Source organism: Bradyrhizobium sp. CCBAU 53421, assembly GCF_015291625.1.
In the GTDB taxonomy this organism is placed as follows: Bacteria; Pseudomonadota; Alphaproteobacteria; order Rhizobiales; family Xanthobacteraceae; genus Bradyrhizobium.
Genome location: NZ_CP030047.1, coordinates 8068122 through 8125792 on the forward strand (window position 1 = coordinate 8068122; position 57671 = coordinate 8125792).

Annotated in this window: 51 protein-coding genes, 1 pseudogene and 1 riboswitch (2 of these 53 cut by a window edge); of the genes and pseudogenes, 20 read left to right on the plus strand and 32 right to left on the minus strand. The window is 58.6% G+C overall.

Annotated features, from left to right (window positions below):
* The 3 genes in view from XH92_RS37465 to XH92_RS37475 are tightly spaced (at most 23 nt apart) and all read right to left on the minus strand, a layout consistent with a single transcriptional unit that may run on beyond the window.
* A protein-coding gene (locus XH92_RS37465; RefSeq protein WP_305825864.1) for a nodulation protein NolU crosses the window boundary here: on the minus strand, positions 1-122 show its beginning. 499 nt of this gene lie to the left of the window's left edge; only the first 122 of its 621 coding nucleotides appear in the window; the start codon lies at positions 120-122; its stop codon lies beyond the left edge, outside the window.
* A gap of 23 nt (positions 123-145) precedes the next feature.
* Positions 146-1021: a type III secretion system inner membrane ring lipoprotein SctJ gene (gene sctJ / locus XH92_RS37470; RefSeq protein ID WP_194456535.1), complete on the minus strand. Its 876-nt coding sequence runs from the start codon at positions 1019-1021 to the stop codon at positions 146-148.
* On the minus strand, positions 1022-1540 hold the full coding sequence (locus XH92_RS37475) for a nodulation protein NolB (RefSeq protein WP_246787970.1): 519 nt from the start codon (positions 1538-1540) through the stop codon (positions 1022-1024).
* 189 nt (positions 1541-1729) lie between these two features.
* Between XH92_RS37475 and XH92_RS37480 the strand changes: the two genes are divergently transcribed.
* A complete protein-coding gene (locus XH92_RS37480) occupies positions 1730-2407 on the plus strand; it encodes a nodulation protein NolW (RefSeq protein WP_246787972.1) in 678 nt (225 codons plus the stop codon).
* A 1948-nt stretch (positions 2408-4355) separates the two neighbouring features.
* On the opposite strand, the gene XH92_RS37485 is transcribed toward XH92_RS37480, so the two are convergent.
* The 4 genes from XH92_RS37485 to XH92_RS37495 form a co-directional block, all read right to left on the minus strand.
* On the minus strand, positions 4356-5243 hold the full coding sequence (locus XH92_RS37485; RefSeq protein WP_371818111.1) for a ribonucleotide-diphosphate reductase subunit beta: 888 nt from the start codon (positions 5241-5243) through the stop codon (positions 4356-4358).
* Between the two features lie 46 nt (positions 5244-5289).
* A complete protein-coding gene (locus XH92_RS43455) occupies positions 5290-5427 on the minus strand; it encodes a hypothetical protein (protein ID WP_246787974.1) in 138 nt (45 codons plus the stop codon).
* Positions 5418-7250, minus strand: a complete 1833-nt coding sequence (locus XH92_RS37490) for a ribonucleoside-diphosphate reductase subunit alpha (RefSeq protein WP_246787975.1) — start codon at positions 7248-7250, stop codon at positions 5418-5420. The genes XH92_RS43455 and XH92_RS37490 overlap by 10 nt, the downstream gene beginning before the upstream one ends.
* A 209-nt stretch (positions 7251-7459) precedes the next feature.
* A riboswitch (cobalamin riboswitch) is annotated at positions 7460-7676 on the minus strand.
* A 420-nt stretch (positions 7677-8096) separates the two neighbouring features.
* The gene (locus XH92_RS37495) at positions 8097-9050 is read right to left on the minus strand and encodes a class I SAM-dependent methyltransferase (protein WP_194456538.1); all 954 of its coding nucleotides are present in this window, start codon (positions 9048-9050) and stop codon (positions 8097-8099) included.
* Between the two features lie 905 nt (positions 9051-9955).
* On the opposite strand from XH92_RS37495, the gene XH92_RS37500 reads away from it, so the two are divergent.
* From XH92_RS37500 to XH92_RS37530, 7 genes are all read left to right on the plus strand, one after another.
* Positions 9956-11743 (plus strand): HrpF/NolX family T3SS translocon protein, encoded by a 1788-nt coding sequence (locus XH92_RS37500; RefSeq protein WP_371817877.1) that lies wholly within the window; start codon positions 9956-9958, stop codon positions 11741-11743.
* 1249 nt (positions 11744-12992) lie between these two features.
* Complete coding sequence (locus XH92_RS37505) at positions 12993-13226, plus strand: hypothetical protein (RefSeq protein ID WP_194456539.1); 234 nt, start codon at positions 12993-12995, stop codon at positions 13224-13226.
* Positions 13227-13342: 116 nt separating this feature from the next.
* A complete protein-coding gene (locus XH92_RS37510) occupies positions 13343-14233 on the plus strand; it encodes a hypothetical protein (RefSeq protein WP_194456540.1) in 891 nt (296 codons plus the stop codon).
* A gap of 33 nt (positions 14234-14266) precedes the next feature.
* Positions 14267-14803 carry a hypothetical protein gene (locus tag XH92_RS37515; protein WP_194456541.1) on the plus strand — a complete coding sequence of 179 codons (537 nt, stop codon included), beginning with the start codon at positions 14267-14269 and terminating at the stop codon, positions 14801-14803.
* 2 nt (positions 14804-14805) lie between these two features.
* Complete coding sequence (locus tag XH92_RS37520; RefSeq protein ID WP_194456542.1) at positions 14806-15231, plus strand: histidine kinase; 426 nt, start codon at positions 14806-14808, stop codon at positions 15229-15231.
* Between the two features lie 8 nt (positions 15232-15239).
* Complete coding sequence (sctV, locus tag XH92_RS37525; protein ID WP_194456543.1) at positions 15240-17357, plus strand: type III secretion system export apparatus subunit SctV; 2118 nt, start codon at positions 15240-15242, stop codon at positions 17355-17357.
* 29 nt (positions 17358-17386) lie between these two features.
* On the plus strand, positions 17387-17971 hold the full coding sequence (locus XH92_RS37530) for a tetratricopeptide repeat protein (protein WP_194456544.1): 585 nt from the start codon (positions 17387-17389) through the stop codon (positions 17969-17971).
* A gap of 194 nt (positions 17972-18165) precedes the next feature.
* Here the strand turns inward: XH92_RS37530 and XH92_RS37535 are convergent, their stop codons facing one another.
* Positions 18166-18486 (minus strand): hypothetical protein, encoded by a 321-nt coding sequence (locus XH92_RS37535; protein WP_194456545.1) that lies wholly within the window; start codon positions 18484-18486, stop codon positions 18166-18168.
* Between the two features lie 788 nt (positions 18487-19274).
* Between XH92_RS37535 and XH92_RS37540 the strand changes: the two genes are divergently transcribed.
* The 3 genes from XH92_RS37540 to XH92_RS37550 all read left to right on the plus strand — a co-directional run bounded on the left by XH92_RS37540 (position 19275) and on the right by XH92_RS37550 (position 21898).
* Complete coding sequence (locus XH92_RS37540; protein WP_246787977.1) at positions 19275-19985, plus strand: hypothetical protein; 711 nt, start codon at positions 19275-19277, stop codon at positions 19983-19985.
* A gap of 347 nt (positions 19986-20332) precedes the next feature.
* Positions 20333-21082: a hypothetical protein gene (locus tag XH92_RS37545; protein ID WP_194456546.1), complete on the plus strand. Its 750-nt coding sequence runs from the start codon at positions 20333-20335 to the stop codon at positions 21080-21082.
* A gap of 60 nt (positions 21083-21142) precedes the next feature.
* Entirely contained in the window at positions 21143-21898 is a 756-nt protein-coding gene (locus tag XH92_RS37550) for a hypothetical protein (RefSeq protein WP_194456547.1), read from the plus strand.
* 202 nt (positions 21899-22100) lie between these two features.
* On the opposite strand, the gene XH92_RS37555 is transcribed toward XH92_RS37550, so the two are convergent.
* From XH92_RS37555 to XH92_RS37565, 3 genes are all read right to left on the minus strand, one after another.
* Positions 22101-23930 carry an NEL-type E3 ubiquitin ligase domain-containing protein gene (locus XH92_RS37555; protein WP_194456548.1) on the minus strand — a complete coding sequence of 610 codons (1830 nt, stop codon included), beginning with the start codon at positions 23928-23930 and terminating at the stop codon, positions 22101-22103.
* Between the two features lie 852 nt (positions 23931-24782).
* On the minus strand, positions 24783-25028 hold the full coding sequence (locus XH92_RS37560) for a hypothetical protein (RefSeq protein WP_246787979.1): 246 nt from the start codon (positions 25026-25028) through the stop codon (positions 24783-24785).
* A 196-nt stretch (positions 25029-25224) separates the two neighbouring features.
* The gene (locus tag XH92_RS37565) at positions 25225-26811 is read right to left on the minus strand and encodes a hypothetical protein (RefSeq protein WP_194456550.1); all 1587 of its coding nucleotides are present in this window, start codon (positions 26809-26811) and stop codon (positions 25225-25227) included.
* Between the two features lie 2686 nt (positions 26812-29497).
* Here XH92_RS37565 and XH92_RS37570 point away from each other — a divergent pair.
* From XH92_RS37570 to XH92_RS37595, 6 genes are all read left to right on the plus strand, one after another.
* The gene (locus tag XH92_RS37570; protein WP_194456551.1) at positions 29498-30568 is read left to right on the plus strand and encodes a cytochrome-c peroxidase; all 1071 of its coding nucleotides are present in this window, start codon (positions 29498-29500) and stop codon (positions 30566-30568) included.
* Positions 30569-32047: 1479 nt separating this feature from the next.
* On the plus strand, positions 32048-32575 hold the full coding sequence (locus XH92_RS43460; RefSeq protein ID WP_246787981.1) for a hypothetical protein: 528 nt from the start codon (positions 32048-32050) through the stop codon (positions 32573-32575).
* Positions 32572-33768 carry a molybdenum ABC transporter ATP-binding protein gene (gene modC, locus XH92_RS37580; RefSeq protein WP_194456552.1) on the plus strand — a complete coding sequence of 399 codons (1197 nt, stop codon included), beginning with the start codon at positions 32572-32574 and terminating at the stop codon, positions 33766-33768. Before XH92_RS43460 ends, modC begins: the two co-directional genes overlap by 4 nt.
* Positions 33752-34429 carry a DUF2478 domain-containing protein gene (locus XH92_RS37585; protein ID WP_194456553.1) on the plus strand — a complete coding sequence of 226 codons (678 nt, stop codon included), beginning with the start codon at positions 33752-33754 and terminating at the stop codon, positions 34427-34429. The genes modC and XH92_RS37585 overlap by 17 nt, the downstream gene beginning before the upstream one ends.
* A gap of 368 nt (positions 34430-34797) precedes the next feature.
* The gene (locus tag XH92_RS37590) at positions 34798-35352 is read left to right on the plus strand and encodes a peroxiredoxin (RefSeq protein WP_137479503.1); all 555 of its coding nucleotides are present in this window, start codon (positions 34798-34800) and stop codon (positions 35350-35352) included.
* Positions 35353-35358: 6 nt separating this feature from the next.
* Positions 35359-35907, plus strand: coding sequence for a carboxymuconolactone decarboxylase family protein (locus XH92_RS37595; protein ID WP_194456554.1), 549 nt, complete (start codon positions 35359-35361; stop codon positions 35905-35907).
* A 238-nt stretch (positions 35908-36145) separates the two neighbouring features.
* On the opposite strand, the gene XH92_RS37600 is transcribed toward XH92_RS37595, so the two are convergent.
* The 7 genes from XH92_RS37600 to nifH all read right to left on the minus strand — a co-directional run bounded on the left by XH92_RS37600 (position 36146) and on the right by nifH (position 43728).
* Entirely contained in the window at positions 36146-36442 is a 297-nt protein-coding gene (locus XH92_RS37600; RefSeq protein WP_194456555.1) for a ferredoxin family protein, read from the minus strand.
* Between the two features lie 39 nt (positions 36443-36481).
* Complete coding sequence (locus tag XH92_RS37605; RefSeq protein WP_194456556.1) at positions 36482-37789, minus strand: FAD-dependent oxidoreductase; 1308 nt, start codon at positions 37787-37789, stop codon at positions 36482-36484.
* Between the two features lie 13 nt (positions 37790-37802).
* Positions 37803-38909 carry an electron transfer flavoprotein subunit alpha/FixB family protein gene (locus tag XH92_RS37610; protein WP_194456557.1) on the minus strand — a complete coding sequence of 369 codons (1107 nt, stop codon included), beginning with the start codon at positions 38907-38909 and terminating at the stop codon, positions 37803-37805.
* Positions 38910-39892: 983 nt separating this feature from the next.
* On the minus strand, positions 39893-40234 hold the full coding sequence (nifW, locus tag XH92_RS37615; protein ID WP_194456558.1) for a nitrogenase stabilizing/protective protein NifW: 342 nt from the start codon (positions 40232-40234) through the stop codon (positions 39893-39895).
* Positions 40235-40426: 192 nt separating this feature from the next.
* Positions 40427-41614: a homocitrate synthase gene (gene nifV / locus XH92_RS37620; protein ID WP_194456559.1), complete on the minus strand. Its 1188-nt coding sequence runs from the start codon at positions 41612-41614 to the stop codon at positions 40427-40429.
* A 377-nt stretch (positions 41615-41991) separates the two neighbouring features.
* On the minus strand, positions 41992-42705 hold the full coding sequence (locus tag XH92_RS37625; RefSeq protein WP_246788626.1) for a nitrogen fixation protein NifQ: 714 nt from the start codon (positions 42703-42705) through the stop codon (positions 41992-41994).
* Positions 42706-42843: 138 nt separating this feature from the next.
* A complete protein-coding gene (gene nifH, locus XH92_RS37630; protein WP_026192307.1) occupies positions 42844-43728 on the minus strand; it encodes a nitrogenase iron protein in 885 nt (294 codons plus the stop codon).
* 794 nt (positions 43729-44522) lie between these two features.
* Between nifH and XH92_RS37635 the strand changes: the two genes are divergently transcribed.
* Together XH92_RS37635 and XH92_RS37640 are read left to right on the plus strand one after the other, a co-directional pair.
* A complete protein-coding gene (locus XH92_RS37635) occupies positions 44523-44936 on the plus strand; it encodes an ArsC/Spx/MgsR family protein (RefSeq protein ID WP_194456560.1) in 414 nt (137 codons plus the stop codon).
* A gap of 454 nt (positions 44937-45390) precedes the next feature.
* Positions 45391-46134: an OmpW family outer membrane protein gene (locus XH92_RS37640; protein ID WP_194456561.1), complete on the plus strand. Its 744-nt coding sequence runs from the start codon at positions 45391-45393 to the stop codon at positions 46132-46134.
* Positions 46135-46678: 544 nt separating this feature from the next.
* Here XH92_RS37640 and XH92_RS37645 read toward each other — a convergent pair.
* The 14 genes and pseudogenes from XH92_RS37645 to XH92_RS37710 all read right to left on the minus strand — a co-directional run bounded on the left by XH92_RS37645 (position 46679) and on the right by XH92_RS37710 (position 56898).
* Positions 46679-47026: a ferredoxin gene (locus XH92_RS37645; protein WP_194456562.1), complete on the minus strand. Its 348-nt coding sequence runs from the start codon at positions 47024-47026 to the stop codon at positions 46679-46681.
* A gap of 946 nt (positions 47027-47972) precedes the next feature.
* Entirely contained in the window at positions 47973-48431 is a 459-nt protein-coding gene (locus tag XH92_RS37650; RefSeq protein ID WP_371817879.1) for a Rieske (2Fe-2S) protein, read from the minus strand.
* Between the two features lie 476 nt (positions 48432-48907).
* On the minus strand, positions 48908-50062 hold the full coding sequence (locus XH92_RS37655; protein ID WP_194461622.1) for a DegT/DnrJ/EryC1/StrS aminotransferase family protein: 1155 nt from the start codon (positions 50060-50062) through the stop codon (positions 48908-48910).
* Between the two features lie 44 nt (positions 50063-50106).
* Positions 50107-50376: pseudogene (locus tag XH92_RS37660) on the minus strand (hypothetical protein).
* A 33-nt stretch (positions 50377-50409) separates the two neighbouring features.
* The gene (locus XH92_RS37665; protein ID WP_194456564.1) at positions 50410-50769 is read right to left on the minus strand and encodes a DUF3024 domain-containing protein; all 360 of its coding nucleotides are present in this window, start codon (positions 50767-50769) and stop codon (positions 50410-50412) included.
* Between the two features lie 15 nt (positions 50770-50784).
* A complete protein-coding gene (locus tag XH92_RS37670) occupies positions 50785-51024 on the minus strand; it encodes a nitrogen fixation protein NifZ (protein WP_168855132.1) in 240 nt (79 codons plus the stop codon).
* Positions 51021-51341: a nitrogen fixation protein NifZ gene (locus tag XH92_RS37675; protein ID WP_194461623.1), complete on the minus strand. Its 321-nt coding sequence runs from the start codon at positions 51339-51341 to the stop codon at positions 51021-51023. Before XH92_RS37675 ends, XH92_RS37670 begins: the two co-directional genes overlap by 4 nt.
* A 512-nt stretch (positions 51342-51853) precedes the next feature.
* Positions 51854-52078 (minus strand): 4Fe-4S binding protein, encoded by a 225-nt coding sequence (locus tag XH92_RS37680; RefSeq protein ID WP_194456565.1) that lies wholly within the window; start codon positions 52076-52078, stop codon positions 51854-51856.
* A gap of 9 nt (positions 52079-52087) precedes the next feature.
* Positions 52088-53590: a nitrogenase cofactor biosynthesis protein NifB gene (gene nifB, locus XH92_RS37685; protein ID WP_371818112.1), complete on the minus strand. Its 1503-nt coding sequence runs from the start codon at positions 53588-53590 to the stop codon at positions 52088-52090.
* A gap of 396 nt (positions 53591-53986) precedes the next feature.
* On the minus strand, positions 53987-54850 hold the full coding sequence (locus XH92_RS37690; RefSeq protein WP_194456567.1) for an SIR2 family protein: 864 nt from the start codon (positions 54848-54850) through the stop codon (positions 53987-53989).
* Positions 54847-55071: a putative nitrogen fixation protein NifT gene (nifT, locus tag XH92_RS37695; RefSeq protein ID WP_168855138.1), complete on the minus strand. Its 225-nt coding sequence runs from the start codon at positions 55069-55071 to the stop codon at positions 54847-54849. The genes XH92_RS37690 and nifT overlap by 4 nt, the downstream gene beginning before the upstream one ends.
* Entirely contained in the window at positions 55068-56201 is a 1134-nt protein-coding gene (locus XH92_RS37700; RefSeq protein WP_246788627.1) for an aminotransferase class V-fold PLP-dependent enzyme, read from the minus strand. Before XH92_RS37700 ends, nifT begins: the two co-directional genes overlap by 4 nt.
* Positions 56202-56279: 78 nt before the next feature.
* Positions 56280-56558: a hypothetical protein gene (locus XH92_RS37705; RefSeq protein ID WP_194456569.1), complete on the minus strand. Its 279-nt coding sequence runs from the start codon at positions 56556-56558 to the stop codon at positions 56280-56282.
* 19 nt (positions 56559-56577) lie between these two features.
* Complete coding sequence (locus XH92_RS37710) at positions 56578-56898, minus strand: iron-sulfur cluster assembly accessory protein (RefSeq protein WP_194456570.1); 321 nt, start codon at positions 56896-56898, stop codon at positions 56578-56580.
* 272 nt (positions 56899-57170) lie between these two features.
* On the opposite strand from XH92_RS37710, the gene XH92_RS37715 reads away from it, so the two are divergent.
* Positions 57171-57671, plus strand: the 5' portion of a protein-coding gene (locus tag XH92_RS37715) for a hypothetical protein (RefSeq protein ID WP_168855142.1). 90 nt of this gene lie beyond the right edge of the window; 501 of the gene's 591 nt are visible here — the first part of the coding sequence; its start codon is at positions 57171-57173; its stop codon lies off the right edge, out of view.

A 57671-nucleotide genomic window follows, 5' to 3' on the forward strand; every position in this document is an offset into this window, starting at 1 on the left:
GTGGCTGGCGACAGCAGCGGATCAAGACAGGCAGCAAGGCGGCTCGGATGGATCGAGGCAGTAAGCTCGCGCAATCGATCGGAAGCCAGCGTGAACGAACGATTGGGTTCAGTGGGAGACATTGATAGGGACATGAACGTCCTGGCTATGTCGCATCAGACATGATCTTTTTACCAGCAGCCTGAACGGCGGGCACATTCGAACGCCTGCTGAACGTGATCAGTTTGCGCGATGATTGGCCGAACTGACGAAGACGCGCACCGAGCAGCACATAAGATGCAATGACGAATACGGCGCCGGCGCCACCAACCCCAAGCGCAAGCCACGGCGTTGAAGCAGATTTTGCGGATTGAGCTGAAGCGGCTGCCGGCGACGCTGGCTGCTCAAGCGGAGTTCGCTCAACCGGCACGAAGACCACAGCCACCTTGTCGTAGGACAGCCCTTCAATGCTGTTGGCTACGAGCATCTTGATCTGAGGCAACAGCGCCGAGAGCTTTGCGTTGGAGCCATGTCGGATGAAAACCGACGCTGAGGACGGGGTCCCATCTTGTCGCAACAGATCGTTTTTAGGAAGGACTACGTGGACCCGGGCGGACAGGACGCCGTCGATATCGCTAACGGTACGCGACAATTCCTCGCTGAGGGCATAAACGTAACGGGCCCGCTCCTCGATCGGCGAGGCAACGAGGCCGGATCCCTTGAATACCTCGCCAAGATTCTTGAAAGATTGGCGCGGCAGCCCCTCAACATTCAGCAAGTCAATCGAATAGGCGAGCTGCCTTTCCTCGACCTGGATCGTGCTGGTCCCATCCTTGGCGACAACACGAGCTGCATCGACACCCTTGCCAAGTAGAAGCGCAAGCATCTCATTGGCTTCACGCTCCTGAATCTTACTGTAGAGGTCAGCTTTGCAGCCGAGCAACGGAACAAGAAGGGGCAGAGCCAGGCAAACGCGAAGCCGTCGCCACGATCGACGGCTGCCGCTGCCCGCACTGCGCATCACCCCAGGCATCAGCCTCATTCAGCCCGCCGATAGCAGCTTGTTCAGCGACGAACTCACGGCGCTGGTGCTCTTAGAGACAAGGGACACCTGAACGACGTCCCGGTAGACATCCCGCAGATTCACCATCATCGAATCGAAATCGGCAGCTACCGGTTTAACTGTCGCATGCGCGCCGATGTCGAGCGACTGCAATAGCGGCTGCGCGGCAGGTCCAGGCTGGATGACGCTCGGCGCAAACGACACATTACCGGCCGCCGGAGCACCGACATGGCTGTGGTACATGCTGGAAAGCGCTTCAAGGATGCGATCACCCGGCGGATTCGCCAGCGTGTTCGCGCGCTGCACTTCCGATACCGGCGGAATGACTGCGGCTCTATCTGCGACCGATGAGGTGGCACTCTGGTTGGAGGCCGCTTGTGCAAGAGACTGCTCAAAGTGGGCCTGCTCGCCGGCAGCTGCCGGCGAGCAGGCATTGGCAAGACAGTCGGCTGAATTGGGTGAGATCGGCGTTGCGCCTAACATCATATAAGGAGTCATTGCGCTCGTTGATGAAACCAGGCGTTGTCAACCACTGAACGGATCAAGATCGTAGAACGGTGAGCTGACGAAAACCTGACGAGGATGCGCCGCCTTGCGTCATCTAAAGATCACGTTTGGCGTCCAGGCTAGACCGAATTCCAAGTTTAATTCTCAGAAGGCCTTCAGGAAATGTTTGTCCGATCCACGATGGTATTGAAGAGAATTCTTTACGCCGGAGGTTTCATCTGTCTTGGAATGGTCAGCGCGCTTGGCGCCCCCCTCTCGCTGCCGTCGGCCCTTTATAGCTACACGGTTCTGGACCAAGACCTTTCTGCCGCACTGCAGGAGTTTGGCAACAATCTCAATATCAGGGTCAATGTCAGCACTGAAGTGAAGGGCCGGATTCGCGGACGAATGCCGGACCTGCCACCGCGCGAGTTCCTCGATCGTTTGACCAACCTTTACAATCTTCAATGGTATTACGACGGCCTCGTACTTTACATATCTGCGGCCCACGAGGCGCAAAGCCGACTGATGGTGTTGAGCCCGATCAGCTTCGATGCGTTTAAGAGCGCGCTAGATGCGCTCAACATCTCCGATGAACGCTATATCGTGAAACCTGCTCCGGGCGATGGCCTCGTGCTGGCTTCGGGCCCGCCACGCTTCATCGCGCTAGTGGACCAGACGTTGAAGGGCCTTGTGGCGGAGGTACAGGCGCGGCGCAATCCGGCCGCCGCCGAAAGGCCGCCGCGGGATTCGGTTTTGATGTTGTTTCGCGGCTCCTCGAGCGTGGTTATTCGGGACGGACGCCCGGAAGCGCATTATTCGCCCGACGCGCCGCATCAGGACGGCGCCCTGCGCGAAGCTGGCACGGGCCAGAGGTGACCAACCGATGCGAGGCACCTTCAACCAAAGTCGATCCGGTCTGCATTGGCCCAATCCGTCTGATCGTCAGCCTTTCGAAAGCTAATGCTTCCAGCAGGAGCTTGCGGACATCTGGATGGCGGCGCCTTCTACCGAGCGCAATGGATGTGGACAACCAGCTTCCCCTAGGCGCGAGCGGAAGCGGGTGAGCGTCATCTTTGCCGGAAGCTCGGGGCTCAAAGGTCAACGCAAGCTTCCGTATCAGTCGCCTCGGAGCCGGAGGACATGAGCTTTCGTCTCGCTTGATCCGCTTTATCATGGGAAAGGAGTGACAGGATGGATTTCAATGCAATCGGTCCAGCTAATGCGGGCCCAGAGCCCGAACCACCAGAACCGTTCACGGACGCGCCCGGCTTTGAGCAGCGGCTGAGTGGCGCGCAAGCTAGTGCTCCGCCACAACATGCTACCCCTCCAGTGCTGCAGGGGGACGCCTATTCGCCATATTTGGGCGCAGGCCATCCTTATTCACCATACCTGGATGCTGGTCGCCCCTATTCGCCGTACCTGGATTTGGCGCATCCGTCGACCGACCTGGGCTGGGAAGATAATCCGCATACGCCAACTGCGGACCACATCGCGCCAGAACTGGAAAGCTTTCCGCAGCCCCTGTCTCAGCAGACGATCGCCCAGGCGATTGAGGCTCATCCTGACGTCGATCAGGATCTGATATGGCAGAATGTGGATGCTGGCCCTTCGGGCGCGGGGCCATCGCCATCACATGCAGGGCCATCGTACGCCGGACTTGTGCAGGCCGGACCGTACCACGCCGGCCCCTCCCACGCTCGACCATTGCAAGCCGGGCCGTCCGAGGCAGGTCCTTCCGAAGCCACACTACCAGAACTTTCCAGGTTCCGCATGGTGGACGGACGTCTCGCTAAGGATTACTGGGTTTTCACCGGCCAAACAGCCACAGACGCTGAGATCGATATGCTTGAGCGCAGCGGAGTGAAGCCGAGCAGGGAGCAGCCCACAAAGGTTTTCACCCTTCTCGGGGTGCCTCACACAGCCGAAGAGAGACGAGGGCTTCATTCGTCTCGCACCTTCGCTGGATCCGACCCTTTGGCCTGAAGAGCCGGCTGAAGATCGACCTGCAGACTCTGAGGAAGATCCACCTGCCCGCTAGCGACCATGGCCCGTGCCTCGGCAGGGCCACGTCCGTGGCGCCGATAGATTGAAATTGCGAACGGCAACAGCAGTCGGTGACGGCCCGCGGCCGGCGAAGAATTGCCAAGCCCCTCTTTAAGGCCCAATCGATCAGTGCAGTGACATGGTCACGTCAAGATAGGTGCACGGCGAGAGACAAACGATCACCCGTGCGCCCTCTTCTTACTTTTGCCTTCTCCGCCCTGCACTTTACGTGGATCGACACCACGGAGTCGGCCACCTTGACCATCACGCGTGGTTGTCACGTACACAGCCGCCGGCCCGCAGCATTCAAGTCAGGCTTGTCCGCGTCCCCTTGGCCAAGGTGCGTAAAACCGTTTCCGTCCGCCCTTCCCAAAAGGACGGCGAGCGTGCAATCAATTCATCTTTAGCCGCATTGCAGGCGGCCTTAACGCAAACCGCGTGGACATCGATTACGTCGCGCGCCTCGTGAAAACTGCAATTGAGGTCAATTGCGCATCGGCATCTACGGGCGCTGTTTTCTTCGATCGGTTGCCCGATACCGCGCTGCCTCTGCTCAGCCCACCCGGAGCGTTTTTGACAAACTCCGATACTGGCGGACACCTTAGGTGTGCTCGACACGTCCACTTTGGCACGTCCGTCCCGAAGGCCCGCGACCACGATTTGGAGCGGCATAGATCATGCCACTTGACGTCCGCTGCGGCCCCGCAATCAGCGGCAGAGCCGACTTTCGCAAATGTCCGAAAATGCGCGGACGGGCGCTCCAAAGCGCCGTTCCGTCTGGCTACGTCCGGCCGAAAGCTGCCCACACCCCGTCTTCGCCGTCCCAGCTGCCGCGGCTCGCCGCCTTGGAGTACTCCGTGGCGCGCTGCTCGAAGAAATTGGCGTGCTCGACGCCATTGAGAATCTCGACGAGCCAAGGGAGCGGATGCGCCTTGAGCTGGGTGAACCCGCCCTCCTTGGCTTCGAAGAAGCCGAAGACCGGGGCAATCCGCAGCTGGGTCAGTCGCCAGTCGGCGACATAGCGGACGTAAGTGTGGATCTGCTCAGGCCTCATGCCCTCGATCCTGCCGAGGCCGAAGGCGAGGTCGACGAAATTCTCCTCCAGCTTCACCATGGTTTTGGCGACGTCGACGATATCGTCACGGACGGAGCGCGTCACGGCGCCGGTTTCACGGTTCCATTCGTGAAACAGCTTGATAATGCCCTCACAATGCAGGCTCTCGTGGCGAACCGACCAGCTTACGATCTGTCCCATGCCGTTCATCTTGCTGTGGCGGGGGAAATTGAGCAGCATCGCGAAGCTCGCGAACAACGCCATCCCTTCGGTGAAGGCGCCGAACATCGCCAAGGTCCTGGCGACATCGGCTACTGTGTCGACGCCGAACTCGTGCATGTAGTCCGCCTTGGCACGCATCTCGGAATAGCCGCGAAATGCCTCGAAGTCGGTCTTGGGCATGCCGAGCGTTTTGAGCAGCAGCGCATAGGCGTCGATGTGGACCGTCTCCATATTGGTGAAGGCCGCCATCATCATCTGGATGGTGAGCGGCTGGAAGATCGGGATGTAGCGCCTAAGATAGTTATCGCCGACTTCGATGTCCGATTGAGTGAAGAAACGGAAGATCTGAGTGAGCAGCGCGCTCGCTGTCGGTAACGTGGTCCGACGCCCAATCTTTCAGGTCGGCACCAAGCGGCACTTCCTCGCCCATCCAATGGGTCTACTGCTGGCGCTTCCAGAACTCGTAAGCCCAGGCGTAGCGATCGACGTCATAGCTGCCAGTCGAGTCGAGGAGGCCGACGCGCCGTTTGCCGATCAGTGTGCGTGGATCGACGGATGAGAGATCGATCACTGACATGCGAGGCACTCCTCATAGTCAGCGCGCCGCTGCGCCGGCTGCGGCCGCGCCGCCTTGTCGCCGTCAGCGATGTTGCCGGCGAACGCCGCCCGCGAGATCGATTTTGAACGGCAGTAGTAGAGGCTCTTCACCCCGCGCTTCCATGCCGTCCAATGCAGCATGTGGAGGTCCCACTTATCGACGTCAGCCGGCAGATAGAGGTTAATCGACTGACTCTGACAAATGAACGCGGCGCGGTCGGCGGCTAGCTCGACGATCCAGCGCTGGTCGATTTCGAAGGCGGTGCGAAAGACCGCTTTCTCGTGCTCCGACAGGATGTCGAGATGAGCGACGGAACCCTCGTGCGCGATGATCGACTGCCAAGTTGCCGAAGTATCTGCGCCCTTGGCGGCCAGCAGCTTGGCGAGATGCGGATTCCGCACCGAGATGGCACCGGACAAGGTCTTATGGGTGTAGATGTTGGCCGGAATCGGCTCGACGCAAGCGCTGGTCCCGCCGCAGATGATGCTGATCGAGGCGGTTGGCGCGATCGCGATCTTATGGCTGAAGCGCGCCATCACACCGCGTTCCAGTGCATCCGGGCACGGCCCACGCTCGCGCGCGAGCGTCACGGATGCCGCGTCGGCATCGCGACGGATTTTCCGGAACATGTTCAGATTGAACGACTTGGCCACGACACTTTCCATCGGAATGCCCTTGGACTGCAGGAACGAATGGAAACCCATGACGCCGAGGCCGACGGAGCGCTCACGCAAGGCGGCGTAGCGGGCACGCTTCATGCCGTCCGGCGCCACCGTGATGAAGTGGGTCAGCACGTTGTCGAGGAAGCGCATGACGTCCTCGATGAAGCTTGGCTTCTCATTCCACTGGTCCCAGGTCTCGAGGTTGAGCGACGACAGGCAGCACACCGCGGTGCGGTCCTCGTCGCGATGATCGATGCCGGTCGGCAGGGTAATTTCGCTGCACAGGTTGGAGGTAGAGACCTTGAGGCCGAGCTCGCGCTGGTGCTTGGGGAGCGACCGGTTGACGGTGTCAATAAACAACAGATAAGGCTCGCCGGTCTGAAGCCGGTTCTCCAGGATGCGTTGCCACAGCTGCCGGGCGTCGATCTCGCGGATGACATCGTTGGTCTTCGGGCTGCGCAGAGCGAACGCGGTGCCGGCGCCCACGGCACGCATGAACGCGTCGGTAACGCTGATCCCGTGGTGCAGGTTGAGACTCTTGCGGTTGAAGTCGCCGGACGCCTTGCGGATCTCGAGGAACTCCTCGATCTCGGGATGGTGGATATCGAGATAGACCGCCGCAGAGCCGCGCCGCAACGAGCCCTGGCTGATCGCCAATGTCAGGCCGTCCATGACGTGGATGAACGGGATGATACCTGAGGTAACGCCGCCCTTCACCTTCTCGCCGATCGAGCGAACGTTGCCCCAGTAGGTGCCGATGCCGCCGCCGTTAGAGGCAAGCCAGACATTCTCGTTCCAGGTGTCGACGATGCCTTCGAGCGAGTCCGACACCGAGTTAAGGAAGCATGAGATCGGCAGACCGCGCGTGGTGCCGCCGTTGGACAGCACCGGTGTGGCCGGCATGAACCACAGCCGAGACATCGCATCATAGAGACGTTGGGCATGCGCAACATCATCCGCGAAGGCGCAAGACACCCGCGCGAACATGTCCTGGAGCAATTCGCCGGCGAGCAGATAACGGTCGGTCACCGTCAGCTTGCCGAACGGCGTCAACAGGTCGTCGCGCGTCCGATCGAGCTTGAGATCGGCCGGCCTTGGCGATGGCGCAAGGGGGCGCGGCAGCGGAGCCGGCGATGGCAAGACACGACACAACTCAGGCGGGCTAGGCCTTGCCTGCGCTGGTCCCGCCCGCACATGCGACGGCTCAATGAGATGACCCTCCTGATCGAAATTGTAAGACGGCGACATCGGCAACCCCGCGATGTGAGGCGCGGGCCGCGCGGACAACTTGCGAGGAATCCGGGCAAATGTCCCCGGCTGCAAGCGACCCACCGGGGCACCCCGCCCGAGGACTTTCGTTCGGTCGCGGCAGGTCTCCTGGCTCGCGGGTCACTGCGGCCGTCGGCCTTCCCGGCGCTGTGTCGCGCCAGTGACCATGATGACAACCGCTCGCCGCTCTCAGTTGCGGGGGCAGCCCCGGAGTTGCCGTTTTGGCGCACCGGGTTCCCTCTTAGCTTCCGACCTACAAGGTGTGGGGGGCGGAAGACCGTGACTGGCTACAGATAGGCACTACTCGCCCGGACCGTCAACTGGAGAGATCGAGATTTAGAAGGCAAAAACATACCGATCGCCCGGACCACGCTATCGCCGCTGTCACTTTCGCTCCAGATGATTGGAGATGCCGTTGGGCCGCCTTTCCAGTTTCCGTCGAGTTTGCGCATAGTCGAGGAAATTCTGGCCCACGTGTCGCATTGATGCGATCTATGAAACCGCGCGTCATTGGAGAGGGAATTCGGCGGCAAGGCGCTCTTAGATTTGAATCGCAGCGCTCCCCGCTCGCGGCGACAAATGGCATCTGGACGAAGTCGTTATCCATCGTCGGCGAACAACGTCGGCTCTGGCACGCCTTCGACCAGAATGGCTTTGTTTTTCGACGTATTGATCCAGCGCCGAAGGACTCGCGCGCTGCACTGTGGTCCTTAACTGTCAGGGCTCCAGCGCAACCTGCAAGCCCTCGTCGCTTTCAACATGAACGTAACGGGGTCCAATCGGACGTCCCCTGCCGCTGGCGACGGTGACAACGTCTTCCAGAGGCGTGGCCCGTGCATCCGCCTCTGGGCGAGACAAGATCAGATCGGCATGAAACAGCCCCTCTGATTCGAGGCCGGTCGCATCCACACCTAGGGCCGCCAAGCTGGCCAAACAACTTTCAAACTCTTCAGCATCGCGAAAGCGACGCTGGATGAACGTCACGCCGGTAAGACGTTCTGTCACAAGACCACGCTTTGCAAACGCCTCGGCCAAAGATTCAAATGGGAACATTCGTAGCACGAAGGAGATGATCCATGGTTGCTTCTCTGTCGCATCGAGAATCTCGCTGAACGTCTTCTCGGTAACGTAGCCGATGCATCCGGTTGACATGATAACATCCACGGAGCGGAGAATGCGCGCGCTGTCCGTCGATAGCGCCTCCTTTTCAAGGTCAGCGACGATGCCCTGCTCCAAGAGGCCAACACTCTTTGCATAGCTGATCGCCCGTGCCGACACATCGAGGCCGATAAAGCGCGCCAACCCGACATCAGGCCAGGCTGCATAAAAACTGCGATCGAGACTCACCAGCGTCTCAGAACTGATCGCCCTCATCTCACGCCGGGCGTAGCGGTGACGCAAGCCTCCGAAGGTCAGCGGAAAGCGATGCACCGCTGCGTTGATGCCGTATGAACATCCAACATCGAGCACGACGGGCTTAAGGCCGGTTGCGGAAGCTTTCGCTGCCAGGATCTGGCGCACAACCGGCTCAGAGACGTCCGGGATCATATAATCCAAGTCTCCGAGGATTGAGAAATATGCCCTCGGATCATCAGAAGCATAAATATCATAGAATATAGCTTTAGACCGATTAATACGCGAAAAATCTACCCGCAACGCAATTTCTCCCATCTCGTTTGCAAGCTAGTCGACGGCAGGTGCCTTCGTACTCGCCCGCACTTTGGTATACAGGTTGGCCTTACATCCAACGGTGCGATAGCAGAAGCGGCAAGCGGACAAGAGCACCGCCTGCGCAAGACTATCATGAAACTGGTCCCGTACCGATGAACAGCCGCTGGGGATACATTCGGCCGAGTTGAGAGCGGTCGAGGCGACGGCAGGCAACATGACAAGAACCGTTTCTGTCGCGTGATAAGATTGGCAGCATTCGCGAGCGCGAATGCGCCAGCCCATTAGAGAAGCGAGCTGACCGGAAGCTGACGAGCGTCGTTACCTCATGATCACCGCTGGCTTCCATTTAGGAAGACGCATCGGCCTCTAAATTTGGGACAAATTTTGGTGCCGATCCTGTCGTGAAGACAACAGGTATACCCATGCGATCTCGGAGGCTGTCATCTTGAGGAAAGAGCTGTGTTACTGTTTTCACCTGCCTGACGTCGTGAGGACGTTCGGCGGCGCCGCCGACGCTACCATCGGCGCCTTACAGTTACACGGTTTTGGATCAGGAGCTTAACTCGCTGACATGGCACCAGGCCAGGCGAACGCAACCAAACGAAGCTCGCACCGGCATTGAAATACGTCCAGGCCCCTTGCTTGGAAGGCTATCTCATAGCTCACCTTGAAATCGTCTGAGCGCCGTCAGCTTCTCGAAAGGTTGTCCGTTTTATCATACGGCGTGAATATCTAGACGGCGGTGTTCCCATAGATGGTCGCGGAACAGAGCGCTGAAGGCGCACTGAGCAACAGGACGCAAGTGATAGGACCTGTTGAACTCTGCCGATCAACACTCCTTGTTCGTCGCGATCTCGGGCCGCGCTGGTGACCGTCTTGTGGTGCACTCTTATCGGAGACGTGTAATGTCAGTCGACCTATCGCCAACCGCCAACTCAACTTTGGCTTTCTCCGGAATGCCCGCCCCGCCCTCTTCGGCGCAGGACTTTGCCAGCTTTCAGGCGATGCTGGGCAGCCTCACGTCGAAAGACACGACCAGCGATCATTCAGCACCGCAGGAACCGGCCCCCACAGAATCAACCAAGCAACTGACGGAGGAACTCACGCAGGAGGCACGGAATATCCTGCCACCAGAGATAAGGGCAGCATTAGATGCATATCAGGATGACCCACCGCCGTCCTCTGCTGCCGGCAGCCCGATCATTGCGGAAGCGCCCGTACAAAGCTCAAGGATCACCTGGAACGGTGGCACGCTGACTAATGCGGAACTGCAGATTGTCTCTGTGCTGAACCGCCACAAGGACAAATGCCCGCTTGATTGGAAGTCTCTGGGAGATTTGGCCAACGATCCTTCGACACCGCCGGATCTAAAGGCAGCGATCGAGGCACTGCAACAGGACCCGGAGCTCTTCTATGCGATCGGTTCGCAAGGCGACGGCCGCTGCGGCGGCAGGATCAAAGCCGGCGATCTCTGCGGATTTTCCGATCATCACCCTCAAGTTGCCGCGTTCCAGGAGCAGCGGGCGCGGACCTACGAGCAGAACTACATGCCATCCGACGGTTCCGGAAACGGTGAGCCGTCGGTCATGAACCTGACCGATGCCTTGCGCGAACTCTACCGCTATTCCGATAACCTGCCCAAGAACTTGAGCCTTGCGGATTTTAGGCACATCGTGGACGGCAATGCCGACATTGGCAAATGCCCCCCACAGGTCCTCGCTGCGGCTCAGTATTTTCTCGACCACCCGAATCAATGGAAGCAGTTGTACGGCGGCTCGATAGATCAGGTCCACAAAGAGGACTTCCTGCAGGTCGCTTCCTCATCGATGAGTCTCACTCGAGACGAGCTGGGCACACTAAACACAATCAACAAGAACCAGGACGCTTTCTTTGGAAATGGCGATCTGACCCGGGAAAAGCTCGTGAGTATGGTGGACGACAAGAGCCTTTCCCTCGAGGTACGAAGCGCAGCTTCCCAGCTGCTCTCGGATCCTGTGCTGTTCGGGTTGATGAACAACGCGATTACTGGCTACAAAACCCACCACAAGTTTTTTGACTTCGGCGGCGGCCATACGGTTGATTCGGGAAACATCAGCAGAAGCGATTTCAACCAGTTCTTCAACAACATGTCGGGTGCGAACCGCGCCGCTCCGCAATTGAAAACGCATGCCGCTCAAACGCCGGCCGAACAGGAGGCCACGGCGGACATGATGATTGGCGTGGCTGACCAGCCCGACATCAAGTCTCCCAAGAAGAACGGTGGCGCCCTCATGCACGCGCTCAATGACGTGCTCAAGGTAGGCTCGAAGGTACTCGACTGGACAGCGACGGCCGTTGGTGTACTCGGCTTCATTCCAGGGCTCGGCGAACTGGCCGATCTTGCTTCAATGGTGATCGAGGCCGAAGCGCAAGCTGCAAATCTTCTGCACACCGCAATCAGCGGCGGCAACATGAAGAAGGCGTTGGAGGAAGCTGGGCTCAGCCTTGCGGCGCAGGCCGTGGGCTGCATCGCCGGCCCCGAGGTCAAAATAGCGATTCGAGAAGGCTTGGTGAAGCAGGCAATTCAAGAAGCGGCGACGGCCGGCATCAACCTGCCCGTGTCGATGGCCCAGTCCTACGCCGAGGACTATCTGAATAACCTCAAGGCACGGATTGAATCCGAGCGCACGCAAGCTGCAGGTGCCTACGCCTAGTCGTAGCGGCGCTATCGACGCAGGATGAAGCTGGACGAAAGGCTAGCTTGCGAGGCCACCACGCGGTAGGGTCGTCCCCGCCGCGCAGCTCGCGCAAGCATATTCGGTGCTTACACCGACGAGCGTGTTTGTCGTAGCTAAACTAGCGCATTTGTCGGCTACACTCGAGCGCCCGACGGGCGTTCTCACATCGCGTTGGCCACCGCGAAGATTTCGCGGGGGCGATTGCGCCACCCGTCGCGGACGGTGAACTTGTCGATGCCTTCACCTCGCGACGGAACCGGACGGAGCGGCAAACCTGACCGGTTTACGTCGTCGGATCGAGAGCACATTGGTGGACGTGACGCTCAAAGTCCTTGTCTCTCCAGCACCTCCTGATCGCTGTCCACGAAAGTGGTCCATTTTTTATGGGTCTGCTACGAGCGGGACTAGGGGATCGCTCTTGTCGCTTACTCGCATGAGCAACTTCAACCTGCCGGCCTGCCCGGGCAGGATCTAGACAAATCGCTGCCTGGGTCGAGGCAACTAATTTGCCGAACAAGCTGCGAAGGATCCCGGCCGGGCGGCCCCCCTCATTGGGCCACGTCAAAGCCTAAGTCCATTTGATCCGTCCTGCGCTTTCATTCCCTCATCAACGCTGGGCTCCGATGAACAACGGCTTGCCTCATCGAGTGCCGCATAGGTGAGATCTTGTACCAACTCTCTGATCTGCGGCTTTCGCCGACACACTGCCGAAATATGAAGCGGCGTGTCTAGAGGCAAACCGAAGAGATTGGCTCACTGCATTTCTGCGGCTCGTCAGCTTGTCGAAAGCTAATGCTTCCATAGTAGACGTGACGGAGCCCGCTTCCTCCGCGCGAACGAAGTTTTGAAGTAGGAGAACCCGATGCGCGTTTCCAGCTCCAGCGCTGCTGGGCACCTTGATACTGACCTCCACGCGACTGGCGGCGGCAAAAAGGGATCTCGGCCGCCTGGCGAACACGATGATCATGGCCAATCGCATGGTGCAGGAGCTCCCTTAAATGGCGGCAGCGCGTCCGGTCCAGACGCTGGCTCGCAAGCCGCTGCTTTGCAGCAAGCGTTCAACGCCGCTCTCGGCAACGTCGCTATCCAGTTTGTAAGTAGTGCAATGGATCGTTTCAACGACACCATGGCCGAGACAGAGGAGGATTCCTGACTCGCATGTTGCGGCGTCAGGAAAATCGGAGCCGCAAGGCGCGGCAATCTTCAAATGAACAGGAGAAACAAGATGACTGGTAAGGTTGGTGCTTCTCATGCCTCGACGGCGGGTGGCGCAGCTGGTACTGTTACTGCAGCCGCGGGTTCCGCCGCTGCTGAAGCTGCAGGAGAAGCGGCATTCAACAGGCAGCTCGCCGCCCTGACTGCCAGCAGCACGAAGGCTGCCGAAAGGGATGTAGAACTTCGCGTCGTCTCGACAGAGCTCACGACCGTCAAGAAAGTGGCCGACGAGCGGGTACAGTAACGGATGAAGCGGGACGAAATTATATCCTCCCGCTTTTGCCGGCCGCATGATCTGTGAAGTCGCAACAGACCGTACGGCATTGCCGTACGGTCTCGTTCTTCATTCAGGAGACGATCGTGAATGAACCAGCTTCCCCGCTATTCGAGGTGTTGTCGGGGTGTTATTCCGGGCTGACCGGCAAAGCGGGGAGCGGCCCCTGCTTGATTGGCAGCAGCCTCGATGCTGATTTGGTCTTCATCGAGCAAGGTCTTGAACCGCACCATCTTCGCGTCAGTTGGCACGTCAGCTCGATCGAGATCGAGGCCCTTGCCGCGAACGTCGCGATCGAGGGCCGCGACCCTATTTCGCTAAATGAGCCCGTTGTTGTCCCTCTTCCTGCCGTCATCCATATGGGCACGATGTCCATTCGCTGCTCAACCGAAGCCCCTCAGCAGGCCGGCTCTACCGGGCGCTGGCATGTACCGATTATCCCGCTTGCCTTGGTCCTCATCAGTTCTGCCGCCGTTGGCACCCTTTCAACGAGACTTGTCCAGATCGACAGCGCCGCAGCGCTGAGCGCCTCGTCCCCCGCCCCGGACATCGCGCCCAAAATCGCGCTCGCGCCCCCCGATGTTCCGGCCGCCGAGGCAGCGGCTGAACGGCTGCAAGGGGAAGTTGACGCAGCGGGCCTACTCGGCGTCAAAATCGGTTCTGGGCCAGGTGTTGTGACCGCCGATGGCACTATTACGCCTGCCTCGCTCGCTAAATGGCGGGAAATCCAGCAGCGGTTCGATGTCCAAAGCAATGGTGCTTATACGCTCGTCAGCGCGCTCGCCATCAAGGAGGAGAAGGCGCCCCCCGCAATTGCAGTCCAGGCAGTTTGGCGCGGAAACGACCCTTATCTGGTCATTGCTGGTCAAAAGTACTTCGCAGGTGCACTCCTGAGCAATGGATGGATCGTAAAGGAGATCGAGGACGGACGTGTGCTGCTGACACGCAATGGCCAGCTTGCTGCTTTGTCTTATTAGAGTTTTAGCCCGCGGCCAACGAAGGAACGTTTCATGACTAGGCTGCCGCAGCGGTCCGTAGAGCCTGGCACTGCCTTTCAGGAAGTTAACAACGAGCATCATGCGCCCGTCATCGCCCCGGCCACACCTCAGGCCAGCAGCATCGGCATCGACAAGGTCCTTGGAAACGGCAAGGGCCGCACGTCAGTTGTCCAACAGCCCGAAGCGCAGGAGCGGTTGGCTGCCAGCACGATCGATGACGCGCTCGCACTCAAGTCAATCGATCCAATCTCGCGGATCAATCCCACTGATGCCCCCGAGCACGCAGGTAAGATCGAAACAAGTCCGGAACTTACCTGGCTGAAGGGTCCCAATCTCGCGCATAGCCTGCTCTCCTTCGTCACACCCCGCCTGCGTCATTCGCATATTGTACGTCCAGAGCAACACGTCCTTCTCCTCGAGCGTCTCGCCGATGCGCTGTCAGCCGCGCCAGAGGGCTCGGTCGCAGCCGACGGAGCCGCGCTTCTGCGGCTGGAGCTGCGGCGGTTAATCCTGCTCCGGCAGAATCACAACAGCTTGGTCCAAGGCTAGCAATGCCCGATCCGCACGACGTGCAGCACTTTACACCGACCCAGTCGTCGAATGTTTCCAAAACCGATCGGGTAGTTCCGATCTCTGGGCCCGAGCGCAATTTGCTCTGCGCGCTTTCCTATGTCCACCTTGCGTGTGGGCAGAGCGCACACAGTCTGGCTCTCTTGCGGCTCGTCGTTCACGAACATTCTCAAGACGTCGAGCTGCTTCGCATCTTCGCCTATGCCCTCATCTCAGAGCGCCTCGGCGAAGAAGCACTATCGGCATTGGACAGGCTGGACATGCTTGATGATGAGCCATCGTCGCGCCTGCCATTGCTGCTGCTGCGCAGCCATGCTCTGCGTCAGGCTGGCCGCATGGCCGAGGCGCAGGCAACCTTCAAGCGCTATGTTTCCTTGCGGGGCAGCCCGGCTCCGGTCAAACAATAAGGCTTTGCATGGCCAGGCACCTACGAAATCTCGTCGCCCGCGCACCGTCCCATCCGGATATCATGGTGGCACTGATGCTGCTTCTGGCGATCGGCATGATGATCATGCCGATCCCGATCATCGTGATTGACATGCTTATCGGCTTCAACCTTGGCTTTGCCATATTGTTGCTGATGGTTGCCCTCTATCTCAGCACGCCGCTTGATTTTTCGTCGCTGCCGGGCGTCATTCTGATTTCGACGGTTTTTCGTCTGGCGCTGACGATCGCAACAACGCGCCTGATTCTTGCGGAGGGCGACGCCGGCAGCATCATCCACACCTTTGGCGACTTCGTCATTTCGGGCAATATCGCTGTCGGAATCGTCATATTCCTGATCGTGACCATGGTGCAGTTCATGGTCCTTGCCAAAGGCGCCGAGCGCGTAGCAGAGGTGTCAGCGCGCTTCACGCTCGATGCACTTCCGGGCAAGCAGATGGCGATAGATGCGGAGCTGCGCAACAACCATATCGATCAACACGAAGCACGTCGCCGGCGCGCGGCACTTGAGCAAGAAAGCCAACTTCATGGTGCAATGGATGGCGCCATGAAATTCGTGAAAGGCGACGCGATCGCCGGACTGATCGTCATCTGCATTAACATGCTGGGCGGAATCAGCATCGGCCTGCTCTCCAAGGGCATGTCGCTCGATGCTGCGATGCATCACTATACGCTGCTGACGATAGGTGATGCGCTCATTTCACAGATTCCGGCACTGTTGCTGTCGATTACGGCCGCGACCATCGTCACACGGGTCAACGGGCCTTCCAAGCTCAAGCTTGGGGCCGATATTGTCAGCCAACTTACGGCGAGCACACAAGCGCTTCGGCTGGCGGCCTGCGTCTTGTTGTTAATGGGACTCGTTCCTGGCTTCCCCTTGCCCCCGTTCGTCATCTTGGCCGTGCTCTTCGCTGCCGCAAGCTATGTCAAGGTCGGCGCGAAAGGCGACAAGCCTGCCGCGAAGACAGGCGCAAATGTCACTGCTTCGGCACCGGCTCCAGCACAGGCACAGAAGCAAGCCGCTTATGCGGAAGCACTTCCGATTGCGTTATTCCTTGCGCCGAACCTGACACATTCAATCGACAAGGACGAGTTGGAACAAAGCATCGTGCGCGTTTCAACGTCGGTATCGGCAGACCTTGGAATCACGGTTCCGCGCATCCCGGCCCAGACTGATCAGAACCTATCCAAGTCGCAGTTCAGAATAGATGTCGATAGCGTGCCGGTCGAGCGGGATGTGATCGATCCGACGCAACTCGCACTCAACGATGATATCGCGAACATTGAACTAAGCGGCATCCCATTTCGGAAAGATCCGGATACGGCTCGCGTATGGATCGAAGAACGCCATGCAGTTGCGCTCAAAGCCGCCGGCATCGGACACCACCGTCCGGTCGAAATTCTTGCCTTACGCCTCCATTCCACATTGACACGCCACGCACAGCGCCTGGTAGGCATTCAAGAGACCCGCCAACTGCTTGCCCGAATGGAGCAGGAGTACCCCGATCTGGTGAAGGAAGTTCTTCGTACGGCGACCATTCCTCGAATCGCAGAGGTCCTGCGCCGCCTGCTCGATGAGGGGATACCCATTCGCAACACTCGCCTCCTCCTGGAGGCCCTTGCAGAATGGAGTGAACGCGAGCAGAACGCCGTCCTGCTCACTGAATATGTTCGCGCCGCGCTGAAGCGGCAGATCTGCTTTCGCTATGCCAATGCCCACCGCGTGGTGGCCGCCTTTATCATCGAGCGTGAGACTGAAGAGATAGTGCGCGGTTCGGTGCGCGAAACCGCCGTCGGACCATATCTCGTTCTGGACGATCGGCAGAGCGAGAAGCTGGTTTCACAATTCCGTCAGATCCATTCGACCGTCGCACAAAGCCAAAGCCAGCCCGTCATCCTCGGCGCGATGGATATCCGGCGCTTCGTTCGCGGCTTTCTCACCCGCAACGGGATCGATCTGCCCGTTCTGTCTTATCAGGACCTCGCCTCGGATTTCACAGTCCAGCCAATTGGGTCCGTGAAACTTTCGGCTGCCAAGGAAAGGGTTCCTTCCTCGGAGCGTGGCGGGCTGCTTCCCGCCGCAAGTTGACAGAGCAGCAGCTCGTCGTGAGATAGCCAATGAATTCCTATGGAATAAGCCGCTGGCGGCGCTTCTTACGCTCAGCCTTGTGCTCGGCCTTGCTCGCTATCGTTCTGCTCGCCGGCTGCGCTAACCCGGATAGGTCGACCCTTTCATCGCGGCAGACACCCTCGTCAGACCTAGCTGACGCAAAGGCGATCGATCCTAGCGTGCGCGAACGAATTCCATACAGCTTCGGTCGGGATGCTGATGAGCAAACTTTGCTGGATACGTTGAAGCAACAACCAAACAATGTCGATGCGGCGATCTCTCTTGCGCGGGTCCTGCTGGCCCGCAACTCGCCCGATCAAGCGCTTCAGGCTCTCGATAATGTCCTCTTGGCGTCGCCCGGCGATCTACGCATACTGAACGCCAAGGGCGTTATTCTCGATCAGAAGGGCCGCCATCAAGAGGCGCAAGGGCTATACCGCAAAGCTCTCGAAAGAGACCCCTCAAATGCGATGTTGCGCAATAATCTCAAGCTGTCGCTTGCGCTAGAAAGTAGGACGGAGACCGAGGATGCCGGGCCACAGCCGCAGGTGGACGGCGCCTTGGCCCGAGCAAGATGGCGCAGCGAACGATAGCGTTCAGAGCTTGACGCCTGAGTGGCCGGCTTGCCGATAGCTAAGTTCGCCTTCAGCGGCCGCACTATACGCCCCGCCAAACATCAAGAGTGATAAGAGATGTGGTCGATAAGTGTACGAATTGCCACGTGTGTAATATCGCAATCTCTTGCATATGCTTACGAGACCGCCGCCTTGCACCGGCGGAGATTACATCAAGCCTCCAGTCCGACATTCGTGAGGGCTTTCGCGGTCTCGATAGAATAGACAACATCCTCCGTGAACCGCTGCTTGGCACCTTTCATCCACCCCTGAAGAATGCCGATTTGGTCGGGCGCTGACGACGTTGAGGAGACATCCTTGAAGAACTCCGTCAACTGTGTCGATTCGATTTGAATGCGCTCCTGCCAGTGCCAATAGGCCTCTGAGTACTTCTTCACAAACTCGCTTTGCGCTCCGATGGCTCGCTTCGTGAAGTCTTGAAATGCGCCGGCTGCAATGCCGATGTCATCGTTGATCCCGGCTTCTTTCGTCATGACCATCTCCTGTGTGGTTGTATATGGACGAGACGACACCTGAGCAGAACCCCAGCATGTCTCCCATGATCACCAGTTGGTGCGCGTCTGCACACCAGCTAACAATTGTGGCGCCACTATTTTTACTCCCCGACCGAGCAAGTGACATGCCACAAACGATCGTGAGGGGTTGCCGTCCACGAACAGGAAAACCATGGGCTTGATACAGTGCTCCCGCAGCTAAAATCCGCGGTGTCGGACTCTGGACAGGTAAGTATTACACCGGACAGGGCAGAGTGCGACAGGAATAAAGGGCAATAGCAGTTTGTGCTAAACAGCGACGAAGGCGGCTCGGGGAGCATTACCAACCGCTCCAACGCCCTGAGTCTGCTTAATTGGCGCTCTCGCACAGCACGTTGCTTGGCGTACGTCCCATCGCTCGACGCTCCGCGGCAGCATACGGTGGCGGTAATGCTGTCGTGCAATCCGAGCAACTGGTCGATGGTAGACTGACGAACTATGCGTGCCGATCAGTACGACGTAGCCAGTCGGCTTACGGAGTGACGTTCGACCCAAGGAGCGGTAATCGCGTGTATTCCGCTTATTCTTGACTTGCTTTTCACCGCGATAGCCTTTCGCTGGCATTAACCGGGACCTTCGATTGGCCGAGAGCGGCACGACCCGGAATTTACCCCCCAAAACTAGGAGGCGACGGCCGCTTCGTATGCAGCTAATATTTGCCGGGACTCGAGCAGACAAAAATAGAAGGGCCGGGCGTTCGCCCGAGCGCTCGCGGCTAGGGGACAGGGATGATCACGCCGGTTCGACGGGACTGGAATCCAAACGAATTGTTCAGCGCTCTTACACCTGCGATGTTCTGCGCCGAACCGTCAGCCATACGCGCACGTTGGGATAAATTGTGGCCTGACCTATACACGGAATATGACGCCCGGTATTTGAAACACGAACTTGCCGCCAGAAATCTCATCGCGACCGATGAAGCTGCGGCATTTCTCAACGCCTGGGCGATTGATGAAGAGCGCCACACCAATGGCTTCATCCGCATCATTGAACTCGTCGCGAACGGATCCGAAAAGGATCTTCGCGAGAGATTGGGCGCTCGATTGCATGACTTTGGTCCGATCACCGACTACCTGACGGACGAATTCTCCGTGCTGGTTATGATTGCGTTTGACGAGATGTGCACTTGCCGCGCCTACGCGGCAGAAAAGCCGTTTTACGATGCTCTTGGCAACAACACGTTTCATCACTGGCTGCGAGAGGTAATTGCCGATGAGGCGGTTCATTCGATGAACGCCGTAAATGTCATTCGCGCGCTCTACCGCGACCGCGTTGGGCAAGTCGGCGCAATGCTCGATAGCCTAATCCGCGCGTGCGATAATCTACGCTATTCTGGCACGTTCGTCTTCGACTACTTCGGCACAGCGTACTCCAAGGATCTTCTCGCCAGCGCTCGCCTCGCGACCGTGAGAAACATCGCCAAGCCACTTCCGGCCTAGAACGAGACAGTGACAAGCGAGAGGGATTTGATCCGGCGACATCTGGCGTCATGATGGTGATCGCGATCATCGGCGCGTACGAATCGACTGCACGAAGAATTTTTCCCTCAGCTCATCTCAAACCTCACGTGAAACGCGATCACGAGAGATTAATTGCGTCATCGAATTGTATTCGTCGTTGCAATCAACGAGCTCTGATTTCTCGGCATTGGAAAACCTCATCGATCGCACCGCACCCGCATCGAAGATTCAATAGCCTCTTCTTTCTGCCATGTTCGCATCCAAAGCAAAGACACGCCGATTGCGCACGTCGCGCGCGGCAATAGCGAGTGTCTCAGGAGAATTCCATGGTGAAGCCGGTTGTGATTGTTGTGGGCGCGGACAAAGGAGGCGTCGGCAAGACGACCGTGTCACGGACGCTTCTCGATTACTTCAACGTCAACAACGTGCAAACACGCGCATTCGACACGGAGTCGCCGCGGGGAACGTTGAAGCGCTTCTATCCCGCAATCACCGAGATCGTCGATATGACGACAACGGCGGACCAGATGAAGATCTTCGATACCTTGAACTCGGGGCTATCCGTCACCGTTATCGATGCTCGTGCCGGCTTACTATCCACAGCACTGGCCTCCTTGCGCGACATCGGCTTTTTGGATTCGGCGCGGTCCGGCCAGATCACTTTTGCCGTATTCCATATTCTGGGATCATCCATCGCTTCGCTGGACGAGATCGCCGAGACCGCGACCTTCATGACCGGCGCAAAGTACTATCTGGTCAAGAACTTCATCAACGACACTCAATTCTTCCAGTGGGACCAATCGACCTATAATTCTTATTTTCACCGCATCAAGCATGCGACCGAGTTGACTATCCCGAAGCTCAACGAGATGGCCTATGAGCAGGTCGAAGTCGCTTCTGTCCCATTCGTAGATTTTGTCGCAAACAAGGGGCGGAACGATGAGCCGGCGAACAATTCCTTCGTTCTGCGGGGCTATGTACGGCACTGGCTGGCAAATGTCTGGAGCGAGTTTGATCGCATTAATCTGACGGAATTGGCCGGCGCCAAGTCAGCGACTCGGAGCGACGATAAGTAGTCGCATTATCGGCGAGCGACGGGTTGAGCCCAGGGACGAAGCGAGATTGACCTGCCGGCTATGTTAGCTACTCCTATCTACATCATCTGCTCTCCTAGCCCGCAGGTCGGCAAAACTCTCGTCGCTCGCCTCGTGAGCGAGTACTTACTGCTGAAAAATGGCACGGCGCTCTCCTTCGATGTAAATCTGAAGGAGCCGTCATTGCTCGATTATCTTCCTAACATCACGGAGACCGCAGATGTAGTTGACACTTACGGTAAGATGCAACTGATGGACCCGCTGATCATCCACGATCGGGTAGCCAAGGTGATCGACCTCGGCTTCCATGCCTTCGACGAGTTCTTCAAGATGTGCGAGGAGATCGGCTTCATGAAGGAAACTGCACGCTGCTATGTCGCGCCTGTCATCCTATTCGTCGCGGGCGCTGACCGCAATTCCTTCCGTGGTTATGAACTGCTGCGGCGGCAGATTCCACCGGCCGCGCTGGTCACCGTCCACAATGAATTCGTACTGCGCGGAGAACTACCTGAAGCGATGGATTGTGAGCGAGTGCTCCGGATTTCCGCGTTGCCGTTGTTTCTAAAGAGATATGTCGATCGACTGAGCTTTTCCTTCACCGGGTATCTGCGCGACGAAAAGGACTGGACCACCGAACTGCATCAGTGGATCCGGCGAAACTACACCATGTTTCGTGATTTGGAGTCGAGCGTGATGCAGCGAGGGTCCTATCGATCTCGCGCAACGAATATCGAGAGCCTTCGAGGCACAAGAGCGACTGAGGGACCGGCTCACTATCCATTTCGCTATCAGAGATGAACGAGTGAGATTCGATACAGAATGCTCACCTGGTCAGCCGAGAGAAGTATTTGTCATGATAGCCCGCGCGGACCAAGCGACCGAGACCTGCCGGCAGCTCATTCGCTCGAGGCATCTTCAGATTCGCCCCTCGATAAGGATCGATAGCCGCCTGAGATTGCGCGCGGCTGGCCGGATCGACGGCTCCCGCGCCGAGGGCGCCTCATAGCTCGAGGCCGAATCTTTCGAGGACCTGGTGCATAACCCCGCCTTTGATCTCGAGGGCGATCTCTTCGCGAATCTGGGCGCCAAGCACTCGCTTTGCATCGGCATCGCCCGTCAGACAATTCTCGGCCAGTCGCCGGTCCAAGCGGGCTTCGAATTCATCGCCCATCGCGTCGACGAGCCGCCTCTCCATTGCAGCATAGTCTTCGGGTGCGATGCGCCTCAACACGCTCTCCCATGGGTACCAGCGCGTTGCCAAGTAGTCCGGAAATTCCGCCGCCTCCTGATTGCGCACCGACGCTTCGGCGCTGGCAATGTCGTCCGCCGTTACGTTAGAGACATTCAAGAAGCGCATGTCCGGAGCGATGTGCAGCAGCTGCAGCGGGTCACGCAGTTGGGTCTGGTAGGCAAGGTAGACCTCGATCTCGTCGACGTCGGCATCAGGATCGGCACGACGAAGCGAGTTGACCGTCTCGCGTGCGATCCCGTGCAGCGCCTCCAGCCGAAACAGGACACGGCCCTGCTGGAGCAGCTCGGCCAACCGCCCGTCATAGACGCCGTCTTCAACGTCAACGTTCAGCCGTGCGCTCTGCATGCCGTTCCAGGTCAAGGTGACCCGATCTTCGCAGCGCTCGCTCGCTCCCGAAGCCAGCTGGAAAAACTGGTCACGCAAACGCGGCCTGACGGCTGCCTGCCGCAGATCCTCGACGACCGCCTGCCGGAACCCGTCGTTGCCATAGTTCACGGTACCCCGGAGCCTGTCCAGGAAGCGTGCATAGTCCCGCGCACCCGGTTCTTGGGCGAAGCCCTGCCAGGTCGCCGTTATCGAGGGTTCGGCCTCGAGCCAGTCCGCCACAACCTCTTGCAGTGACCGCGGCTGGACTTCCGGCGCGCCTTCGGCGGTCGAGAAAAAGACCTGCGGGCCTGCATAGTCTGCTGCTTGTATCGCTGCCGCCAGGCCGGCCTGCACCAAATCGGGGAGCGGATTATTCTCCAGATTAACGCTAGAATCGCGACCTAGATGTGTCAGCAGGGTCTCGGGTACGCTGGTCAGCTGGTTGTTGCTGGCGTCGAGCCATAGCAGGTCGGGTACCGTTTCGGGCAGACTGGTTAGTTCGTTTTGGCTAGCGCTGAGCCATTCGAGCCCGCCCGGAAGAGGCTCGGGCAACTCCGTCAGCTGATTGTAGTCGACGTTCAGGCGCTGGAGCCCGGCTGGAAGGTCGGGCAGATTGGTCAAGCAGTTGCCGCTGGCGTCCAGCTCGTCTAGCGTCGCCGGAAGGCGATCGGGCAGACTGGTTAGCTGATTGTTATCGACCCTCAGGCGCCGCAAGCCGGGCGGTAGCTGTGCGGGCAGGTTGGTGAGCCCGTTACTGACGACATAGAGCCGCCGCAGGCCATTTGGAAGCTCGGGCAGGCCGGTCAGCTGGTTATTACTGGCATAGAGACGCTGGAGACTAGCCGGAAGGTCCCCCGGAAGGCTGTTCAGCTGATTGTGGTCGACATTCAGGCGACGCAACCGGGCCGGGATCGGCGCAGGCAAGCCAATCAGGGACAGAGACGACAGATCTAGGGCCTCATTGACATCGCCTGTGTCCTGCCAAGCTCTCGCACGACTTACCGCTTCTCGACGGTCCTCGTGTTGCCCCTGCCCGTCTTCGGCAGCCCAGTTCGTCAAGACTTCGAGCTGCGAGCTGGACGCCTCGCCGGCGGACGCCCGCGCATCCGTCAGGGCCTCGCCCCACTGCGTTGCAGCAGGAGATGCCGGCTCGGAGGTTTCCGAATCGGAAGTTCCGGAAGGAGTGCCTGAGCCAAGCTGCTCTGTATTCATCGCCGTCTCTCCATATCCAAATCAAGTGCGTCCGCAGCCGCACCTTTAAGCCGTCAGACCTCACCAGGGTTGCCGCGCTGATCGGCTGATGACAAAGCTGGTGGTCATACCGCGCGGTCATCGCCCCCGGCTGGCGCGAACACCCTCCCGGTTTGCGGGCGAGCAACTGCAGCCCCGACGCAGCACACCGAAGTCTCGGTGGTGGATCGCTTGAAGGATGCATCCAAGTCTGTTCTGCCAAGACTGAACACATCAATCCTAGCCTGCCGGCCAGTAAAGACCTCTATGCTACGAGACGTAGCTGTCGATAAGCTGACGGGCTTTGGAGCGACGAACAATGGGCGGGCGCCTAGCCATCAGCCTCTCTCGACGCTTGGGTGTCGGCTGTGGCCCGACGAAAAGCAGACGAGGATCAATCGCTTTTCTGGCTTGGCAAATTGCTCGCTGGTTTACGGCGCGTTGGCAGCGCGGCGCTGAGAGCCGGCGAGTTGCCACCACTTTTGCGCGCGAGGCGAACCCCTCCCCTGCTCGTTCAGATGACCGGGTTGGGACCCTGGCCTAAAAGCCCGCCATCGTTCGTAGCAACGCTCGCGCTTTAATTAGTGCGCGGCAGAGCGCCCCGGCCCAATCTGCAAAGGCTGGCCTATATCCTTCCGGATAACGAGTTCCTCCCTATTCTGACATCGGCGGCGAAGATCGATCCTGTCAGATCGGTTCAGGCTGCCGCAGGTTTCGGCCGCGCAAAAGCGGACGACTCGGGCCCTTGCCGGCGCGCTTTCTCAGTCGAATAATTGAAGACCCGCGCCCATCTGCATCTGACACCGATCCGTTGGACGCTTCTTAACTTCGAGATCAATGAAGTAGATCCGGCCCGCGACCGATAAGCTCGAGCACCGACTGCGCCTCGTGAATCTCGCTTGAAACGCGCTTCAATATCCGAACTGCCACCTCTTCCGTCGCGACCAGCCCCGCTCTCTCGCAAGCTAATCCGAAATGATGCATCACCTGTTCGTAGGAAGGCGCAACACGAGTTTGCAACGAGCTGATCGCCAATGATGAGAGCATCTGCTCGACGACATCCTTCTCAGCCTGGATCAAGAACCACGTCCTTCCGATTGTTTTACTCGATTTTGTGACTGTAGACGCCTCCGACCGCATCGCAAGAGCGGAGCTGCGTGAGATTGTCGTGTTCGACGGTCGCCTCATCATGTGTGTCGAAACCGCCAGGAAGGATTCTTTGGCCGATTTCCTCGTTTGTGTGGAACTACTTTTCCCCGATCGGAGCTGCGTGGCTTCACTTTGTTAGTTGCAGCTCCCCGATGATCCTCGCTATCGCCTCATGACCTGCTGCTCCTTGCGGCCATCTATTGAAGCCATTCATCAGGTTCTCCGACTCCGGTTTGGTGAAGTCAAAGAGCCGGACACCGCGGCCGAGGATCTCATTGACGATCGCGATCATGGCTTGGCGGGCGGCGCTCTCCTGCGGCCATTTGTTGAAACCGATCACCAGGCCCCTGAGATCCTGGGCAGTGAAGTCTGAGAGTCCCCTCCTGGGGCCGGCACGGCGAAGGACCTCATGCGCGAGCACAACGGTTACTTGACCACACGGCACCTCCTCCGGCCAATTGCTGAAGCCGTTCACTAAGTTAGCGAGTCCCTGCTGTGAAAAATCGTAGAGCTGAGTGGCACGCCGCAGCACCTCACGAGCGAGCGCGACCGCTGCTCGGCGAAACGCCGGCTCTTCCGGCCACTTGCTAAAGCCATTCACCAGGTTCGCCAGGCCCTGTTGGGTAAGATGGGGGAGCTGGGCAGCACGCCAAAGTACCTCACCAGCGATCGCAATTGCAGCCTTACGACAGGCCGCATCTTCAGGCCATTTGCAAAACCCGTTCACCAAGTTTGCCAGCCCTTGTTGGCTATAGTGAGGAAGTTGGTCGGCACGGTGCAGGAGCTCACTTGCGATCGCGACTGTGGCTTGACGAGAGACTGCCTCCTCCGGCCATTTACTGAAACCATTCACCAAATTTGCCAGATCCTGCTCACTAAGCTCAGGGAACCGGCCGAGCCGACGAAGCACTTCGCCTGCGATCGCAATCGTGACTTGACCACACGCCAGCTCTTCCGGCCACTTGCTGAAACCGTTCACCAGGATGGCCAATCCCTGCTGAGGAAACTCGCAGAGCTTGGCGGAACGACGCAGAACTTCGAGTGCAAGCGTGGCTGCTGCCTGGCGCGAAGCCGCCTCATCCGGCCACTTGCTGAACCCGTTGACCAGGCTCACCAATCCTTGCTGTGTAAAGTCGGAGAGCTGGTGAGGGCGGTCTGCGCGCCGAATGACATCACCCGCAATTGCAACCGCCGCCTGGCGAAAGTCTGCTTCTTCCGGCCATTTGCTGAAACCGTTTATCAGCGCGGCCAGGCTTAGATTGTTCAACTCTTGAAGCGGCCTGCTTTCCTCGCGACAAAACTTAGCTATTCTGATCGCCCCTTTGCGACATTCTGCTCTGCTGGCATGCCGACCGAATGATGCGGCAAATATGGAAAGGGCTCTTATCCCGATTTTTCCAATCAACGCATGGTCAAGCAGCGACACGCGAGACGCTATTCTTTCGCAAACGTCCCGGCCGGCCTGACCTCCGGCCTTTCGGCTCACTGCATTGCATGTCGTGGCATATCCCCACGATCTCCCGGCACGGATGCTGTCCTCGAAATTCGACAGGAATCTAGATTGAAACTCGAGCGCAGCCTTTTGCAGAAAGACCGGATGATCGGTCTTGCGCAGCTGCTTGTCGCGCGCAACCACCACAGTTGAGAATTCAACGATGTCGCGAGCACAATCGATCTCGCTTAGCGCCGTCGTCAGATTAGCTTGAGTAGACATGGGATCTTCCGAGCCTTCACCGCGGCGCCTCGTTCAGCCACAAGCTCAATGCGACTAGTCACCGCCTATGGCTGAATGTTAACCACCTACGCAGTTGAAGCATCTCTTGCAAGAGCCGGCTGTTCACTCGGCGGGCCTCACTGCTCAGCGAGGAACGCGGTTGAAGCAGCTGTCAGCGACATCCCTGCTGCGCGCATCACTCCATCACCTCATGACATATCACGACTCCGGTTGTTGCAGCACGATTGACATCGGTCAGCACAGCGGCACCCGCAGATGGACCCAAGGTCTTGCACATGGCCCGCAAGCGACAATGTCGGCAATTAGGAAGCCATCCCTGTCCGATCATGTTGAACCCTTCGGCGCCCGCCCAGCCTGCCTTTGTCTTTGCGAGACTACAACCTGACGCAGCGTGGGGTTCAAGCTATTAAATGGGTATCGAGGCGTGGCGTTGCACAGCCGGCTATCGCAGCGACTACCAATGGGGCGTCCATTCAGGTCGACACGATTTCGAACGACATTTACCCAGTGAGATCCCACGCTCGCTCCTGCTGCTCGTTCGATCGGGTCGCGCCCGGGATATCGCGGTAACGCTCGTTTTTATCCATTGAGGAAAACATTGCCCCCGCGCCTTTCCAGGATGTTGGTGAGTGCGCGCACCTTACTCACGGATATGCCCATTGGAAACGAATGCGATAGTTCGACGGCTAACAACATTGACCATCGTCAGGGAAGCAGCGAGCGCAATGAAGCCGCAGCATTTGGCACCGCACACGCCGCTGGGGGACAACATCGCTCCGTTTCCAGTCCTCAGCTGCTGCCCTGCGTTTGGATGTGGCTGCGCGCCGATCGCGCCTGTGAAGCGCAGCAATTCCTCAACTCAGATGATCGCAGCGCCGAAAACCCGCGGCAATCCTCAGCAAATTCCGGTCGCACGCCCAGCGTAACGTGATATCAGTCGATAGCAGTCTTGACTACATCGAACCGCTCGCCACATCCGCCGAGCGATGGCGACGAACCTTCGGCATGAATGCGACGGAGGGACCACGCAGTGCTAAAGTACGTATTGCACTCCCAATGCCCAAGTGAACCTGCATTTGTGATGACTTCGATTGATGATAGATTAAGTGAGATCAGATGGGTGAGAAACGAGATCTGGCGCTGTCGTCGATTGCTCAAGACGGAACTGCCTCGCGAGGAGAGTGTTGCCGTTGAGACGCGTCTGCTTGAGCAGCTTGCCGCCTTTGAGCGGCTCCTGACGATCGCGTTTCCTCTGGCCTTGAGCCCTTCGGCGAACACAACCAAAAGCAGTCCCATCGGTTCAAGTGAATCCACTGAAAACGCTTGTTGAGAACGCCGCAACGGCATCAACCGGTTCCGTCCGGACCTCGATCGGAGGCTAATGCGAGCATTCTGCTGCTTGAGACTCTCCCGCTCCGGTGCCTCACTCTCGATGCAGGATCGGAACGTTGTTGACGCCTCTTCTTTTCGCGCCACCGTTTCTCTCCGCCGCGGTTGGCATCACGCGGCGACATTCGACGCGCAAGCCTTTGAAATTGTCCCTAAGACAAAACATGGCGGCGTCCATATCGCTACGCCCTGTAAAACGGTCACAGAACCGCATCACGTCCGGTCTGCAAGACGTCAAGATCTCTTCCAATCTTCGTTCTCGCGCGCTAACGTATCCCGTGAACCCCGTGGCTGCGATCGCAACAAGGGCGGTGACATGGCGAGTCGCACGATAAGCCCAGCCGGTTCGTCGCTTTTGGCTCAACAGAATTCTCTTAAGTTGCATTACCTTCACTGGTTCTTTGCCTCGCAAGTATCGTTTGTTTAGGAAAGCAGGCGCAGCATCGGCAGGGCGCCGGCGTCATTTGCGGGATCCCGAACCATCGTTGCATCGCGCCTCAGATCTCGTTGCCAAGATCAAAGCGCAACGCAGGCTAGCTAGATTTGCAGCGGGCGCAGCCCATTTTAGGCGTTGTGTTTAGCCTTGTGACATTCGCGACGTGAGCTTCCAACATGACATTTCTGCAAAGCCGGCCAAGCCTGCTTCGCACTGCCTACAACCTGACGCCACGGTCGATTCAAGCAGCTTGATCGTCAAACAAGTGCCAATATGATCCAAGATAGGCATATCCATGTCTTGACGGAGCACGCAAGGAGAGTTCTCGACATTGCGCGCTTCACCGGCCGCAGCGCATAGAATCGTCACCCAGCGCTGGCTGATAAATGCTCGGCTACGCTGGGGGCAACGCGTAGGCGACGGCTTCGCAAGGCCACATGATTCCGTCGCGTCAATGACGCGACGAATTGCGTGCGATCCTCGTTTTTGTTCGGCTTCCTACCTAATCGCAAGCCTGCACCTCAAAAATCGCGAAACCGACAGCTTTACGGTTTCGCGCAGAGGTTCAGATCGCAGGTCGCGCGTGATCAGTCGATTCTAGCGGTTTGATCCGACTGCTGCCATTCCCTGCAATTGTTCGAGACCAAATCAACGGACCACCCTGAACTCCATTGGCACGGGGGTTGCTACTACGCAGCGACAGCGATCAGACTTTGATGAGTACCCCAATAGATGTCATTCGTCTTTGATCGCTGGGAGGCTTTTCGATGACAGGCAGGGTAGCTGCGACCTCGCACTCTGTTCGCGGCCTTCACGAACTACGGCAAGGGCAAGCCTAGGATGAGGAAATCAGCGGCACGAAAGCTTTACATCGCAGCCAAGTTATGTGTTCTGGCATCTGGGATCCTGGCTTCGCCAACAGCAGGCGCCGATGATGATTTGATGAGTGCGGCAAGGCGGATTTTCAAGCCGATCCCCTCTATCGTCCCCGCGGTCAAGGACAACCCTATTACTCACGAAAAGATTGCACTCGGCAAGATCCTGTTCTTCGATCCGAGGCTATCGGCGAGCGGGGTCATTAGCTGCAATACATGTCACAACCTTGGGACCGGCGGCGCAGATGCCGGCCCGAGGTCGGTTGGTCATCGCTGGCAGCTAGGTTCACGCCGAGCGCCAACGGTCTATAACGCAGTTTTCAATGTGGCACAGTTCTGGGACGGGCGCGCGGCTGACCTCAAGGCGCAAGCCGTAGGCCCCGTCCAGGCCAGTGCGGAAATGAATACGACGCCCGCTCGCCTTCTCAATACGTTGAATTCAATGACCGATTATATCGTCATGTTCAGCAAGGCGTTTCCTAACGACGCGACGCCCATTACCTTTGACAATTTCGCAAAGGCCATCGAGGCTTTCGAGGCGACCTTGATAACGCCCGCCGCTCCCTTCGATCAATACCTCGATGGCGATGCGTATGCTCTCAGTACTCAGCAGAAAGCAGGATTAAAGCTGTTCATAGAAAAGGGATGTTCATCTTGCCATAATGGCATCAACGTCGGCGGCCAGGACTACTTCCCATTCGGCGTGACGGAACGGCCAACCGCAAGCCTGCTGCCGAGGGACGACAAGGGCCGTTTCGCCGTCACCAAGGTACCCAGCGACGAGTATGTTTTCCGCTCCGCGCCGTTGCGCAATGTCGCATTGCGTCCTCCCTACTTCCATTCGGGCCAGGTTTGGAGCCTCAAGCAAGCTGTTGGCGTGATGAGTGAGATACAACTCGGCGCGAAGCTCGACGATAGAGAAAAAGACGACATCGTCGCGTTTCTAAACTCACTTACCGGGCAGCTGCCTAAGATCGATTATCCAACATTACCCGCGCGCACCGACACAACACCAAAGCCCTCTATGGACAAATAGGACAAAAAGGGCGTTGGCTTACAGGGGCAAGCTCTGTCAGCTTGCCAAGTTCACCGTGTCAAGCCGGAGCTCGCAATTAAACAGATCCTGCGCTGAGTTCCTCCGGCTTGCCCCAAGGGCCCCGCCTCTCGACTCCCATTTGGAGCGAGTATCGGGCGCGACATCGCGAGCTTCGCAATGCCGGCCGCCGCGCGCGCAGCGTTCGCGCGCTCATTTGGGCCAATTGGTGAGGCCGTTGCCGGCATCGGCACCTGCGTGAGCCGAACAGGATGGAGGAACGCAGGACAGCATGTGCGAGAGACCTCGTCGTAGATGGCAACGAGCATATCTCATTTTCGAGAACGCGATCGTGGAGCGCCACGCACCGGGGCCTGGATCTCGATGGATTGTCAGCCCCATCATGGCCTGATTTGTTCTTCTGCCGTTCCATCCTGCCGGCGGTCCAGTTTAGCGGAAATGAATGTGCCGTACGATTTAACAACGCGACGCTCTCCGCTTCTTCACGACATGCGTCGGTGTAGTCGCAATCATTGGATACCCGGCGACTCTGCCTCGCCAGATCGCACGCTCCCGATCTCAACGGCCATCGAAGCCGAGCGGTAGGTATTGCCGATCCGACGGATCACTTCACCTGCGTTTGGCACTTCGTTGACCATTGTGGCGGTCAGCTGCAATTGACGGGCTTCCAACGATCAACCCGGTCTCGGCATCACTGCAGAAGACACTAGTGGGCGTCATGGGCGGCGGCGATCAAGGTGAGACGCTCTCATTCCGATTGTCGCGCCATAGCGTCATCGGATCCGTCTCCAAAACTGCGGTATCGCAATCTCGACACTGTGACTGCGGAGCGCTCATCCGCAGTCGGGCGATAGTAATGGCTTCTAGGCATTTCCTATGCGCCCGCATCAGGACGCGAGAGCGGTCCAGGCAGCGGGCGCAAGCGATTGTTCGCAGGCGAAACCACCTGCGTGATGAGGACGGAAGATCATTCGTGAGTTCGCGCGTGAGGCGTCGCCCTCAGGGTTGCAAGGCGATCGCGCTAGGGGGCGGACGAGGGTTAGCTAGATCGTGATGCTCATGAGCTCATGGGTAAGGCGGATTTTCGAAATGTCGTGTCCAAGAGATCACTAAACTTCTAGCCAAATGATCAAATGCGGCCGATGAGCGCCCCTTTTGTTGGCGCAGATCAGACGGACGACAAATTGTAGCGACGCCTCCAACACCGTTCCCGACGCAAGAGCCAACGGAATCATCCTCAGTATCTATCTCGTCCGTCCTGCGTGGCTGGTTGGCGACGCGCACGTCTGGAACCCAACGACACGATGCGGCCATTCCATACGCTGGGTGGGACATATAGGAGTTTCACCTGAGCCAAGCGGGCCGTGCGCCATTCTTTCGAACCGGCACGCAGATTGCTGGGTGAGGAGCAAGGATCTGCCGCGACGAAAGCAGTCGTGGCGGTCCATCTTCGGGGTCCCAATGAGGTTTATCCGGTTGATCCTATTCGATCTGGCTTTGATGCTGCTTGCGCCTGACGTTGCGGAAGCCATGAATGTGGGCACCGCCGCACTATTCATATTGGTCACCGAAGCTGTGGCGCCTTTCAAGCCGATCGCCGGCCCCGAGGCGGCATCAAGCTCTGGCGACAGCCGACACCTCTACAGCCAAACGACGCAAGCCTTGCCAGTTCAGCCAGCGGATAACCGGCGTCCAGCCAAGCTGGCTGAGGATTCCGCAACATTGGATTCCCGCCTTGCGTGTGTGATTGGTATGCGCGCCCGGCAGCGTTCGATTGCCACGATCCTCAATGGCACGGAGACGCTCAAGGTGCCGGCTGTCGCAACACCGTCGATCTGCAATGCCGCCCGCGCCTTTTGGCCTCCTCGGGGCGGAGACGCCGCGCTGGAGCCAAGCAGAATGGATTGTCGGCGGCATGGTGATCATCGCCTTTGCGGCCATTATCCTCGTGACTTGATGGCAAGATACAGCATAGGCGCGGGCAGGTGAGAGAAGCAAGACCGGGCTATATCGAAGTCGCCTTCAATGGTGCTCCCGCAAGCATCCCGCTGCATGCGCAATTCATCGTACCGGCGAAAGGTGTCACGGCAATTTTTGGTCCTCCGGGGTGCGGCAAGACCACGCTCGCGCGTTGCATCGCCGGCATCCAGCATCTACCCAGTGGATTTTGTGGCGTCGACGGTGAAATTTGGCAGAACGAGACGACGTTTCGGCCGCCTCATCTGCGTCCTGTCGCATATGTATTTCAGCGACCCATTCTTTTTTCTCATTTGTCTGTCAAGCGCACCCTTCTGTACAACGCATCGAAATCGAGGGCGACACTGATCGACTTTGATGGTGTGGTTAAGTTGCTCGACTTGGCGTCACTGCTTGACTGTTCTCCGTCACATCTTTCTGGCGCCGAGCGACAGCGACTTGCCCTAGGCAGTGCGCTACTGGCCCAACCGCGGCTACTTTTGCTGGACGACCCGCTCATTGTGCTCGACCGTCCCGCCAAGCGGGAGATTTTACCATTTATCGAGCGCGTGCGTGAAGAACTCACGTTGCCGATGATCTATATTAGTCATGACATGGCTGACATCGAGCGCTTTGCCGATTATCTCGTCATGATGAAAGATGGCATGGTGACTGCGGCCGGACCGCTGCAAGTCGTTCAGAGTGATCCAGCGCTTGCCGCGCGTGGCGAAGCGGCAGTTTGCGTTGACACCGTGGTCGGCGGCTACGACGGGCGCTATGGACTCATCATGGTCCGCCTCAGAGGCGCGCGTCTGCTAATACCTGGGCCGCCGCTCAGACCTGGGGCGCAGCTAAGGCTGCGCATCGCAGCCGCCGATGTCAGTATCGTGCGCGAGGCTCCGCGCGCAAGCTCCTTCTTGAATGTCTTTCCGGCACGCATCAAAGCCTCTCTTCCGTTCGACGAATCGGAGATCACGTTGGTTCTAGCGCTCGAAACCGGCCGTTCGGGCGTGCCGCTTTTGGCCCGCATCACACGCCGCTCCTTTGATGCGCTAGGGCTCAGCAACGGAATGGACGTATTCGCCGAGGTTGCGCGAGCCTTGCCCGTCTCACCCCCCGAGCGGTTGCGCATAACGCCTGCGACACCACTCGGAGATGCTCTACAGCGGAGCGCCGACATCCGAAACGACCAGGAATCGGATCACGGCCATGATCGACAATTTTGACAACATCGATCCGACAGCTGTGGCGGCGATTCTCTACCATCCAGATGACGACGCCGATAAGCTGCTTGCCGATTTCGTCCAGGATCTCGCGCGTCATGACGTACGCGTCGGCGGCATCGTCCAGCGACACTTTAGAAATGCAAACGGCACGCACGTTATGCTCGCTGTCGACGTTGCGACAGGGCGAGAGATCTCGATTTCCCAGCTACTCGGCAGCGGGGCAGCATCCTGTAAGCTCGATACAAACGGACTAGCTGAGGCCGCCGTTGTCGTTTCCCAAGCGCTTCGGGACAAAGTCGATCTCCTCGTGATCAGCAAATTCGCCAAACAAGAAGCGGTTGGCCGCGGCCTGCGCGCTGAATTTGTTGACGCGATCACTCAAGGTGTGCCGCTCCTGACAGCTGTTCCAAGAAAATGTCTTGCCGACTGGAGAGCTTTTTCGGGTGATGTTGGCTCGCTGCTACTTTGCGATCGTCAAGTCGTAGAGGAATGGTGGCGCGACGTCGCCACGCGCCCGGCGCGACGCCGCGCCTTCAGCCCTAGCTGGAGCTATTTGGGGACTATGATACCGGACAGCTTGATGACGGCTGCGAGAATATCGCCAAGGTCGGCTCAGAAATCGTCGGTTACGCTCCTGCGCGGCCTACGAAAACAACCTTAGCTTCGCAGCCGTTTCACACCTTGAGATATCCGGATGCTCTGCCGCGAGCGCCGAGTATCCATTCTCGGTCGGCAAGTGGCGTTTTCGACCAGCGGTTCAATCGCTGGTCGAGGAACTTGGCTGCGACTTTTTAACTGCGGTACCCCACTCGTGACTTCCGCGGCGCTCACCGACTGAAACGATCGAGCATCGCGTTTCCACGCGGCATGATGGAGGTCGATGTGAGAGCCATCAGACCTTACGATCAAATGCCCGCGGTCGGGCCGCTGGTATTCGCTTCGTTGCGACAGTCCGATCTTGAGAACGGATGGCATATAGCTTGCTTCACCAATGATGGCACAAACGCAAAGCAAACTTGTGAGGTCAGCATGCTCGGAATTGGAAGTCAGTTGCCGCCGTTCGAAATCACAGGCGTGAAGCCCGGCTTTCAGGCCCAGGAAGAAGAAGGACACAGCGCGTTCGAGACGCTGACCGAAACGAGCTTCCCCGAAAAATGGAAGATCATCTTTTTCTATCCCAAGGATTTCACGTTCGTCTGTCCGACCGAGATCGCCGAGTTCGGCCGGCTATCCAAGGAATTCGCCGATCGCGATGCTGTCGTAATGGGTGGCTCGACTGACAATGAGTTCTGCAAGCTTGCCTGGCGGCGCTCGCATGCAGACCTGCACAATCTACCGATTTGGCAGTTTGCCGACACAAAAGGGACCTTAGTCGATGGCCTGGGCGTGCGTTCGCCCGAGGGCGTCGCCTATCGCTACACCTTTATCGTCGACCCCGAGAACACAATTCAACACATCTATGCGACCAATCTCAATGTCGGGCGTAGCCCCAAAGACACTCTCCGCGTTCTGGACGCGCTGCAAACCGACGAACTTTGTCCTTGTAACCGCGAAGTCGGCGGCGAAACACTGAAGGTTGCGTGAGGCGGCATGTCGTCGATTGAGCAGTTGAATGAGACGATTCCCAATTTCGCCAAGGACGTCAGGCTTAACCTGGCGTCCTTGCTGGCCGATGATACGCTGCCGCCGCAGCGACAATACGGCCTGCTGCTGGCGAGCGCGATTGCCACTCGCAATGCAGCGTTGATTACCGCGATCGAAGCGGCAGCCGCCGCCGTGATGACGCCTGCGGCGATCGCCGCAGCGAAATCTGCAGCCACTGTGATGGCGATGAACAACGTCTACTACCGATTCGTTCATCTCGTATCCAACCCGGAATATAAGACCATGCCGCCACGGCTGCGCATGAACGTGATCGGCAATCCCGGCGTGGATAAGTCCGATTTCGAGCTGTGGTCGCTGGCGGTCTCGGCCATAAACGGCTGCGGTGCCTGTGTCGACGCTCACGAGAAGACGCTGCGGGCTGAGGGCGTCAGTTCCGGAGTGATCCAGACTGCCGTGCGCTTTGCTGCGATTGTGCAATCCGTGGCGGTTGCGATCGAGGCCGCCGGTCCTGCCCCCGCCAAGGCGATGGGCTGAGTTTCCTTCGCCGTCGGATCGACGCCGTTTGTGGCACCACTCAATGGTGCCACAACCAACCCTTCGCCGGTCCAGAGCGAGTGTAACATCCTCAAGCTGTGCCTTGCGGGGCGTCCCCCACGGCTGCGCGGCTCGTTCGAATTTCATCTGCAGTGCAGATGAACCAGAATGCCCCATGCCCCAAAGGCGGCAAAATTCGCCGTCTCATGGCAATCACACCGCGGCTCTTCGTTGCACTTCACCCAAACTTGAACAGCACGCCGTAACCGCCGCGCGGATAACTCCACTTGATGTCACCGGTGGGTTCGGCGATCACACGGCAGGTGCCGCACTCAATGCAGCCGTCGACGGTTACCTCAACTTGGCCGTTGTCGTTGAGTTCGTAGCATCGCGCGGGACAGGCGTTCAAAAGCGCAAGTAGCTGTGGCGACGGCGTCGTGTGCGCGCGCACCGTGACGTGAGGGCGACCGACGTCCACAAGATAGCGGTTGTAGTACAGCTTGTCTTCGACGCGCACCGTGGGCTCGACATTCATGCTTTGATCTTTCATAGCTGGACTTCACACTGTCGCCGGTCAGCGCCAGGCCCGGGTAAAACGACACGCATCGGCGAACAGACCTGTCCATGACCGCGCCTTGACGAAGGATTTCAAGGTCGCCTTCTCCTTCTCAACCTTCGGCGTACCATCGACACGTACAAAGTTTTGCAGCGCCTTGGAAATAAGCTGCGGATAGGTAAGAAAGAAGTTTTGCGAATAGGTGTGCATCAGCATCGGCATGTCCTTGTACTTCTTGAGATCTTTGATGACAAAGGACTCGTCCAGCATCTTCTTGTAGAGCGACAGATTTGTCGCGGTCATCGGCTCGCGGCGCGATTTTACCTTCGCGATCGCTTCTGCCGCGATGCGGCCTGAGGTCATCGCAAGATTGGAACCTTCGCGATGAATGGCATTGTTGAGCTGTGCCGCATCCCCCACCACCACCCAGCCCTCGCCGTAGAGCTGCGGGATTGCCTTGTAGCCGCCTTCAGGAATGAGATGCGCCGCATATTCCTTGACTTCGGAACCTGCGATGAGTGGCGCCACGGACGGATGCTGCTTGAAATGATCGAGCATACCGTAGGGCGTCTGGGCGGTGCGCTGGAAATCAGCGACGAGACAGCCGATGCCGAGCGAAATGCACTCCTTGTTGGCATAGATGAAACCCATTCCGGTCATGCCGCGGGAAATGGTACCGGCCGCCTCGATCACAACGCCTTCGTCGCCCTTGAGATTGAAACGCGCCTCGATAGTCTCGCGAGGCAAAAAGTGCATTTCCTTCACCGCGAGTGCCACATTATCGGGTTTCGGCCGCGACCGCAGGCCCGCGCGCGTCCCGAGCAAGCCATTGACACCCTCGGCCAGCACGACGACGTCGGCGCGTATTTCGCCGTCGCGGCGATCTGTACGAACACCGACGATCCTCTCACGGTCGTCCCGTACGAGCTCGGTGACTGTCGTCTCGCACAGCACGGTCGCGCCGGCCTCCCGCACCTTCGAGGAGAACCATTTGTCAAACTGCGCGCGTATGATCGTGTATCTGTTCGGCCGCTCCTCGTTGAAGTCATCCGAGCGGTAGTGCATGCCGACATGGGAGCGATCGTCCATCATCCAGAACCGCTGTTCCACCAGATGGCGCTCGAGCGGCGCCTCCTCGCGAAACTCGGGGACCAGCTTTTCCATCATGTCAGCATAGAGAATTGCGCCCTGGACATTCTTCGATCCCGGATATTCGCCTCGCTCCAGCTGTAGCACCTTCATGCCGCGCTTGGCCATGGTCAACGCCGCTGCGTTTCCGGCCATACCGGCTCCGACCACGATCGCATCGAACCTCTCTTCGATCATCACAGCATCTCCTCTAGACCGCGAGCCGGGCGCGCGAATCCGGCAAAAGCCGGGCGCGAAATGCGGCCGTCAGCGACGGGAGCAATTGCATGGCATCGCTGACGATCGCGACATGGGCGAAGTCGAAGATCGGCGCGTTTTTGTCGGTATTGATGGCGACGATCAGGTCCGCCCCCTCCACGCCGACCCTGTGCTGGATCGCGCCGGAAATGCCGGCCGCAATATAGAGCTTTGGCCGAATAGTCTTGCCGGTCTGGCCGATCTGCCGGTCAGACGTCACCCATCCCTTCTGCACCAGAGGACGCGAGCAGCCATACTCGGCACCAAGCAGAGTTGCTAGCTCGCGCACCAGCCGAAAATTCTCGGGCGATCCCAGTCCTAAGCCGCCGGCGACTACGACATCGGCATAGGCCAGATTTGACGTTTCGGAATCGCGGTCGGGAATGAACGTCAGCACCTTCGTGACGATATCGTCTTCAACAAGGCCAAGCGGATGGATGATGATACGAGCGGCATCGCGTACGACGCGCTCCGGCATCGGCATGACGCGCGGGCGGACGGTTGCCATCTGTGGACGATAGTTCAGGGTATAAATCGTGCACAGCAGCGAGCCGCCAAAGGTCGGACGCGTCGCCGCAAGCGAACCGTCGGCGTCGACGTCGAGCGCAGTACAGTCGGCTGTGAGTCCCGTCGACAAGGTGGTCGCCACCGAACCTGCAAGATCGCGACCGAGTGTCGTCGCGCCTAACAACAGGATCTCAGGCTTGTAGGTGTTGACGAGTTCGGTTAGCGCTTTGGTGTATGATTCGTTGCGGTAATCCGACAATACATTGTCGCTCACGAGGTAGGCCAGATCGGCGCCATAGCAAAATGACTCCAGCGCGGCGTTGCGCGTCGGCTGCCCCTCCGGACCGATAACGACCGCGGCGAGATTCACCTTCAGCCTGTCGGCAAGCCTGCGCCCCGCTCCCATAAGCTCCCAGGAAACCGGATGCACCTGGCCACGCTCCTGCTCGACGAAAACCCAGACATGCTTGTAGGCCTTGAAGTGCTCCGGTAGTTCCTTTTTGGCCGCCGCGCGGCCGGCCGCCGGCGCGGCCGTTTTGGTGACATTGCTCATGCTTTAGATTTCCCTCAAAAATACGCGCGCCCGCGCCACAGGATTGGTTGCTACTTCGGCTGGCTGGAGATCACTTTTGACCAGCAGATGGCTTGCTGCTCGGTGGTTCCGCTTGCTCGGCGCGGCCCGACCGCGCAACGAGAGGAGTCGCACGGGGTGAACGTATCGGGCGGGCCAAGTTCCGAGATGGCCCCAAGACAGGTTTCTTGCGCGCGCTATTCGACAAGCGCCAGCGGGGCCGCCTGGCCGCTGCGGTCGCTCTAATTGACCCTCTCCATGGCTGAGTGCGCCGGTCCGCTTGCTGCGCAATAGCTGCACCTTGCTTTCGGCCTAGCGTTCCGCATCGGCCGTGACGACCCGGCCGATCTTGCCACCGCAGTTTCATGCGATGAGCGCTCGGCCGCCAGCGCCGCTGACTCGCAGGGGACGTTTGCCTCTCTTCCTGGCGCATGTTGCTAGCGGCTCTGAGGTGGCTGTGGATCTGCGCGCAAATGGGCACCCGCCTGATTCGGACGATGATGTGCATACGTTTCCCAGGTGTGGCGCTGACGGGCGAGTTACCCATTGCCTCCCATCGCGGGCTCGATGGCAGTCTCAATCGCGTCAAAAGCCATTTGAGGTGCCACTGCGCGAGCGTGAGCCACGAGATGATGCCGCACAACTCGGCCGGCAGTAGACGAAACGTGAAAGGTCTTCCTTCAAATCTCATTGGCTACCATTTGTCTGCATCGATGACCGGATCGACCCGACAACAGCAAGTGTCGTACCAGTTGCAAAAATCAAGGAAGATCACGCGAACGCAATGACTTAGGGGACACTTGGAAGGGCTGCTAATCCCCAGGACACGACCACTCCGGACATGGTCGGAAATACGACAGCGCCGCGCGAGCCATGGCTGCGGAGAGTTGATCCGGAAGAAGACGAAGGCTGCACGAGGAATCATCACCACGCCACACTTGGTGACAAACCTCGGGAGCGCGAGATCACTTCAGCTCGCTCAATGGGACAAAGGCCATCGGCTTGTCATGGTCTGCGACGGCATCCTTCAAAACCTTGAACACCCGCTGGTCGATTGGCGACGATGCCGCGAAGTCGGCATAGGCCTGCTCCAGCATCGCTTTGCAACGAGCTCTGATGTCCGGCTCTGCGGCACCAGCGAATTGCTCCTTGGCAAGATATTGTCCCATGCGCTTTAGGATGTGAAGGCGCGCGACATTGACGATTCGGTGGTCGTACTCGACGCCTAGCAGTGAAAAAAACTCTTCCGCAGACGAGGCTTTGTTGAGCCGATCCAGGATACCGGCCGCTGGGTGCGAGTTACTCATCGAAGACTCCCCTTTGAATTGGCACGTGGACGGTTGGCGACAACGCGGCATCGCCTGGTGATCCTGCTGCAGCCAACCTCGCGCGACCATGCTGAGGCAGGCCGTCGTGGCCGCCGATTAACGATGCCCAATACCGTCCTCGCGGCGCTTGGTTTTCGAATGGCCTGTCCAGACCTCGCTGGGCACGACTCTTCAGGCGGGGTGGGGCAACAAGTATCCGCACACATCGCGCCAGATCGCCGCTACTGTTTCGCGCTCGACCGGCACCTTGTGCTCTATGGCATGCTTGCGGACTTGCGTCAGGATCTGTCTGGCTTGGTCGGCGGTGGCGGCGAGCTGTAATTCATTGAGTAACGCGGTGATCGCCGAGAGCCCGGAATGCTTGCCGATCACAAAACTGTTGCGGCGTCCAAGCAGAACCGGATCAAGCGACTGGTAGGTACGTTGATCCTTCAAAAGGCCATCCACGTGAATGCCCGATTCATGCGTAAAAACATGCTTTCCGACGATGGCTTTGTTCAGAGGAATCGCACGTGCGGCTGCGGCTGCAACCACCGCGGCGACGCTCTCGAGCTCCGGCAGTATGATGCCGGTCTCGTGCCTGTAGAGCTGCTTGAGCGCGACCGCGACTTCCTCAAGCGGTGCATTTCCAGCCCGTTCGCCGAGGCCGATAACGGTTACCGAGGCGTGGCTCGCGCCGGCCTTGATGGCGGAGAGCGTGTTGGCGGTTGCGAGGCCGAGATCGTCGTGACCATGAAACTCAAGTTCGAGATCCGTGGTGGCCCGCAAATTTCTGACCAACGCGGAGGTTGTGTCCGGGTCGAGCACACTGAGCGTATCGGCAATACGAAAGCGACGCGCTCCCGCCGTTTTTGCCGCGGCTATCAGTCTGATGAGAAAGTCGATGTCGGCGCGGGAGGAGTCCTCGCCGCCGACGGCAACCTCAAGTCCCCGCTCACGTGCGTAACCCACCACTCGCTTCACTTGTTCCAGCGCCAGGTCGCGACGACCGCCAAGCTTGGCCACGATCTGAACATCGGAACTAGGGATCGACACATTGACCATGGACACCTTCGCTTCGATCGCCGCGTCGATGTCGGCCTCGCGCATCCGGCACCAGCCTATGGTGGTGAGCGGAAGCTCTGCTTCGACGATTGCGCGGATGGCGATGATCTCCTCGTTGCCCATAGCGGGCGTTCCCGCCTCGATCTCCGTCACGCCGGCCCGCGCCAACGCCTGCGCGATCGCCAGCTTTTCCTCTGTGGTGAACGCAACGCCAGGCGCCTGCTCGCCGTCGCGCAACGTCGTGTCGTTGAGCACGGTCGGCTTGGCGCTCGCCTGCTCGGGCCAAGCCGGCTTGGCGGTCTTGGTAGCGGCCATCACGAAAGGGCTCCTCATTGCTTTTGACCCCCAGGCGCTTCAGCAACCCCCATGCCAGCCCGCCATCCTTGTTAACCGTTGAAAACAATACGCTTCCTTCAGCGGCTAGCTTGCCTTCGCAAATGGATTGTCGCAAACGCGACAGGCTTATGAAGCGGACGGCTCATCCTGCCTCTCGCAACGCCGAGCTCGAATGTTAACGCGGTTGCGACACGCCGGCAGGGCGCGAATGTCGCGGAGTATTTGTGGCCCGCACCGCTTAGATCCATGGTCGCGTGCGCATCGAAACGGCGTTAGCCGCGCCCTCCAGCTCCTGCTGAACTCGCTAAAGCGCGCGCGGGTTCTGGCTGACTTGGGCGATCGAGCCTTGCAACAGCTTAAACGGGCCAGTCGACGCTGATGACCGGGCGAGCCGTCCGCAACAGAACGTCGCGCCGGCGTTCTGCCATCCGGCTCTCGCCGCTTTCTTCGCCGAAGCAGAGATTGAACTCGTTACATTGCGTGCAAACGGGCGTCGTGCACATGACGAGGCCTTCGTCCTCGCACAGCGCGCGGTAGAAGAAGCGCTTCCAGCGCATATTGTTATTATTGCGCGCGGCGAGCGGCGCGAAGTGGCGGCTTAGCAGCCGAGAGAGTTCGCCACGATTGCGTAATCCGAGATCTTCCCACAAGTGGTTTGGCTCTATGGCGCGGCGTGCAATCATTGCGGCCAGCCAACTCCCGATACGCCCTTCCGTTGAGCGTTGCTTGAGCAAGAGATCGCGCACCATTGCGATTTCGTCGTTCTCATCGCACTTGAAAGCCAGAAGCTGCTCCGAAACCTTGACCCCGACCGATGGAAAATGGTGGTCCAGCAGGGCCGCCAGCTCGTGGCCGGACAGGCCAGCTCTCTCGGGAAGCGCACCACCATCCATCGAGGCGGCCGCCAGAATCGACGCCAGGACATGGCAATCGAAATTGCTGTCGGTCGCAATGTCGGCCTCTTCAGGGGGCACACCAGTGAGCGCTCGGTAGGTCGCAATTCCTCTTTGCACCTCGTTGCCCGCGTCGGCGCAAGCAGCCCTAAACGGATGGAAGTTCGCTTCGACCATGAATCCCTTGTCAGCGGTCACGTTGGCCCCGTCCCATTCTAGCTGGCCGGGTGATCGTCAGAATGCCGGTCTCCCCGGATTGGGGGGTGAGGGAGACCGGCATCCGTCGCACGCCTCACAAGGCCACGACCCGCGACCTTAAGAGGCCGCGAGCTCGGCGGCGGTCTTGCCGACGATGGATTCGTCGACGGGCTTCATTATGCCATGCTCCATCAGCATGTCCTCGAGCTCGTCCATGGAGATCGGGGTCGGAATGATGCCTTTGCCGCCATTGTTGTGAACCTTGGTCGCAAGATTGCGATAGTGATCGGCCTGCTTCGACTCGGGCGCATACTCCAGCACCGTCATGCGGCGCAGCTCGGCATGCTGCACCACATTGTCGCGCGGCACAAAGTAGATCAGCTGAGTGCCCAGCTTCTTGGCCAGCGCCTCCGCCAGTTCCAGCTCTTTGTCGGTCTGCCGCTCGTTGCAGATCAGGCCGCCCAGTCGCACGCCGCCAGAATTGGCGTATTTCAGGATGCCTTTGGAGATATTGTTCGCGGCATACATTGCCATCATTTCTCCGGACATGACGATATAGATCTCCTGCGCCTTGTTTTCCCGGATTGGCATCGCAAAGCCACCACAAACGACGTCGCCGAGCACGTCGTAGGACACATAGTCAATGTCCTCATAGGCGCCGTTTTCCTCCAGGAAATTGATCGAGGTGATGACGCCGCGGCCGGCGCAGCCGACACCCGGCTCAGGACCGCCGGACTCCACGCAGCGGATGTCCTTGTAGCCGACCTTCATCACGTCCTCGAGTTCGAGGTCCTCCACGCTGCCGGCGCTCGCTGCAAGGCTCAAAATCGTATCCTGCGCCTTGGCGTGCAGGATCAGGCGGGTCGAATCCGCCTTAGGATCGCATCCCACGATCAGGATTTTCTGACCCATCTCGGCCAGTGCCGCCAACGTATTCTGGGAAGTGGTCGACTTGCCGATGCCGCCCTTTCCGTAGAACGCGATTTGTCTCAGTGAAGACATGTTGTTCTCCATCAACCGATTTGCCAAAAGTTGCGCGCTTCCTACACGCGAGCCTGTTTCTCTCTCAGAAACGGGGCACACGGGTTCAAGGGAAGGAGCGCATCGCTCGCCTTACGCGTCGGCGTGCACTCAGCCCTCACTCAGTGTTGCTGCCGCTTAATAGCAACCGCCATGCCAACACTGTCCGCGCTCATTAAGCTTCTGATTGCATTCTAAAAAGCCAACGAGCCGTTGAATAACCCCAGAGTGTTTTGCACCGGACAGGATCCGCTCGGCTGTCAGAAAACGAACACCGGCCCTACCCATCATGCTGGAAAACGCCAGCTTGGCTGAGCAGGTCCAATGCTCTCAACTGGAACGGGACTTGCTCCTCTTCCTGCAAGCCGGTGGTCGGCAATCTGGGCAGAGCGAGATGCAGGTCGAGGTTGGCATCTCTAAGGTACGTGGCCGGCGATGGAGTTCGCGGTCGATGAAGCGAGGTCAATTTTGCGGCTAACCTACTGATTGATCCAACTGGTCGTAACGACGCGCCTGAGCTCAAAGGCAGCAAGAAGCGCCTCACAAGGGTGCCTCGGATCGAGACTAGGGCCCTGCCCCGCGCTTCGTTTGCGAAACATGAAAGGCCAATTCTCGTTGATGAGTTAGTGGTCCAACGAAGGCGTCAAGGCGGGCGCAAACACGGCACGGTGCTCAAGCCGCTTATGTGTGATCGTTTGCACGAGCGTCAAATGCGCTCTCCGACATAGCGGAACCGCCGCCGATCGTTCAGCTCAGCGTACCCACATAGGCATACCATGGCGACAATCCTCTTTTATCAAAAGCCCGGCTGCGTCACCAATGCACGTCAGATGCTGGCGCTGAAGGCCGCCGGCCATGACGTGATAGCCAAGAATATATTGAAGGAGCCGTGGGCTGCGGAGGAATTGCGACACTTCTTCGGCAAGACGCCGATCGCATCCTGGTTCAACCGAGCCGCGCCTCGTGTCAAGTCAGGCGACGTTAATCCTGACGCAATCGACGCAGCGAGTGCAATCGCGTTGATGCTGGCAGATCCGCTCCTGATCAGACGTCCGCTGATCGACGTCGATGGCGCAAGATGCGCCGGATTCGATCATAAAGCCGTGCTGTCGTTGCTTGGCCGGGACACGCAAGATGACCTCGAGGGATGCTCCTACGAACAACAGGGCACGCACTGTCCGCAGATGTGAGGACACGATCGATCATACGACTGCGCCGCCAACCAATGCGAACAACGATCCTCCCGTACCGGCTTTGTCAGGATGGCCGACGACATGTTCGGCGAGAACGCCGACGTGCGTGGTTCTTCGTAACCAACGGCGCTCAGATTGCTCGGTTTGAGTAAGACATGTTCGTCGCCTGCGGTGCGGGAAACCACCGCAATTCGATCGCGCTTGTCGCACAAGATTCCTGCAGCCTGGATTTGATCAGAGCTTTGAGCCGAGACACGGTTAGATTCGGCAAAGACAGAACATTGAACTGAATAAACGATCCGGACAGAACCACGGAGCTTCGCGGCGTGATCCTTATGCAACGTGACTGCATAATTGCGCTACGTGCGCTGCCATTTTGATCAGCATCAAATCAATCGCCGTCTCCCATGTGTGACAGAGATCTCGCGCGACTCTTCGCGCGGACTTTGGAATGGAGAATTCGATGAGGATAAAAACAATTCTGACGACGACATCGCTGCTCGCGCTCGCGAGCTCGTTGGCCAGCATGTCGGTTCAAGCCGCCGACCTGGCGCAGGCCCCTATCTACTACAAAGCCCCCCCAATCGAACCCTTCAATCCGTGGATGATCCGCCTGCGCGTTCTTGGCGTCTTACCGGATACCGCAGGCAGCTCCGTCAATGTCGCCGGAGCGCCGCCGCTATCCTCGCCCGCTTCCGGGATATCGATCAGCGACCAAGCGGTACCGGAGCTCGATATCACCTATTTCTTCACAAGAAACGTTGCCGCCGAACTCATTCTCGGTGTGAGCCGCCATCACATCAGCGGCACAGGTACGCTGAATGGACTAGATATCGGCAAGGCTTGGCTGTTGCCGCCAACGCTGACTCTGCAATATCACTTCACCGATTTTGGCCCGCTCAAGCCTTACATCGGCGCGGGCATCAACTACACCGCATTCTTCAACCAATCGGCTGCCAATACGTCGCTCACCGGCCTTGCCGTGACGGATTTGCAAATCGCCAACCAGTTCGGCGCCGCGGTCCAATTCGGCTTCGATTATATGCTTGACCACCATTGGGGCCTCAACTTCGACGTGAAGAAGTTGTGGTTGCGGCCGGATTATTCGGCGACCGTGAACAATGCGATTGCCGTCACCGGCCGCGCCAATATCGACCCATGGCTCGTCAGCGGTGGCATCACCTACAAGTTCTGAGGCTGGAAACACGCTTCAGTGAACTTCCCGGCCGCGCCGGGTCGCCGGACGCGTCTCTCCGTCATAATACAGTACAAACGCGAGCGAGATGATGTGTAAAGACGCATCGTCTCGCCGGTGACCAGGAGCCATTCCCAGCATTGCTGTCGCTGTGCGTCACGGATGTGTCGGTAAGGGGTGGAAAAAAAGCAAATCGAGCCACTAGCGATCAATAGGGCTCCTGCTCGTGTTTCCCGGCATTAGCAGAAACGACCGCCTGCTTATCGGAGCTGAGAATTCAAGGCGGTCGTCCCCTGTGTGAGAACGACCGCACTTGCAAGAGAGTTGGGCTCAGGGCTCATCGGCCCCCCATCATGGGTAGAATCCGATCAAGGCTTACCTTTAGCGCATGTTCTTGAAACCAAAGCCATAGCGACAAGTAAGCAGTCCCGTGTTAGGCACGTACTGGAAGCGTTAGGGCACCCGATCATCGTCGAACGTTCCGAGATGCCAGCTATTGGACGGATAGGCCAGCGATGTTTGATACAAAGGGCGAGCGACGCCTTTAGCTTCGCCTCAGCACCATCACGAGGCGATCGACACGTTTTCCCTGCTTGAGATGAGAGTCTACGATTTCATCAACATCCTCAGGCGTGGTGGCGCGATACCAGATTCCGTCTGGATAGACGACGATCAAAGGACCGGAGTTACAAAAGCCAAGGCAGCCCGTCACCGTGAAGCCGACGTCAGTGAGGCCTTGCGCTTCGACCGCCTTGCCCATCCGATCACAGAGGGCCTGCGCCCCAGAAGCGCCGCAACTGCCGTGCGGATGACTCGGCGGACGCTGCGTGTTGCAGGCAAAGACGTGATGCCTATAAAGTTGAGGAAGCTCGAATTCGGTTTCTGCATTCATGCGCCTATCCTGAAATCAACGGCCTCCATCATCTGAAAAGAGACAAGATCCGAGCGCATCCGCCCGAACAACCTGCTCCTCAGTCGAACGCCGCATCGACCAATTGATCCTACTAATTCCCACTCCAGCTTGCGAAAGCGGGCGGCATGCCGATCATGATCGCTGACGATCAGCGATACTCGACATCTAGAATATCCTCCTTGATCAGTTTCAACCTCGCGGTGTCTGCCTCCGCATTACTTACGCAACGATCCAACTTTCTCCAAGCAAGTTCCGCACCAGTTGCGTCGCGCTCATTTCGTCAGCGATCTCATTCGCTGCTCCGGCGCGACTGACAATTATGCCGAGGTTGCAACATTGTCGCCCTCCCTTGTTCCATGCGTGACATATGGCACATCGCGTTTGATACGCTCCCGCTTCAGCATTTCGCGTTGCGCACAGTTCGCACGCACAATAGCCGGACCACGCCAACGCGCCCGTTCGTGCATTCGACCTTGGCCGCCGCCATCGGCTGACTATGGTGCGGCACTCGCTAAGGGCATCGCATGAACGAAAGCTTGGCATTGCAATTGCTACGCCCGCCTCGGCGGTCGTCCAAGAATTGCGATACAGGATCGTCATTCCTCCAGACCAAACGGTCCTGTCAGTCTGGGTCCCCCCATTTCAACCAGCCCAGACGGTGCCCTCGGCGTAACCGCCGAGGGCATTTCCTTCTCAAAGACATCGTATCCCGCGGCGGCAATGGCCTGCTGGCTCGATTTTGGGTGCGCTAGCGCCAAAGCATCTCCTAGGTGCCGCGAAGGTCGCGGTCGCACGAGGTTCGTCTGTTCGCCTCTCAACTTCAAAAGCATTGACGCGCGTCCGCACCAGCACTCATTGGTACGATGGCATTATTCGGCGACAACGCGCCGGAGACAACTTGAGCAACGGCCAAGTGAGACGCCCGTTAATCGGGATGGATCGTTATGTCCATGGTTTCGTCGCTATCCTCGAACGGGGCGGAAAACCCATCATCCTCAAGTAGCTTGATGCCACACAGGCAGACGTCACCTTCGATGACGGCGAGTGCGACCGGTTCAAGCGTTTGTCCAGTGCAGGGACCATCGATGCGCAGCCCAGTGTCGATCTCAAATCTCGCACCGTGCCGTGCGCATCTGAGAAAGGAGCGATCGGAGGAGAAGAACTCGCCGGAGCCGATGTTGAGCCATAAGCTGTCATGCGGACAACGATTGACGTACCCTAGATAGTCGTCGCCAAAAGTGCGAACCACAACAATTGGAAACGGCCGGCTCTCTCCGCTGTCGTCTACCTGCGACAGGCTAAAGGCCATGGCGCCACACCGCTCGATGGCATCGGCCGGACAGACGGCGAACACCTCGATCTGATCAGACATCGGGCCGATCATCCCTTTGCTCACCCAGGCCGCGCAGTTTCCTGCTTGAAAGCTTCGACTGAAGCCCGGGCCAGCCGAAAAACGCCGCGGCCACGAGCGAGCGGCCGATAGGTCGAGCCGGCACGGGTATTGAGGACATCAAACCATTGGTTTGGCGTGAGCTTCGCCGGGCGCTCGCTGATTTGGATCACTCTCCCGTTTGGAGCGAAGCGGACGTGAATGATGACCTGTTGAGAAGTCATGGCAACCCCTATTTGGCCGACCTTAAAGACCCGAGCCGAAACTGAGGATCTCTGTTGTGACGTGCTCCGTTTCCGACAGCTTGCGTGGCCTCCAGCCGCGGCTTGGAGACCGCGCCTCGCTACTTTCGAGCAGGTCTTCTCCGTGCTCACGGCCACCCTGGTCGCCCCGCTTATCTCGCGCGACGTCGCAAAGTAGGATCATCGCCATTCAATCGTCGTCCTTCGATGTGGTGGATGACGCGCATCTCAGTAGATCGCTGCCCCTGCGCCCACGTTGATCGAGGCATCTTTCACGGCCTCGACAATGAACTGGATCTTGTCGTTCGTGAGATGGGTGTGAAACGGCAGCGCCAGGGCGCGATCGGCGATCTTTTCGGCAACCAGGAAATCGCCACGTCGATAGCCGAGTTCGAAGTAGTGGCGTTGCAAGTGCAGCGGATGGCTATAAGCGACGGCTTCAATTTGGGCGACGCGCAGATCATCGACGATGGCATCGCGACCGGATCGAGTGAAGCGTGTTCCGAGATGGACGAGATAGAGCAGCCAATTCACCTCGGTCACATGGGGACCAACATAAGGCGGCTTGATGCCCTCAAATGATTGCATATGCGCGTTGTAGAGCAGCTCCACCAGCCGACGACGCTCAAGGATTTCATCGAGACGCTTGAGCTGCGCCAGCCCTAAGGCTGCCGTGAGATCACTCATGCCGGCTTGGTATGGTGCTGCGGCACCGACGATCACGGAGGAGCGTTCGTCCAGGCGGTGGGCGCGATAGCGACGCAAGCCGACCGCGATGTCGATATCGTCCGTTACCACCATTGCGCCTTCGCCACAACTCAGGGCCAAGGGCTGGGCAAAGTCGAAGACCGCCAGGTCGCCAAACCGGCCGACGAGCTCGCCCTTGTAGCGCGATCCGATTGCTTCGGTGGAATCCTCTAGAAGCGCCAGATGGTGGCGCTGCGCGATCGCCCTCAGTTCCGACCACGGCGCGGGATGGCCGTTGGGATTGCCGGCGACAATCGCCCGCGTGTGGGCCGTGATGCGCTCTTCAGCTTTATCTGGGACCAATGTTCCCGACCAATAGTCGATGTCGGCAAATACCGTCCGTGCGCCTGCAAGACCGATCGCATGGACCGTCTCGCGGAGGGAATAGGGCGAAGCGATGACTTCCTGCCCTGGCCCGATGCCGACCGCCTTGAGCGCAAGCAGGAGCCCAATGGTGCCGCTCGAGACCGCAACGGCATATTTGCGGCCAAGATAGGCTGCAAAAGCGTGCTCGAACGCCTCAGTGACCCACCCATTGGAGATCTGCGGCGAGCACAGAATCGTTTCCACGGCGGAGAGCTCGGCGAAGGTGATATCGGGATCGGACAATGGAATGAAGGACGTATTTGGCTCCATTCTGTCCGCACCATCAAGCCGATGCGCTGCCAGTTCAATCCCGCTCACCGCGCAACATTCCTTCTTGCCAACACGATGCCGGTCGCGCGCTTCGGATCGGCCGTAATCTGCACGCAGTGATCCGACTCGTCGAGCAAATGCAGGTCGAAACGAGGAAACCGCCGAAACGGCTAATCCGTCACATCCGACGCATCGCAGCGAACGCATGCAAGCTGCGGAAAGCGGCGCCGCAGCTCGACAAGCGGGCCCGTGTCCGCGCCGTCGACAGCAAGCAGCCGTTCGATTTCAATCAATTCCTCCGCAGTAAGCGCCATCGTGGCTCCTCTAGTACTCTCCTAAGGTGGTCGTCATTGCCAGAACAGGCGCTCCGGATCCGCGTTCAACTCATCGATTGCTGAAGTCAAGCGGTGGTAAAGGCTGTAAAATTCCCAGATCCCTTGCGCGTGGTTCTTGCAAAACAGCTTCCAGATCCCACTGACGGTGTCGTAAAGAATCAGCGCGACATCAATGAGACCACCATCCTGGTCGATATTGCGCGAGCAACAGGGACTCTCGACCAGATAGCCACCCCTCACTGGCGTCACGTTCGGCGAGACATAGAGATAGCGCCTGCGCGAGCTCAAGCCGCGCTCGATTCGCTTGCGATCGAGCTCGTTTGGGTGAGGAACCAACCCGGTCTTTACCTTCCTCATCAGCGCGGCAGTCATCGCGAAAGCCCCCCTTCAGAGCACCGTGATTTCTTCTTCAAAACAGCCAATGAGCCGTTGCACACCAAAATCGACAGTATAGATCGGCACGTCAGCTTCGGTATGGATAGCGACTCTGACGATCTCGCCGGTTGCTCCGGCGCCAAGCACGATCCCGTCGGGTTCCGTATTGGGAAAAGAGCCATCGTTGATGAGGTCGACCGCCGCTCTAACGCGTTGGCCCCGCCGATATTTCGGAAAGCGGCCCTCAGTCATGACACAGCCTCTTCCGGCAATGGCAAATCATCGATCTCCTCGCACGCGTCCACCGGCTCAAGCTCCTTGCGCTTCATGCCAACGCGGTAGCCACGTTCGACAAACTCGACGCCGTAGATGTAGAATTGCTGCAGGAACGTTCCGATCGAAACGACGTAACCCACCTCTCCCTTCCTGACCAAAACCTCGCCAATCTCTTTGCCGCGAAAGGTGCCATCATTACGGATTGTGCGATTGGCACGCACCTTTTCGCTAAAGCTGAAGACAGGCGGCCCGCTGAGCTCGACGACGTCGCTATCGCGAACGATTTTATTCATGCAGCGCTCCCTCATGGACATGCAGGGCCGCTGCCGTACCAGCGCAAGCGAGCCCTGCATCGATTTGGCCTCATTTTCGAAGACATCTGGCGATTCACCAGCGGCAATGCCGCACGCCATTTCAAGGCGGACATGCCGGTCAAGACCGCGCTGCGGTGCAGTTAGCACCCTCGGCAACAGTCCCTGCATATTCTCGAACCGCACGGGGGCGTTCGGGTCGTTCACCATGGCTAACGCCCACTCATTGTGAACAACCCTTGCCAGCATACGGCGGCACTCGACCTCCGCATCGCTCAACAATCGGTCGAACAGCTGCGGCGCGATGCGGCGCGCAACGGCGCGATCAACTTCATTGTCCTGGCCGGCGCGCATCGGCGTCATTCCCTCGCATCAAGCGAAGATCCGGGCCAGACGGCGAGGCTGCGATCGGGCTCGTTTCGCAGTCGCAGGAGCAAGCGCATGGGCGCATTCCTGGGCACGGTTCGCATCATCAAGCGGCGGCAATCCGTTCTTTAGGCTGGCGCCTGGTAGCGTGCCAAGGATGTGTCAACGACGCAGGTATTGTCGACCGGACAGGCGGCGACACATTGCGGCTCGCCGAAATAGCCGATGCATTCGGTACATTTTGCCGGTTCAATGACGAAGCTCCCCGCCTTCTCAGAGATTGCAACGTTCGGGCACAAGGGTTCGCAGGCTGAGCAGCTCGTACACTGCGAGGCAATGATCTTGAATGGCACATAACCTCCCTACGCCGCAGAGATCAGGGCTCCCTGCCGAAGCGACGCGTCACCGCGCTTCGCGTGCTGGATCTCACCGCTTTTCACCCGATCGAGATAGGACCGGAACCAGGAGATCGCCGACTTCTCGATGAACTCATGCGCGTATTGATCAACCGGCTCGATTCCAGCCTTGATCAGATTGCTTTTCGGGCTTCCTCCGATTTTGGCTACGAACACCGCATGGCAGTCATTGATGCCGCGGATAATGGTCGAAAGCCGATCCTCCTCGCCATAACCGCCTTGGCAGTAGACGTCCACGCGGCGGTGGCCGACAAATTTTGTGCCGGATGTGGAAAGTTCGTAGACTTGGAATTCCCTCGCATGTCCAAAGTGCTCGTTGATCAGGCCGGAGCCTTTGGTTGCGACTGCCACCAGAAGCGTGATCTCGCTCACCTCTCCGGCCAATTCCCCGAGCTCTTCTTTGCTGGCCGCGGCCTTGGCAGCACGCTCATCCTCTACCCGGTCTTGGTAAGCCTTGCGCATCTCGAGGTCGTATTTGACGTCCATCTTCATGACTTGGTCGGTCGTAAACTCTGCGCTGCGATCTTCTCCGAGCAGACCCACAGCATCGGCACGGCACTGACGGCAGTGACGCATCATGTTCATCTCCCCTTCGCAAGCATCTTGCAACGCCTTCAATTCCTGCGCTGTCGGACCGCGCTGACCGTGGAGGCCAAACACTGTACCGTACTCGGGCGCGGAGATTAGCGGCATGATATTGTGGAGGAAGGCGCCGCGCGACTTCACCGCCTTGTTCACTTCAACCAAGTGATCGTCGTTGATATGCGGGATCATCACAGAGTTGACCTTACACAGGATGCCCCGTTCGCTAAGCATCTCCAGGCCCTGCAGCTGGCGGTCGGCAAGTACCCTTGCCGCGTCGAGGCCGGTGTGGCGCCTGTGGTTGAAGAAGATCCAAGGATAGATCTTGGCGCCGATTTCGGGATCGATCATGTTGATGGTGATCGTGACATGGTCAATCTTGGACTTGGCGATGACGTCAACATAATCTGGCAGGCTCAGCCCATTGGTTGATAGACACAGCTTGATGTCCGGAGCCGCTTTGGCGACGAGTTCGAACGTCTTGAACGTCTTTTCAGGATTGGCCAGCGGATCGCCGGGACCGGCGATGCCAAGCACGGTCATCTGGGGAATAGTGGCCGCGACCGCAAGCGCTTTCTTTACCGCCTGCTCCGGCGTGAGCTTCTCGCTCACCACGCCCGGACGTGATTCGTTGGCGCAGTCGTATTTGCGGTTGCAGTAGTTGCACTGGATGTTGCAGGCTGGCGCTACTGCGACGTGCATGCGGGCGTAATGATGATGCGCCTCTTCGCTGTAGCAGGGATGATTCTTCACTTTTTCCCAGATCTCGGTCGGCAGATCGCCTTGCCCTACCCGCGAGCCGCAACTCGCCTGCCCGGAGTTGGACGAGGTGCGGCAGCCTTTATGCTCGGCGGCCGGCTGCACCATCTTGCTGGCACCTACCGCAGCTTTGGCACATTTTCCGCGCCCGACGACCGCATTCATCTCCCATGTCTCCCTGCAGGCAATCATCGGCTTCCCAGGACCAGCCCCGAGAGCCTCAGCAAGAGCAGTAGCAACTCACATGCCATGGTAGAGTCGACGCAATTGCAGCCATGCGCCAAACGGTTAGCTGGAACAGCAACGTCAACGGATGCAAGAACAGCAACGATGCGCATGTTTGAAAGGCAACAAGTACGTCGTATTTCTGCCGCCGAGCTCCACGGCGCTGCATTCATTCAAACTCCAAGCATGCGCGATCCCGGCTCCTTCTCCGTTGGCCCTGATGCGATGCGGCATCTGACAATAGGCCGATGCGAGCTGGCGATCCGGCTTCGCAACGCACTAATGGGTGAGCAGTATCTCGACTGCGCGAGGCAATCCAATCGCAAGCGGCGTCAGGCCCTGCTCGCGCAGAAAGCGGAGCTCATTGCGTGAGAGCGCATCCAGATCAACGATCGCATAGTGGGTTTTGGCTGAACGCTTGATGATTTGCCGGGCATAGCTACGCAACAGCTGGTCGTTGAACCGACAGCCGATGAAGAGAAAGCTCTGTCCGATCCGCCTTTCCTTGATGATGTCCGGAATCGGTGTCTGGATGTCGATTTCGGTCAGCGCCTCGACATAGTCAGCGTGGGAGATCAGGAAGTTCTTTGCCGGCTGCACACCGCCATGCGGCTTGTACAGCACCGTCGTCCAGCTGTCCGCCACGACACCGTCGACCTCTTGGCCAATCGAGTCATAAAAGCGATACCAACGATTCTCGCCAATGCTGGCACGGGTGATACCCTGCACTTCGCCCCACCCATCGCGCTTATCCAACGCCCGGCGCATCGCGCCATCATACCATATGTCGACTATGATGGGCAGCGAAAGAGACGCAAGATGATCGTGCAAGGCGGTCGGCTCGACCGGCCGAGCGAAGGCCTGCGCCATCAATGCCGTCACGGTGGAGCGATGTTTGCTGATTTCGATGTGCTGCGCCGCGGCCCATGCATTGCCCTTGGCCCGCCGCGGCAGCGCAACCTTGCTGGCGAAGAAAGCAGATAACGCCTCGGGTGTCGTCGGCACATCGGGTCTGGACAGTTCGGCAAGGCCAGGACCGATATAGGGAACAATGCTCGCGGCCCTCAGCCCGGCAGCGACGTCCGCGAGAATGGCCTTAGCATCGGTCGCATTGACAAAATCGATCTGCACGGGCGCATTCACGGATCGTCACCGTCTTCGCCTCGTTTCTTGGCGTTGATTGTTACCGGCAAGCGCGTATCGCTCGCCATCTGCGGCAAATCGAGCACCCAGCCATTGGCAATTTTGATCCAGCCGCCCCATAGCGTCTCGTGCTCGGATTCCACGATCGGCTCTTCAAGATCCTTTTTCGGCACGTAGATCGATAGGCCCGCGTCCCGAGCGCGGCGGATCATGATCTTCACGAGCTCAACTCCCTCGACTGCAGCGCATGGCTGGGCTGACCGGCCGATCCCCGCAAATTGGCGCGCAGGCGAGCCACGATGTCGGATAGTACGCACACGACCTCATCGACCTCCGCAACAGAGGTTTCACGCGACAGAGAAAAGCGCACCGCGCCGCGCATACTCCGCTCCGGCACCCGCATGGCGCGCAGAACATGCGATGGCTCCATTGAGCCGGACTTGCAGGCTGCCCCCAGCGACACTGCAATGCCCGCACGATTGAGATGATGGACGATTGCTTCGCTTTCGAGATCATCGAACGCGATATTGGCCGTGTTCGTTAGCCGATTGCTAGCATCGCCGAGCACCGCGCACTCGCCGCTGTGCAAAATCCCCTGCTCCAGGCGGTCGCGCAACGCGCCAATGCGAACACGCTCCGGCTCAAGCCGCTCGACCGCCAGTTCCGCAGCTTTTCCAAGACCAACGATGCCGGGGACATTCTCAGTACCGCCGCGGCGCCGACGTTCCTGCGATCCACCCCAGATCAGCGGGCGGAATTTTGTCCCTTTGCGCAGATAGAGCGCGCCAATCCCTTTTGGGCCATGCAGCTTGTGCGCCGAAAGCGACAGCATGTCGATCGCACTGTCCTTCAGGTCGACGCGTTCCTTACCGACGGCCTGGACCGCATCGGTGTGAAACAGCGCGCCTGCCTCACGGGTCAACCCGGCCAGAAACTCCACGGGAAAAATCGTACCGGTCTCGTTATTGGCCCACATAGTCGAGACGATCGCCGTGCGGGGCCCGAGCGCGCAGCGAAACGCCTCGATGTCGAGCCGGCCGCGGGAATCTACCGGTATGATATGTATCTTGACGCCTTTCGGCGCCAATTGCTCGACCAGCGAAAGGATCGCGGAGTGCTCAACCGAGGTGGTAACGATCTCGTCACGGCCTTCCTGGCTCGCCAGCGCCGAGAGGATGGCAGCATTATTTGCCTCGGTCCCACCTGAGGTAAAAACGATCTCATGATCGTCGGCATTCCCCAACAGATCCTGCAAGCTACGGCGCGCCTGCTTCAGCGCGGTTGCGGCCTCGCCGCCAAAGGCGTGGCTGGACGACGCGTTGCCGAATCGCTCGGTGAAGAAGGGCAACATGGCTTGCACGACGGACGGATCGGTCCGCGTCGTCGCGTTGTTATCGAGATAAATCTGCACCTGATCCCCCGCTCAATCTCATGCCTTGGCTACGGCAGCAGCCGGGACGAAGCGGACGAATTCCCCGAGCCTCTCGACAAGCCACGCCTGAATGCCTTCCAGCACCCCGCTCGAGAGCTTGCAGAATGCGCTGCCACCAACGCTGACCATGTTCCTGCTGCCACCGATCCGGATCACTCGACTGCCGTCACCCCGTTGCAGAATGGGTCGGATCTCCTCGAGTACGGCGCGAATGCGCGGTTTTCGGCCGTTCACGGCGGCCTGCAATTGCCTGAGTTGCTCTGATTCGGCCAGCATGCTTGATCTCTCTTCCATATCAGCTGAACGATTTTCCGCAGGAGCAGCTCGAGGTGGCGTTCGGGTTGTGAAAGGTGAAGCCTGGGCTCTCCAGCGCCATCACGAAGTCGATGGTTGTTCCGACCAGATGTTGATGGCTCTTGTCGTCGACAAACACCCTCAGGTCGCCGCACTCAATCACTTTGTCGTCGGGCTTCGGTTCCTCGGCCAGACCCATCGTGTATTTGAACCCGTTGCAGCCGCCTGCCTCGACCATAATGCGCAGGCCACTAGCTGGCTGCCTCGATGATGAAATCGCACTCTTGACCGCGTTCACCGCACTGTCCGTCAGGTTGATCATGGCTAATCCTTCATCTGCTTAGGACTGCCTGCTCATGGCAAGTCATGTGCCAGCGCTCAGGAGTTTGATGATGCTTGCCTTTTCGGATCGTGCCTGTTTGCTTTGGAACTCGTGTCGAATTACCGACAAAGCTGCTTGAGCTAGTCGGAGCCGATTTACGGTTTTCCTTCCAAGCTACGCCGCGGACCGCTGCCCATGGACGGCAAGCAATTTGCATTGCATCTCGCACCGGCCAGAGCGTCGGTGAAACGCTTAGATCGAGGACAACTTTGATGACCGCAATCGAGAACACCGCACTCGGCAGACTTGAGAAGGAGGGACGGCTGCTCAATGCCGTATTCAAAGGCGGGACCATTAAACCTGGCCGGTTCGGCTTTCGCGGCGACGTCGCACTGAAATTCCAAACCCAGGTCGCGGACGAGAAGCGGCCGCCGGACTATTCGATCGAACAAGTCTTGACGATCGCGCAGGACGGAGAGCGAACCATTCCGGTGCTAGCCGGCTATCTGCATTCCTTTGCGTACCTTGCCGACGTTGCAGGCGTGCTGGACGGCGCATTAAGCCCCGACGGCAGCTACTTCATGTTCTGCAACAACATAGATCTGCTGGCGAAATACCGGGTCAAGCTTGGCAACGCTACTTTCCACGTCCTCCCATGCGACGAGTCTACAGTTTGGAAGGAAATGATGGACCTGGTCGGGATCAACAAGGACGACATCAAGAAGCTCGATTCCGGTGGCAAGCTGGATTACCTGCTCGATGCGGCAAAGACT

What these genes read in the sequence shown, in the direction of transcription:
- XH92_RS37705 (WP_194456569.1), bottom strand. Translation starts at nt 56,558, where the DNA reads ATGCTGGCCGAATCAGAGCAACTCAGGCAATTGCAGGCCGCCGTGAAC.
- XH92_RS37595 (WP_194456554.1), top strand. Translation starts at nt 35,359, where the DNA reads ATGTCGTCGATTGAGCAGTTGAATGAGACGATTCCCAATTTCGCCAAG.
- XH92_RS37535 (WP_194456545.1), bottom strand. Translation starts at nt 18,486, where the DNA reads ATGACGAAAGAAGCCGGGATCAACGATGACATCGGCATTGCAGCCGGC.
- XH92_RS37650 (WP_371817879.1), bottom strand. Translation starts at nt 48,431, where the DNA reads ATGATCGGCCCGATGTCTGATCAGATCGAGGTGTTCGCCGTCTGTCCG.
- XH92_RS37545 (WP_194456546.1), top strand. Translation starts at nt 20,333, where the DNA reads ATGGTGAAGCCGGTTGTGATTGTTGTGGGCGCGGACAAAGGAGGCGTC.
- XH92_RS37605 (WP_194456556.1), bottom strand. Translation starts at nt 37,789, where the DNA reads ATGATCGAAGAGAGGTTCGATGCGATCGTGGTCGGAGCCGGTATGGCC.
- XH92_RS37675 (WP_194461623.1), bottom strand. Translation starts at nt 51,341, where the DNA reads ATGAATAAAATCGTTCGCGATAGCGACGTCGTCGAGCTCAGCGGGCCG.
- XH92_RS37590 (WP_137479503.1), top strand. Translation starts at nt 34,798, where the DNA reads ATGCTCGGAATTGGAAGTCAGTTGCCGCCGTTCGAAATCACAGGCGTG.
- XH92_RS37500 (WP_371817877.1), top strand. Translation starts at nt 9,956, where the DNA reads ATGTCAGTCGACCTATCGCCAACCGCCAACTCAACTTTGGCTTTCTCC.
- sctV (WP_194456543.1), top strand. Translation starts at nt 15,240, where the DNA reads ATGGCCAGGCACCTACGAAATCTCGTCGCCCGCGCACCGTCCCATCCG.
- nifB (WP_371818112.1), bottom strand. Translation starts at nt 53,590, where the DNA reads ATGGTGCAGCCGGCCGCCGAGCATAAAGGCTGCCGCACCTCGTCCAAC.
- XH92_RS37655 (WP_194461622.1), bottom strand. Translation starts at nt 50,062, where the DNA reads ATGGAGCCAAATACGTCCTTCATTCCATTGTCCGATCCCGATATCACC.
- XH92_RS37585 (WP_194456553.1), top strand. Translation starts at nt 33,752, where the DNA reads ATGATCGACAATTTTGACAACATCGATCCGACAGCTGTGGCGGCGATT.
- XH92_RS37520 (WP_194456542.1), top strand. Translation starts at nt 14,806, where the DNA reads ATGCCCGATCCGCACGACGTGCAGCACTTTACACCGACCCAGTCGTCG.
- XH92_RS37555 (WP_194456548.1), bottom strand. Translation starts at nt 23,930, where the DNA reads ATGAATACAGAGCAGCTTGGCTCAGGCACTCCTTCCGGAACTTCCGAT.
- nifH (WP_026192307.1), bottom strand. Translation starts at nt 43,728, where the DNA reads ATGTCTTCACTGAGACAAATCGCGTTCTACGGAAAGGGCGGCATCGGC.
- XH92_RS37480 (WP_246787972.1), top strand. Translation starts at nt 1,730, where the DNA reads ATGGTATTGAAGAGAATTCTTTACGCCGGAGGTTTCATCTGTCTTGGA.
- XH92_RS37665 (WP_194456564.1), bottom strand. Translation starts at nt 50,769, where the DNA reads ATGACTGCCGCGCTGATGAGGAAGGTAAAGACCGGGTTGGTTCCTCAC.
- XH92_RS43460 (WP_246787981.1), top strand. Translation starts at nt 32,048, where the DNA reads ATGAGGTTTATCCGGTTGATCCTATTCGATCTGGCTTTGATGCTGCTT.
- XH92_RS37640 (WP_194456561.1), top strand. Translation starts at nt 45,391, where the DNA reads ATGGAGAATTCGATGAGGATAAAAACAATTCTGACGACGACATCGCTG.
- XH92_RS37475 (WP_246787970.1), bottom strand. Translation starts at nt 1,540, where the DNA reads ATGACTCCTTATATGATGTTAGGCGCAACGCCGATCTCACCCAATTCA.
- XH92_RS37635 (WP_194456560.1), top strand. Translation starts at nt 44,523, where the DNA reads ATGGCGACAATCCTCTTTTATCAAAAGCCCGGCTGCGTCACCAATGCA.
- XH92_RS37530 (WP_194456544.1), top strand. Translation starts at nt 17,387, where the DNA reads ATGAATTCCTATGGAATAAGCCGCTGGCGGCGCTTCTTACGCTCAGCC.
- XH92_RS37550 (WP_194456547.1), top strand. Translation starts at nt 21,143, where the DNA reads ATGTTAGCTACTCCTATCTACATCATCTGCTCTCCTAGCCCGCAGGTC.
- nifW (WP_194456558.1), bottom strand. Translation starts at nt 40,234, where the DNA reads ATGAGTAACTCGCACCCAGCGGCCGGTATCCTGGATCGGCTCAACAAA.
- XH92_RS37700 (WP_246788627.1), bottom strand. Translation starts at nt 56,201, where the DNA reads ATGTTGCCCTTCTTCACCGAGCGATTCGGCAACGCGTCGTCCAGCCAC.
- XH92_RS37505 (WP_194456539.1), top strand. Translation starts at nt 12,993, where the DNA reads ATGACTGGTAAGGTTGGTGCTTCTCATGCCTCGACGGCGGGTGGCGCA.
- XH92_RS37670 (WP_168855132.1), bottom strand. Translation starts at nt 51,024, where the DNA reads ATGACTGAGGGCCGCTTTCCGAAATATCGGCGGGGCCAACGCGTTAGA.
- XH92_RS37710 (WP_194456570.1), bottom strand. Translation starts at nt 56,898, where the DNA reads ATGATCAACCTGACGGACAGTGCGGTGAACGCGGTCAAGAGTGCGATT.
- XH92_RS37565 (WP_194456550.1), bottom strand. Translation starts at nt 26,811, where the DNA reads ATGTCTACTCAAGCTAATCTGACGACGGCGCTAAGCGAGATCGATTGT.
- XH92_RS37600 (WP_194456555.1), bottom strand. Translation starts at nt 36,442, where the DNA reads ATGAATGTCGAGCCCACGGTGCGCGTCGAAGACAAGCTGTACTACAAC.
- XH92_RS37495 (WP_194456538.1), bottom strand. Translation starts at nt 9,050, where the DNA reads ATGGGAGAAATTGCGTTGCGGGTAGATTTTTCGCGTATTAATCGGTCT.
- XH92_RS37610 (WP_194456557.1), bottom strand. Translation starts at nt 38,909, where the DNA reads ATGAGCAATGTCACCAAAACGGCCGCGCCGGCGGCCGGCCGCGCGGCG.
- XH92_RS37540 (WP_246787977.1), top strand. Translation starts at nt 19,275, where the DNA reads ATGATCACGCCGGTTCGACGGGACTGGAATCCAAACGAATTGTTCAGC.
- XH92_RS37625 (WP_246788626.1), bottom strand. Translation starts at nt 42,705, where the DNA reads ATGGTCGAAGCGAACTTCCATCCGTTTAGGGCTGCTTGCGCCGACGCG.
- nifV (WP_194456559.1), bottom strand. Translation starts at nt 41,614, where the DNA reads ATGGCCGCTACCAAGACCGCCAAGCCGGCTTGGCCCGAGCAGGCGAGC.
- XH92_RS43455 (WP_246787974.1), bottom strand. Translation starts at nt 5,427, where the DNA reads ATGTCAGTGATCGATCTCTCATCCGTCGATCCACGCACACTGATCGGC.
- XH92_RS37515 (WP_194456541.1), top strand. Translation starts at nt 14,267, where the DNA reads ATGACTAGGCTGCCGCAGCGGTCCGTAGAGCCTGGCACTGCCTTTCAG.
- XH92_RS37645 (WP_194456562.1), bottom strand. Translation starts at nt 47,026, where the DNA reads ATGAATGCAGAAACCGAATTCGAGCTTCCTCAACTTTATAGGCATCAC.
- sctJ (WP_194456535.1), bottom strand. Translation starts at nt 1,021, where the DNA reads ATGAGGCTGATGCCTGGGGTGATGCGCAGTGCGGGCAGCGGCAGCCGT.
- XH92_RS37570 (WP_194456551.1), top strand. Translation starts at nt 29,498, where the DNA reads ATGAGGAAATCAGCGGCACGAAAGCTTTACATCGCAGCCAAGTTATGT.